Source organism: Corallococcus sp. bb12-1, assembly GCF_026626765.1.
GTDB classification, from domain to species: Bacteria; Myxococcota; Myxococcia; order Myxococcales; family Myxococcaceae; genus Corallococcus; species Corallococcus terminator.
In genome coordinates this window covers 1-57376 of the sequence record NZ_JAPNJZ010000002.1, presented here as the reverse complement: position 1 = coordinate 57376, position 57376 = coordinate 1, and the positions used below count along the sequence as shown (strand labels likewise).

At 69.8% G+C, this 57376-nt stretch carries 49 protein-coding genes and 1 pseudogene; 26 read left to right on the top strand and 24 right to left on the bottom strand.

Annotated features, from left to right (window positions below; all coding sequences use genetic code 11):
• The first annotated feature begins 3 nt into the window (after positions 1-3).
• The 5 genes from OV208_RS05980 to OV208_RS05960 are packed head-to-tail and all read left to right on the top strand — an operon-like array spanning position 4 to position 6057.
• Entirely contained in the window at positions 4-213 is a 210-nt protein-coding gene (locus OV208_RS05980) for a hypothetical protein (RefSeq protein WP_120541179.1), read from the top strand.
• Between the two features lie 37 nt (positions 214-250).
• A complete protein-coding gene (locus OV208_RS05975) occupies positions 251-3235 on the top strand; it encodes a DUF1611 domain-containing protein (protein WP_267572868.1) in 2985 nt (994 codons plus the stop codon).
• Between the two features lie 10 nt (positions 3236-3245).
• Entirely contained in the window at positions 3246-5048 is a 1803-nt protein-coding gene (locus OV208_RS05970) for a peptidase domain-containing ABC transporter (protein ID WP_267572867.1), read from the top strand.
• 23 nt (positions 5049-5071) lie between these two features.
• Positions 5072-5362 carry a hypothetical protein gene (locus tag OV208_RS05965; RefSeq protein WP_267572866.1) on the top strand — a complete coding sequence of 97 codons (291 nt, stop codon included), beginning with the start codon at positions 5072-5074 and terminating at the stop codon, positions 5360-5362.
• Positions 5359-6057: a S8/S53 family peptidase gene (locus OV208_RS05960; protein ID WP_267572865.1), complete on the top strand. Its 699-nt coding sequence runs from the start codon at positions 5359-5361 to the stop codon at positions 6055-6057. The genes OV208_RS05965 and OV208_RS05960 overlap by 4 nt, the downstream gene beginning before the upstream one ends.
• 15 nt (positions 6058-6072) lie before the next feature.
• Here OV208_RS05960 and OV208_RS05955 read toward each other — a convergent pair whose 3' ends face one another.
• On the bottom strand, positions 6073-8694 hold the full coding sequence (locus tag OV208_RS05955; RefSeq protein ID WP_267572864.1) for a carboxypeptidase regulatory-like domain-containing protein: 2622 nt from the start codon (positions 8692-8694) through the stop codon (positions 6073-6075).
• Between the two features lie 349 nt (positions 8695-9043).
• Between OV208_RS05955 and OV208_RS05950 the strand changes: the two genes are divergently transcribed.
• Positions 9044-9583: a hypothetical protein gene (locus tag OV208_RS05950; protein WP_267572863.1), complete on the top strand. Its 540-nt coding sequence runs from the start codon at positions 9044-9046 to the stop codon at positions 9581-9583.
• Positions 9584-9592: 9 nt separating this feature from the next.
• Here the strand turns inward: OV208_RS05950 and OV208_RS05945 are convergent, their stop codons facing one another.
• From OV208_RS05945 to OV208_RS05930, 4 genes are all read right to left on the bottom strand, one after another.
• Positions 9593-12376, bottom strand: coding sequence for a putative Ig domain-containing protein (locus tag OV208_RS05945; protein ID WP_267572862.1), 2784 nt, complete (start codon positions 12374-12376; stop codon positions 9593-9595).
• 176 nt (positions 12377-12552) lie between these two features.
• Positions 12553-14553 (bottom strand): hypothetical protein, encoded by a 2001-nt coding sequence (locus OV208_RS05940; RefSeq protein ID WP_267572861.1) that lies wholly within the window; start codon positions 14551-14553, stop codon positions 12553-12555.
• A gap of 130 nt (positions 14554-14683) precedes the next feature.
• Positions 14684-16105 carry an IgA Peptidase M64 gene (locus OV208_RS05935; RefSeq protein WP_267572860.1) on the bottom strand — a complete coding sequence of 474 codons (1422 nt, stop codon included), beginning with the start codon at positions 16103-16105 and terminating at the stop codon, positions 14684-14686.
• A 51-nt stretch (positions 16106-16156) separates the two neighbouring features.
• Positions 16157-17713, bottom strand: a complete 1557-nt coding sequence (locus tag OV208_RS05930; RefSeq protein ID WP_267572859.1) for a PEGA domain-containing protein — start codon at positions 17711-17713, stop codon at positions 16157-16159.
• A gap of 271 nt (positions 17714-17984) precedes the next feature.
• On the opposite strand from OV208_RS05930, the gene OV208_RS05925 reads away from it, so the two are divergent.
• The 11 genes from OV208_RS05925 to OV208_RS05875 all read left to right on the top strand — a co-directional run bounded on the left by OV208_RS05925 (position 17985) and on the right by OV208_RS05875 (position 29163).
• On the top strand, positions 17985-18989 hold the full coding sequence (locus tag OV208_RS05925) for an SDR family NAD(P)-dependent oxidoreductase (protein ID WP_267572858.1): 1005 nt from the start codon (positions 17985-17987) through the stop codon (positions 18987-18989).
• 85 nt (positions 18990-19074) lie between these two features.
• Positions 19075-20076: a diacylglycerol/lipid kinase family protein gene (locus OV208_RS05920; protein ID WP_267572857.1), complete on the top strand. Its 1002-nt coding sequence runs from the start codon at positions 19075-19077 to the stop codon at positions 20074-20076.
• Between the two features lie 125 nt (positions 20077-20201).
• A complete protein-coding gene (locus OV208_RS05915; protein ID WP_120533595.1) occupies positions 20202-20891 on the top strand; it encodes an NUDIX hydrolase in 690 nt (229 codons plus the stop codon).
• Positions 20892-21083: 192 nt separating this feature from the next.
• Complete coding sequence (locus OV208_RS05910; protein ID WP_267572856.1) at positions 21084-21887, top strand: protein phosphatase 2C domain-containing protein; 804 nt, start codon at positions 21084-21086, stop codon at positions 21885-21887.
• A 4-nt stretch (positions 21888-21891) separates the two neighbouring features.
• The gene (locus OV208_RS05905) at positions 21892-23760 is read left to right on the top strand and encodes a hypothetical protein (RefSeq protein WP_267572855.1); all 1869 of its coding nucleotides are present in this window, start codon (positions 21892-21894) and stop codon (positions 23758-23760) included.
• A 20-nt stretch (positions 23761-23780) separates the two neighbouring features.
• The gene (locus tag OV208_RS05900) at positions 23781-24848 is read left to right on the top strand and encodes a nicotinamidase (protein WP_267572854.1); all 1068 of its coding nucleotides are present in this window, start codon (positions 23781-23783) and stop codon (positions 24846-24848) included.
• 34 nt (positions 24849-24882) lie between these two features.
• The gene (locus OV208_RS05895) at positions 24883-25677 is read left to right on the top strand and encodes a hypothetical protein (protein WP_267572853.1); all 795 of its coding nucleotides are present in this window, start codon (positions 24883-24885) and stop codon (positions 25675-25677) included.
• 77 nt (positions 25678-25754) lie between these two features.
• On the top strand, positions 25755-26876 hold the full coding sequence (locus tag OV208_RS05890) for a hypothetical protein (RefSeq protein ID WP_267572852.1): 1122 nt from the start codon (positions 25755-25757) through the stop codon (positions 26874-26876).
• A gap of 25 nt (positions 26877-26901) precedes the next feature.
• Positions 26902-27750, top strand: a complete 849-nt coding sequence (locus OV208_RS05885) for an AHH domain-containing protein (RefSeq protein WP_267572851.1) — start codon at positions 26902-26904, stop codon at positions 27748-27750.
• Positions 27751-27768: 18 nt separating this feature from the next.
• Positions 27769-28353: an imm11 family protein gene (locus tag OV208_RS05880; RefSeq protein WP_267572850.1), complete on the top strand. Its 585-nt coding sequence runs from the start codon at positions 27769-27771 to the stop codon at positions 28351-28353.
• Positions 28354-28371: 18 nt separating this feature from the next.
• Entirely contained in the window at positions 28372-29163 is a 792-nt protein-coding gene (locus OV208_RS05875) for a hypothetical protein (protein WP_267572849.1), read from the top strand.
• A 423-nt stretch (positions 29164-29586) separates the two neighbouring features.
• Here the strand turns inward: OV208_RS05875 and OV208_RS05870 are convergent, their stop codons facing one another.
• The 12 genes from OV208_RS05870 to OV208_RS05815 all read right to left on the bottom strand — a co-directional run bounded on the left by OV208_RS05870 (position 29587) and on the right by OV208_RS05815 (position 42667).
• Positions 29587-29874, bottom strand: coding sequence for a hypothetical protein (locus OV208_RS05870; protein ID WP_267572848.1), 288 nt, complete (start codon positions 29872-29874; stop codon positions 29587-29589).
• Positions 29875-29914: 40 nt separating this feature from the next.
• Positions 29915-30682 carry a PIG-L deacetylase family protein gene (locus OV208_RS05865; RefSeq protein ID WP_267572847.1) on the bottom strand — a complete coding sequence of 256 codons (768 nt, stop codon included), beginning with the start codon at positions 30680-30682 and terminating at the stop codon, positions 29915-29917.
• Entirely contained in the window at positions 30679-31968 is a 1290-nt protein-coding gene (locus OV208_RS05860; RefSeq protein WP_267572846.1) for a glycosyltransferase family 4 protein, read from the bottom strand. The genes OV208_RS05865 and OV208_RS05860 overlap by 4 nt, the downstream gene beginning before the upstream one ends.
• A complete protein-coding gene (locus OV208_RS05855) occupies positions 31965-32831 on the bottom strand; it encodes a sugar phosphate isomerase/epimerase family protein (protein WP_267572845.1) in 867 nt (288 codons plus the stop codon). The genes OV208_RS05860 and OV208_RS05855 overlap by 4 nt, the downstream gene beginning before the upstream one ends.
• A gap of 2 nt (positions 32832-32833) precedes the next feature.
• Entirely contained in the window at positions 32834-34309 is a 1476-nt protein-coding gene (locus OV208_RS05850; RefSeq protein ID WP_267572844.1) for a YcaO-like family protein, read from the bottom strand.
• 61 nt (positions 34310-34370) lie between these two features.
• Positions 34371-35846, bottom strand: coding sequence for a YcaO-like family protein (locus OV208_RS05845; RefSeq protein ID WP_267572843.1), 1476 nt, complete (start codon positions 35844-35846; stop codon positions 34371-34373).
• Positions 35843-36676: a hypothetical protein gene (locus OV208_RS05840; RefSeq protein ID WP_267572842.1), complete on the bottom strand. Its 834-nt coding sequence runs from the start codon at positions 36674-36676 to the stop codon at positions 35843-35845. The genes OV208_RS05845 and OV208_RS05840 overlap by 4 nt, the downstream gene beginning before the upstream one ends.
• Complete coding sequence (locus tag OV208_RS05835) at positions 36667-37701, bottom strand: Gfo/Idh/MocA family protein (protein WP_267572841.1); 1035 nt, start codon at positions 37699-37701, stop codon at positions 36667-36669. Before OV208_RS05835 ends, OV208_RS05840 begins: the two co-directional genes overlap by 10 nt.
• A 2-nt stretch (positions 37702-37703) precedes the next feature.
• Positions 37704-38918, bottom strand: a complete 1215-nt coding sequence (locus OV208_RS05830) for a class I SAM-dependent methyltransferase (RefSeq protein ID WP_267572840.1) — start codon at positions 38916-38918, stop codon at positions 37704-37706.
• Positions 38915-39850: a hypothetical protein gene (locus OV208_RS05825; RefSeq protein ID WP_267572839.1), complete on the bottom strand. Its 936-nt coding sequence runs from the start codon at positions 39848-39850 to the stop codon at positions 38915-38917. Before OV208_RS05825 ends, OV208_RS05830 begins: the two co-directional genes overlap by 4 nt.
• Before the next feature lie 9 nt (positions 39851-39859).
• Positions 39860-41086 (bottom strand): inositol-3-phosphate synthase, encoded by a 1227-nt coding sequence (locus tag OV208_RS05820; RefSeq protein ID WP_267572838.1) that lies wholly within the window; start codon positions 41084-41086, stop codon positions 39860-39862.
• Positions 41087-41314: 228 nt separating this feature from the next.
• A complete protein-coding gene (locus tag OV208_RS05815; RefSeq protein ID WP_267572837.1) occupies positions 41315-42667 on the bottom strand; it encodes an MATE family efflux transporter in 1353 nt (450 codons plus the stop codon).
• A gap of 180 nt (positions 42668-42847) precedes the next feature.
• Between OV208_RS05815 and OV208_RS05810 the strand changes: the two genes are divergently transcribed.
• Complete coding sequence (locus OV208_RS05810; protein WP_267572836.1) at positions 42848-44041, top strand: glycosyltransferase; 1194 nt, start codon at positions 42848-42850, stop codon at positions 44039-44041.
• On the opposite strand, the gene OV208_RS05805 is transcribed toward OV208_RS05810, so the two are convergent.
• From OV208_RS05805 to OV208_RS05780, 6 genes are all read right to left on the bottom strand, one after another.
• Positions 43972-45192, bottom strand: a complete 1221-nt coding sequence (locus OV208_RS05805; protein WP_267572835.1) for a glycosyltransferase family 4 protein — start codon at positions 45190-45192, stop codon at positions 43972-43974. The two genes, OV208_RS05810 and OV208_RS05805, sit on opposite strands and share 70 nt — an antisense overlap.
• 55 nt (positions 45193-45247) lie before the next feature.
• Complete coding sequence (locus OV208_RS05800; protein WP_267572834.1) at positions 45248-45607, bottom strand: NUDIX hydrolase; 360 nt, start codon at positions 45605-45607, stop codon at positions 45248-45250.
• Between the two features lie 80 nt (positions 45608-45687).
• On the bottom strand, positions 45688-46158 hold the full coding sequence (locus tag OV208_RS05795; protein ID WP_267572833.1) for an NUDIX hydrolase: 471 nt from the start codon (positions 46156-46158) through the stop codon (positions 45688-45690).
• A complete protein-coding gene (locus OV208_RS05790) occupies positions 46155-47546 on the bottom strand; it encodes a DUF2380 domain-containing protein (protein WP_267572832.1) in 1392 nt (463 codons plus the stop codon). The genes OV208_RS05795 and OV208_RS05790 overlap by 4 nt, the downstream gene beginning before the upstream one ends.
• A 266-nt stretch (positions 47547-47812) precedes the next feature.
• Positions 47813-48283, bottom strand: a complete 471-nt coding sequence (locus OV208_RS05785) for an NUDIX hydrolase (protein WP_267573169.1) — start codon at positions 48281-48283, stop codon at positions 47813-47815.
• On the bottom strand, positions 48280-49596 hold the full coding sequence (locus tag OV208_RS05780; protein WP_324291348.1) for a DUF2380 domain-containing protein: 1317 nt from the start codon (positions 49594-49596) through the stop codon (positions 48280-48282). Before OV208_RS05780 ends, OV208_RS05785 begins: the two co-directional genes overlap by 4 nt.
• 287 nt (positions 49597-49883) lie before the next feature.
• Here OV208_RS05780 and OV208_RS05775 point away from each other — a divergent pair, with 287 nt between their 5' ends.
• Complete coding sequence (locus OV208_RS05775; protein ID WP_267572831.1) at positions 49884-50687, top strand: hypothetical protein; 804 nt, start codon at positions 49884-49886, stop codon at positions 50685-50687.
• Between the two features lie 89 nt (positions 50688-50776).
• Positions 50777-51214, top strand: coding sequence for a tetratricopeptide repeat protein (locus OV208_RS05770; protein WP_267572830.1), 438 nt, complete (start codon positions 50777-50779; stop codon positions 51212-51214).
• Positions 51215-51227: 13 nt separating this feature from the next.
• Here OV208_RS05770 and OV208_RS05765 read toward each other — a convergent pair whose 3' ends face one another.
• Positions 51228-52268, bottom strand: coding sequence for a pirin family protein (locus OV208_RS05765; RefSeq protein WP_267572829.1), 1041 nt, complete (start codon positions 52266-52268; stop codon positions 51228-51230).
• A gap of 323 nt (positions 52269-52591) precedes the next feature.
• On the opposite strand from OV208_RS05765, the gene OV208_RS05760 reads away from it, so the two are divergent.
• The 6 genes and pseudogenes from OV208_RS05760 to OV208_RS05735 form a co-directional block, all read left to right on the top strand.
• Positions 52592-53587 carry a hypothetical protein gene (locus tag OV208_RS05760; protein WP_267572828.1) on the top strand — a complete coding sequence of 332 codons (996 nt, stop codon included), beginning with the start codon at positions 52592-52594 and terminating at the stop codon, positions 53585-53587.
• 74 nt (positions 53588-53661) lie between these two features.
• Positions 53662-54660 (top strand): hypothetical protein, encoded by a 999-nt coding sequence (locus OV208_RS05755; protein ID WP_267572827.1) that lies wholly within the window; start codon positions 53662-53664, stop codon positions 54658-54660.
• Positions 54661-54734: 74 nt separating this feature from the next.
• On the top strand, positions 54735-55676 hold the full coding sequence (locus OV208_RS05750) for a hypothetical protein (RefSeq protein ID WP_267572826.1): 942 nt from the start codon (positions 54735-54737) through the stop codon (positions 55674-55676).
• On the top strand, positions 55673-56344 hold the full coding sequence (locus OV208_RS05745) for a hypothetical protein (protein WP_267572825.1): 672 nt from the start codon (positions 55673-55675) through the stop codon (positions 56342-56344). The genes OV208_RS05750 and OV208_RS05745 overlap by 4 nt, the downstream gene beginning before the upstream one ends.
• Before the next feature lie 10 nt (positions 56345-56354).
• Complete coding sequence (locus OV208_RS05740) at positions 56355-56744, top strand: hypothetical protein (RefSeq protein WP_267572824.1); 390 nt, start codon at positions 56355-56357, stop codon at positions 56742-56744.
• Positions 56745-56750: 6 nt separating this feature from the next.
• Positions 56751-57376, top strand: a pseudogene (locus tag OV208_RS05735) (hypothetical protein); the annotation flags it as partial.

Sequence of the window (57376 nt, the reverse complement as noted above, 5' to 3'; positions counted from 1 at the left end):
CGGATGCGTTACACGCGCAAGGATGTCTCGGAACTGCTGGAGACGGTGAACGGCGGCCCGGACGTCATGGGCTTCGCCACGTCGAACTTCTCGTCCACCACGTACACGCTCGTCGCGTCGGGGCCGGGCACGGTGTGGCAGGACCTGTACAACTCGGCCCACCGGGTGTGCTCGGAGGACGGCGCCACGTCCCCCTACGAGGATTGCCGCTAGCCTTCAGCCTCACGCTTCCCTTCGTCTCACGGCCCCCATGAATCCCAGCCTCACGCTGATCCTCAACACCCACATGCCGCAGGTGTTGGGCACGGGGCCCCTCTTCGATGAGCCGGAGAACTGGCTCTTCGAAGCGCTGACGGAGACGTACCTGCCGCTGTTCCGGATGTTGGAGCGCTGGGACTCCCGGCGCTTCAACGGCACGCTGGTGATGTCCTTCACCCCGTGCCTCGTGCAGCAGCTCCTTGCCTGCGAGGAGCGCTACACGGGCTACCTGCACCTGCTCGGGCGCATCGCCACGCGCGAGGTGGAGCGCACGTCGCGGTTGGAGCTCTACAACCGCTACGAGAAGTTCCCGCAGTCGCTCTCCGATGAGGCGCTGTCGCGGATCCACCGCACCGCGGGCATGTACCTGCGGCGCGTGGAGGACAGCCTCGCGTTCCTCAAGGAGCACAGCCTGCGGGACGTGTTCGCGCAGCTCGGGCGCTCGCGGCTGCCTGGCGTGCAACTGTGGACGTCCTCCCCGCAGCACAACTTCCTGCCCTTCTTCGAGCCCGCAACCGCGGACCGGCTGGTGGCGCGGGGCGTGGAGTCCTTCCAGGATGTGTTCGGCCGAGAGCCGGACGGCTTCTGGCTGCCCGAGTGCGCCTTCCATCCCGGAATCGAGCGCGTGCTCACGCGCCACGGCATCCGCCGCACCGCGCTCAGCCTCAACGGCATTGGCGCCTCGCAGCCCCAGGACCCGAGCGGCGTGTTCCGCCACGAGGACCTGGAGGTGCTCGTCCACGACTACCGCATCGGGCTGCACCTGTGGAAGTCGCCCGACGCCACCTTCCCGGCGCATCCCGTCTACCGCGAGTTCTTCCGCGACGTGGGCTTCGACGTCCGGCCCGAGTACTTCGACGAACTGGGCGTGCCCGTGCCCGCGAACAAGCGCGGGCATGTGTGGACGGGCCTCAAGTACCACGCGGTGACGGGCCAGCAGGTGGGGCTGGGCGAGAAGGGCCTCTACGACCTGGAGGCCGCCCGCGCACAGGTGCCGCAGCACGTGCGCGCGTTCTGGGACCTGTTGGAGTCGCGCCGCTCGCTCGTGCAGGACGGGCAGACGTTCGTGCTGGCCTTCGACACGGAGCTGTTCGGCCACTGGTGGCACGAAGGCATCGAGTGGCTGGACGGCGTGATGCAGCCGGAGCTGCCCCGGGAGGTGTCCGTCGCCGCGCCCGTGCCGCCTCCTCCGTCCCTGCCCCGGCTCTACTATTCGACGTGGGGGCGGGACTTCTACAGCGAGCACTGGCTGACGCCGGGCAACTGCTGGATGTTCGGACTCATCAAGCTCGTGGAAGCGCAGCTCCCCGAGCCGGTGGACGCGGAGACGCGCGAGACGTGGCGTCGCTTCGAGGTCTTCAGCGGCAGTGACCTGCTGTTCATGATGCCGGATCCCACGCAGCGGGAGCGCGCGCGCACACTGTTCCTCCAGCGCTACGCGGACGTCGTGTCGCGCCTGCCGCACTTCACACCCGAGCTGCTCACCGCCTTCCCGGTGGATCCGTTCAAGTGCGTGCTCATCCACGTGGGGCCGCCGGGAGAGGAAGCGCCGCCGCCATTCCTCCTGCGCCGGTTGTCGCGCCAGGGCTCGTCGGACGCGCGCCGGGAGATCACGCTGGACCCGGAGGTGGTGGACGTCGCGGGGCTGCGCGTCTCCTTCCAATACTTCCTGCTGCACCCGCAGGCCCGCTACGCGCTGCGCGTGGAGGGCTCCGAGCGCGAGCACACCTTCCAGATGCCGGACTACGGCGTGCCGCTGCTCATCGCGCCGGACACCCGCACCTATCCCAAGTACGACCCGGAGGTGCTGTACCGGAAGCTGGGGGAGATCTGGGAGGGCGACCAGCGGCTGCCCATCCTCCAGGCCCCCACGCTGCGCAGCCGCCACATGTACACGCGCGCGCAGGTGACGGAAGTGCTCGGCGGCAAGCGGACCGCGGTCTTCAAGTACAACAAGGAGGGCTACGCGCTCCTGCGCTTCCGCGAGAAGAGCGTGGCGCCTGCGTCGGTCGTGTTCGACGACACCGTGTCGCTCAACGACGCGGGCGCGTACATCCAGGCCGGGTCGCTGTCCGTGCCGGTGCACAGTGATCCCTCGGAGATTTCGAAGCAGGACTTCGATGCGGTCGTCTTCACCTGCTCACTGAACTTCGAGTCCGAGGTGCCGCACGTCCGGGCGCTGCTCGAAGTGGCCACGCGCAAGCGGCTGCCGGTGGTGTCGCTGTACGACGACATCCTCTACTACGACCTCTTCGACGGGCTGGAGCCGGACCCCTCGCTCTTCTACCGCGTGGCCGTGCCGGAGCAGGACGCGCTCGCGCACCCGCCGGGTCCGGTGGACTACCAGCCGCGCAACCTGCTGGGCGTCTTCGGCACGGACACAGTGCAGGGCAAGTTCACCACGCAGGTGTACCTGCGCGAGGCGCTGGCGAAGCACGTGCGCGTGCGCCATCACTCCACGGAGCCCACGGGCATCCTGCTGGGCTCGGACACCGGCTACTCGCGCGTGCTGCGTGTGGACGCCGACCAGCGCCTGGCGTTCGAGCGGCGGCTCATGTTGGACCTGGCCCGGGACTGCGACGTGGTCATCACCGGCGGGCAGAACGGGCTGCTCTTCTCTCCGGCCGGAGCGGACCGCCGGACCAACGCCTCCACGATGATCTACGAGACGTTCCTGCCCCGGCTCGTCGTGCTCAGCGTGTCGGTGGACACGAAGCCGGAGGACGTGCTCGCGACGCGCGAATATCTGGAGACGCTGGCCCGCGAGCACGACGTGCCCTGCACGGTGGTGGGCCTGGCGATGATGGGCGGGCGCAAGCTGCTGGGCAGCCGATGGACGGAGACGTGGTTCCTGGGCGTCCGGGACGAGGTGCTGGAGGCCGCGCGGCAGCGGCTGGAGCAGCAGACCGGACTGCGCGTCCACGCCATCCCCGAGGAAGTGGACGCGCTCGCGCGCAGCGTGCTCACGCACCTGTGAGGGTCCCTTGATGGAACAGACCGGCGCGATGCAGGAGGAGGGACCTCCCGGGCTGCGGCAGTCGGCGCGCTACCTCGCGGCGCTCCTGCGCCTGCTGCGGCCCGCCTGGGGCGCGCTCGCCCGGGGCGCGCTGCTGGGCCCCGTCATCACGTTGCTGCTCCTGGTGCCGCCCTTCCTCACGCGGCTCCTGTTCGACCACGTGTCGTCGCTCAAGGACCTGGAGCTGCTCCACGTCCTCGTGGTCAGCATCCTCGCCGCGTCGGTGGCGGCCGCGCTCGCGGAGGCGCTGCTGGGCTTCTACTCGTCCTATCTGAACATCAAGCTGGAGAGCTCCGCCGCGCTCTACCTCTTCAACCACCTGCAACACCTGCCGGACCGCTTCTTCTCTCGGCGCCAGGTGGGCGAACTCACCAGCCGCTTCGAGGACGCGAAGGCCGGGATGTCCCTGGTGCTGGGCCTCTTGCGGCTCGTCTTCTCGCAATTCAGCTTCCTGATCATCATCCCGTTCACGCTCGCTTCGCTCCACTGGGAGCTGGCGCTGGCGGCCCTGGCCACGCTGCCCTTCGTCGTAGCGGTGCCGCTCGTGATGGGGCGCGCCATGGGCCACGCGTGGCAGGAGGTGATGGGCGTCCACGGTTCGCTCAACGCGCTCCAGGTGGAGACCCTGCGGCAGAGCCGCACGACGAAGGTGCTGGCGCTGGAGCCGTTCATCTACCAGCGCGCGGCGGGGCTGATGCGGTCGGTGTTGCAGGCACACCTGCAAGCTCATGGGGTGGAGGGGCGGCTGCGGCTGTTCGAGCGCACGGTGGAGGCAGCGCAGACGGCGCTCTTCACGTGGCTGGGCTGGCGGCTCATCCTCCAGGGGCAGCTCACGCTCGGCGGCTTCGTGGCCTTCGTGGCCTATGCCGCGTACCTGCGCGGTCCGGTCATCGAGGTCATCTCCTTCGTCACGAGTCTCCAGCAGCGCGGCGTCCACCTTCAGCGCTTCTTCGAGTACCTGAACGAGACGCCGGAGCAGGATCCGAACCGCTCCCTCCAGCTCCCGGCTCCGCTGGCGCGGCGGCTGGACGGCGGGGTGGAGCTGGAGAACGTGTCCTTCGGCTATGCGCCGGAGCAGGACGTGCTGCGCGAGGTGAGCGCGCGCATCGAGCCCGGTGCCGTGGTGACCATCGTCGGGGCGAGCGGCTCCGGGAAGACGACGCTGGCGCGGCTGCTGACGCGGCTGGAGGAGCCCGGCCAGGGACGCGTGCTGTACGACGGACGCGACGCGCGGACCCTGGAGCTGTCCGAACTGCGTCGGCAGCTCGCCGTGGTGTGGCAGGACGTGGAGCTGTACCACGGCACCCTGCGCGACAACCTCACGCTGGGCCTCTCCGATGTGTCCGACGAGGACCTGCGGCAGGCCGTGCGACTGTGCGGGTTGGAGTCCGTCCTCGCGGCACTGCCCCAGGGCTACGACACGCCCGTGGCCGAGGCGGGCGCCAGCCTCTCCGGTGGGCAGCGGCAGCGGCTGGCGCTGGCCCGCGCGGTGCTGCGCGACGCGCCCGTGCTGCTGCTGGACGAGGCCACCTCGCAGCTCGATGTGGAGACCGAGGCCGCCATCGTCCACGCGCTGCTCGCGCGGGCCCGGGAGCGGCGACAGACGGTGCTGTTCATCACCCACCGGCTGGCCAACGCGCCGCTGGCCGACGAGGTGTGGATGCTCGCGGGAGGTCAGCTGGTGGGCCGGGGCCCGCACGCGGAGCTGCTCGCGCGTTGTGCTCCCTACCGGCGGCTGTACCGCACAGGCGTGGGCGAGGCGGACGCCGCCTGACGCGGCGACGGGAACGAACGGTCATGACCCACGAGCCCCTACGCCCTGTCGCACCGCCGCTCCCCGCGCGGCTTCCCCTGCTGGAGGATCCGGATCATCCCGGCCTCTTCGTCGTGCGGCGCATTGGCTTCCTCACGCTCCTGCTCGTGGCGGGGCTGGGCGCGCTGATGCTGGTCGCGGGTTGGCTCGTGCGCTTGACGGTGTCCGTCCCGGACGCCGTTCCTCCCCGGACGGAGTCCGTGACCCTGGGCACCTACGTGTTCCGGCAGTTGGGGCACGCCCGGCTTCCGGGGCCGGGAGGCGGGACTCCGTGAAGAAGGTGGGCATCATCGACAGCGGCGTGGAGGTGGCCTTCCTGCGCGAGCAGGGGCTCCAGCTCGCGGGAGCGGCCCGCTTCACGCTCGACCTGGAGGCGAAAGAGCTGGAGGCGCGCGTCTACGAACGCGAGGAGCTGGAGGCGTGGCGCGCTGGCGATACCGCGCTGGACCTGGAGGACACGCACGGACATGGCACGGCCATCCTGAGCATCCTGCATGATCAGGTCAGCCCCTGGCCGGACGTGGAGCTGTATGTGGCGCGCGTCCTCGACGAGGGCGTGCGTGGGCACTCGCTGTGCCTCGTGGAGGCGCTGGGGTGGATGCTCGACGAGGTGGGCGTGGACCTGCTGAACCTGAGCCTCGGCACGACGCTCCGTGCACTGGAGTCGCCCATGCGCGAGGTGACGGACCGCGCGGCGGCGCGAGGCGCGGTCATCCTCTGCTCGGCGGGCGGGATGCCCACGCTGCCCGCGCAGTTGGAGTCGGTGGTGTCGGTGGGAGATGGCGCGCTCATGGAGCGGGTGGGCGCCGACGTGAAGGTCGACCATGTCGTGCGGGAGCGGGAGGTGAAGCTCTACATGGGAGGCCACTGGCTGCATGCGCCCATGACGACCAGCTTCGCCTGCGCGGTGGCATCGGCCGGAGTGCTGCGCGACGGCTGCCCGCCTGAGTGGCGGCGCGGGCGGGGCTGAGCGCCGCCCGGGGTCTCACGGGGATGGAGAGCCCGACGTCGGCGGTCTGGGCGCCAGTTCAATCTGGCCCACGTTGAACATCTCACCTGCCTGCAATTTCAGCGGGCGTCTCACGTGCTCATGGTTGGGCTCCATGATGATGAGGGTACGCTCACCCGGGCGTACGTCGGTGAGGGTGAAGCGCCCCTGCTCGTCCGGGCCGCGGTCCTCCCCGTGCGTCTCGCCCTCGATGGAGACGAACGCCTCCGGCAAGGGCGCCTTCGTGACCGCGTCCACCACCCGGCCCGACACGGTGGCGGAGGCCTTCAGGGTTATCTCGACTTCGAGCATCCTACCCACGCTAGGCGTCACCAGTGCCTCTCCTGTCGCCCCGTCCGCTGTCCGCGCGACCAGTTTCAGGGGCTCGGCCGGAACGCCCTTCCATTCGAAGCGCTCGCCCGGGAACTCCCGCGGCCCCTGTCCCTGGGCCAGGAAGCCCTTCTGGAGCTGGAGGACCAGGCTGAAGCCGCGCACGGGCCCGTCCTCGCGTACCACCCGGCCCTGGAGCGAGGCCGCGGAGCGCAGCCTCACGACGACTTCCTGCCCGGCGCTCACGGGCACGGCGTCACTCGAACGTCCGCCGTTGCGCGCGTTCAGCACCACGCGGCGCATGGAGGTGCCTGGCGCGAGGGAGATGGAGAAGCGGCCCTCCTCGTCCGCGGAGTCCATCATCAGGGGATTGCCCCGTCCGTCCGCGGCCGTGAGCGTGATGGAGGCCCCCGGCGAGGGCGTGCCGTCCGACTCCAGGACGACGCCCCGGTAATCGTTCGCATCGCGTGAATCCTCCCAGGTGAACACGACCTGGACCATCTGTCCCGCCCGCACGCCCACCGACTGCTGCGCGCTTGAGTCGAAGCGGCCGCGCTCCGTGAGCAGCAGCATGTGGCCCCCTGGCGGGAGGAGCATCCGGAAGGTTCCATCCGCCCCGACCGCGACCGCTCCCGGGGCCCCGGGGCCCGTGCTTCCGACGCCGAGGGACGTCACGCTCAGCGTCCCCTGGGGGAGGGCGCCCCGGGCCGCGCGCACCACGCCCACCACGGTGCCCGTCCCCCCCAGCGTGAAGTCCGCTCGGGTCGCGCCGTCCTCGCCCACCTCCACTGACTGGACGACGCCCACCGTGGCGCCTTCACGTCGGACGGAGAGGTGCACCCAGCCCGTGGGCAGCCCTTCGAGCCGGTAGTGCCCCCTGGCGTCGGTGCGGGCTTCGCCCGGCGCGCTGTCCTCGTCGTTCCCCGGGGCGAGATGCGACACCTGCGCCTGGGCCACCGGGCTGCCGTTCCCCTCGCGCACCAGCCCCTCCACCGCTCCAGTGCGCGAGAGCATCAGCTCCACGGGGAAGCGTTCGCCCGCGCCCACCGTCAGCCCGTACCGCACGGTGGACGAGAAGCCCGGGGCGCTCACCCTGGCGTCGTAGCTGCCGGGCGCGAGCCCCTGGAGCCGGAAGTGGCCCTCGGCGTCCGACAGGGCACGGCCGGCGTCCTCGTCGCCGCCCGAGCGATGGAGGTCGACGCGGGCTCCTTCCACCGGCGTGCCCGAGGAGCGCTCCACCACGCGGCCCTCCAACCGCGCGCCCGGTCCCAGTCGGATCCGCACGTCGCGCACCATACTCCCCGCGATGGAGACGACGGGCGCGTCGAGCGCGCCAGACTCGTCGCCGCGCCGCGCGGAAAGGGTGTGGGAGCCAGGCTCCACCTCGAGGGAGAAGCCACCTTGCGCGCCCGTCGTCACCCCCGGATCCAAGCTGCCGTCCACCCGCACCTCGGCGTCCGTGGCCGGGAGTCCTTTCGCGTCCACGACGAAGCCCTCGATGACGCCGGCCACCCGGAGCGCCACCGTCACCGGACCCTCCGAAGGGATCCGCAGGCGCTCCATCACCGTGCGCGCGTGGCCGGGCGCTCGGGCCTCCAGCCGCCAGGTGCCGGGCGCGAGCCCCTCCACGCGGAAGGCCCCTCGCGCGTCGCTCGTGACGTAGACGCGCTCCTCGTCGGGAGCCTCGGCGCGTTGCCATGGCTCCAGCGTCCGGGCGTGCGCCGTGAGGATCAACTCCACGAGCGGCAGCGATTCCTGCGTTCTCTTCACCACCGTGCGCCCCGTGAGCGACTGTCCGGGCAGGAGCGAGACCCGCAGCGACGTGAGGCGCTCGCCCTGGGGGCGCACGACGTCCCGCAGCAGCGTGGCCTGCCCGGGGGCGCGCACGGCCATCAGGTAGCGCCCCGGCCCGGACGCGATCCGGACGTGTCCTCGCGCGTCCGTGACGCCCTCGCCCTCCCGCCGCCACGCCGTCGTCCCAGGCGAAGCGTCTCGCGTCCCCTGCCTGTAGAGCCGTGCGTGAGCCCCCGCGATGGGCTGCTCACCCACGAGGACCTCCACGTCCAGGACGCCCTCCGCCTCGCTGGGAGCCTGGGCCAGCGAGGTCGTGTCGCCCGCATCCGGCCTGTCGGAGCGACCCGGCGCGGACGCGACAGGCACCAGCCCCTGGGGCGCGACCGTGGCGCGCTCGTCCGCAACCTCCGGTCCCCCCGAGCGCAGGCCCCAGAACAGCGCGAGGCCACACCCGACCAGGAGGACCGTCAACACCCCGATGAGCCGCCCGCGCATGCCTGCCATCCTCGAACCCCCGCTCCACCGGAGGTACCGGACGCGAGTATCACCCCGAAACGGCCCGTGGGGTCTCCTCGTCCCATGCCCATCACCCCGCCAGCGCGGGGGAGGGGCGCGACACCCGGCAGGCCAGACCGGGCAGCCGGCCAGACGAGGGGGTGTCGGGTCGCCGTGCCTGCCGGCCTGCTCCCCTGTCAGGAAGGACCGGGGCCCTTCCGGCCGGGTCTCGCGAGCGTGGCCCGTGGTTCCCGGAGGGACGCAGCGTTCGCATCTTTTCCCGAGGGAGTGGGGTTGGGGTCCGTGATGGGGAGTGGACCCTTTCGCACGAAGCGGGAGGACGTGGCCAATGCGTGGAATGCGCGGGACGGCGGGCCTGCTGGTGCTGGGCCTCGTGGGGCTGGGAGGCCTCTGGGCATGTGGACGTGAGGAGCCGAAGATCGAGGGCCCTTCCGCGAAGCAACGCGAGGGGCGCTCGGACGTCCTGCGCGGGCTGATGGCCTCCAAGGAGCGGGTGGAGCCCGAAGCCTTGAAGGCCGCGGGCGAGGACGTGAAGGGGAGCACCGTCTCCACGCAGCCGATGCCCGAGGGAACCGGCGGCTCCGGCCGGCCCGAGGCGCAGGGCTGGGCCGCGGGCAAGGTGTCCTGGGTGGGCGACGACGAGGTGCTCTTCGTGGACGGCTACGGCGAGGAGCGCGAGGTCCGCGTGGAAGCGGGCACCCACCTGCGCCGGGACGACCAGCCCGTGGCGCTGCGCGACCTGTCGAAAGGGGATGAGATCCGCGTCACCTACGAGGACACGAACGCAGGATGGATTGCCCGGGACCTGGAAGCCGTGCCCGGGCGCGATGCACCCGAGCCGGACCCCACCTCACCGCCGCTGCGATAGCCCCCGTCCCTAGAAGGCGCCCCCGTCCGCGCGGCGGCCCGGCGACGACGTGAGTCCAGGCGGCAGCGTGGTGTGCCGAGCGAAGCCCGCGTCCGGCGACAGGTCCGGGGTGCGGTTGTCGGACACGTTGTCCACGGGGTTCGCGTAGGCGTAGGTGTCCACGATGCCGCCGTCGGTGCGTCGCAACTGCACGGTGTCCCTGTCGTTGTTGAGGCTCAGCGTCCCGCTGGAGGCCGCGACGGTGTCGGGCGTGCCGGCGGGGAAGGCCGTGGAGCCGCCGTAGATGACCAGGGCCCGGCCCGGGGCGAGCGTCGTGCCCGGCGCGAAGACGTGCCGCGAGGAGATGGCGTCCCACAGGCTCCAGCGCGACAGGTCCACGGCGGCGGGACCCGCATTGTAGACCTCGATGAATTCGAGCGCGGCGCTGCCCTGCGGCCTCGCGAAGAACTCGTTGATGAACACGCGCGGGTGCGTGCGCGTGAACCAGAGCGCCTCCGGGCTCATGTCGAAGCGCGAGTCCTTCGCGGTGTCCACCACGCGCACGCGCACCGTGGGGTTCTCCAGGTCCGGCACCGTCCACGCATGGCGGCCCATGGCCGCGGACACCGACGGGGCGATGACGCTCCAGTGTTCGCCGCCGTCGTAGGAGACCTCGATGCGCACGGTGCCCACGCCCGCGGAGCGCCAGGTGAAGGTCAGCGTCTCGCCCGCGACGAAGGTGCCGCGCAGGGGCTCGGTGAGCTTCACGCGCGGACCGGCGGGGCCGCTGAAGTCATAGCGACTGAGGACGGGGTAGTGGTCGCTGACGGCCCCGGCGTAGTCCGGAATGGACGTCTCGGGACGGAGCACCTGGACGGTGCCGGGCACGGCCTCGATGGTCATCTCGTCGGTGGTGAGCGTGTGGTCGATGACCTCGTCGTACTCCACGGTGGTGCGGTTGCGGGTGACGGTGAGCAACTGGGTGATGAACGTGTAGTGCGTGGGGTCGTCGAGGAAGTTCGCGAACGGCGTGGGCAGCGCGGTGCCGTTGTCCTTGGCGATGGACTCATCCAGGTCGTCGTTCCAGTCGCCGATGACGAGCACGCGCGCCTCGGGCAGCCAGACATCCAGGTAGTTCTTGAGCGCGGCGGAGGAGCGCAGGCGCTGCCCGTAGGAGGTCAGGTCCTCGAACGCCTTCATGTGCACGACGATGACGACCAGCGGCGCATCCTCGCCGTGGATGCGGGTGGTGAAGTCCACGCGCAGGGGCGGGCGTCCGCCGAAGTCCGCGGCCTGCGCGGTGAGGATGATCTGCGCGCTGCGGTAGGTGAGGGAGCTGTCGTAGAGGATGCCCGGCTTCTGTTCGCCCGCGGAGTACAGCGACGTGCCGCTCAGCACATACGTGGAGTTGTTCGCGAGGAAGCCCGTGTAGCCCGGCAGCCCGGCCTTGAGGGTGTCGAAGTCGGCGGTGTCCACCATCTCCACGAGTCCCCAGACATGGGCGCTGGCGGAGCCCAGCACCTCACGGGCGCCCGCGATCTGGAGATCATCCGGCAGGCCGCCGTCGGAAGTGGAGCGCGGCGGTCCCTGGTTGGGGGCGCCGAACCACTCCAGGTTCCAGTGGCCCACGGTGAACAGCTTGGAAGGCGCGAGCACCGTCAGCGGCAGACGGCGCGACACCGTCTGTCCCGTCGCATCGCGCACGGTGGCGGTGAAGGGCACGGTGCCCGCGGCGGTGGGCACCCCGGACAGGGTGCCCTCGGGGGCCAGGGCCAGACCGGCGGCCAGCGTGCCGGTGAAGCTCCAGGTGTGTGGCTTGAGTCCGCCGGACGCGACGAGCGTTCCGGAATAGGGCTCGCCCACGCGTCCGTCCGCGAGCGTCAGGGTCTTCAGCTCGAAGTCGCGGGAGGCGAAGGACAGCCGCAGCTCGCGCGAGGCCGTGCGACCGTTGGCGTCGGTGATGGTGACGGTGAAGGCCGCGCCTTCCTGCGTGGGCGTGCCGGACAGGACTCCCGCGCCCGACAGGGTGAGGCCCGCGGGCAGCGCATCCGGGGCCACGCTCCAGACGAGCGGCACCTTTCCTCCGGTCGCCGTCAGCGTCGCGGAGTAGGGCTGCGCCTCCTCGGCGTCCGGCAGCAGGGTGGAGGTGATGGACGGCAGCGGGAGGATGGACAGCGCCTGGGTCCAGGAGGCGGCGCGGCCCGAGTCCTGGACGCCCACGGTGATGACGGCGCTCCCGGGGGCGCCAGGCACACCGGACAGGTTCCCCCCGGCCTCCAGGCGCAGCCCGTCCGGCAGCGTGCTCCCGGTGCTCCAGACGGGGGCGACGGCGCCGTCGGATACGTGGAAGGTCCAGGTGTAGGGTTCGGAGACATAGGCGTCCGGGAGCTGAGCGAACGTGGTGCCGCTGACTCGCAGGGACAGCGTCTGTTCGACGCGGGTGCCTTGGGCGTCCTGCACCTCCACCGTGAACGTGCTGTCACCGGAGAAGCGCGGGGTGCCCGTCAACACACCCTCGGAGGACAGCGTGAGCCCGTCCACGAGCGGGCCCAACGTCACCCGCCAGGAGTAGGGCGCCTGCCCTCCGGAGGCGATGAGCGCGGCCTCATAGGGCGCGAGTGCTTCGGCGGGAGCCAGCGTCGCGCTGGAGATGGTGAGCGCGGGAGTCTGCCCCGCATCCACGGTGACGCCGCTGTCGGGATTCTGTCCCGCATCCAGGGGCACGCCGCTGTCGGGAGGCGGGGAGGGCGTGGGGCCGGGACAGGCGCTGAGCAGCAGGGCCAGCAGCGGAGCAAGAACGCGAGGAAGGGACATGGGCCATCCGAGCCGGGCGCCGGGGTTCGCCGCGGACTCGAGACAGAGGCCCACCGCGATGGCGGGCGGCGCGTCCCGACAGGGGACAGCGTGACATATCCACCGGCGGACAAGAAGAAGGGCCGCGATCCCAGGAGGATCGCGGCCCTGTCACTTCAGGATGTCACGGGGAGTGACTACGGATTCGCGACACCCCAGGACGGCGCGCCCACGGCCCAGTCCGCCTTGGTGTTCGTGTCGGTGGCGCTGATGCGGCGGACCGAGTTGCTGGCCGCCGTCGCACCGGACGTGGGCAGAGCGGTCCAGTCCGCGGAGACATCTTGCGCGGTCGGCGTGGTGGTGGTCGTGCAGGGCAGGACGCCACCGCAGTCCGCAGGCAGCCACTGACCGGCCGCCTGGATGGCCTGGAGGTTGGCCGGGTAGGCGCCCGGCGCCGCAGTCGTGCTGCGCCCGAAAGGCACCGCGTCCTGGATCTGGTTCTGCGCGTCGCGCACCACGATGATCCGGCTGGAGAACGGCAGGTTCGCGGTCGTGCCCTTGAAGTCCCAGGCGGTGTCGTAGTTGGCCGCGTTGCTGCTGGTGGGAAACTGGTTCTTGGCGGTCGTCTCGCTGTCCACGGTGCCATTCATGTGGATCACGATGATGTCCCCCTCAGCCACGAGCACGTCGGGCAGGGCGGCCAGGAGCACCGCGGAGTTGACGTCCTGCTGCACCTGGATGCCACCCGTGGAGCCGGCGGTGATGACCTGCAACTCCAGGAGGTCCAGGTTGGCCGGCGTCGCCGCGCTGGGCTGCACCTCGGTGAGGCGCAGGACCGCCGCCGTGCGGAAGCCCTTGAAGGCCGCCGTGTTGGGGATGGTGACCGCGCCGCCCACCGTGTCCTTCACGGACGAGGCGACCGACACCGCGTAGTCCGCGCCACCGGTCTGCGCGGAGGTCGTCACGAGGACGTCCTTGCCGCTGACCGTCGCGCTCTGCGCCTGGATGCCATTGGTGAACGTGAACTGCCCCGGCACGTCCGTGAGGCTGGCCGCGTTGATGGGACGGCTGAAGGAGACCTTGACCTCGGTGAGCGACGTCGCGATGGCGCTCGCCAGCGTCGGCACGGGGCAGGTGATGCCGGACAGGTCCGCCGTGGCGTACGCGGACGGCTGCACCGTGGTCACCGGGGGCGTCGCGGTCGACGTGAACTTCCAGATGGGGCCCGCGCCCAGCGTCACGGCGCATGAATCGACGAGACCCAGGCCCGCCGCCACGTCTTCCGTCACACGCAGCTTGAGGTTCGCGTTGTTGATGCCCGACGTCCTGAACGTGAACGCAACGTGACCACCGCCGCTGGCCGAGGACGCTCCATTGAGCGTGCCGCTCATCCGGGCAATGGTCGCGAAGTAGGTGTCGGCCTTGTCGAGCAGCTCCGTCGTGGGCGCGCTGGAGCGGTCCACCACGAGGCCCGCGGGCGTCGCCGTGTTGAGGTTGCGCACCGGGTGACCCGAGCTGACGACCTTCAGGCCGGTGAAGCTGCTGGCCGCCTTGTTCACGCCGCTCAGCACCGTCGCGCCGGTGACGTTGAGTTCGACGCGGTCACCCACCTGCACCGTGCCGGCCGGGGACACGACGAACATCGCGGGCCCGTTCGCCTCCGCCTGCAGGAAGAAGCCCGCGACGTCAGCGCCCACCTCGGGCTTGACGTAGGTCACGAAAGCGCCGTTGACGGGCAGCGCCGGATCATAGGTCGTGCCCGCCGCCGCCTTGAAAGCGGCGATCTGGGCGCTGGTGTCCGTCACGGCCGGGCCCGAATCCTCACAGACCAGCGTCGTCGGATTGCAGACCTGCGTCAGCGTACAGGCCGGCGTACACGCCGAACCGGTGCCGCCGTCCGTTTCCGTGCCGGCATCCGCGTCCGTGCCCGCATCCGTCCCGGTGCCCGCGTCCGTGCCAGCATCCGTCCCCGTGCCCGCGTCCGTGCCGGCATCCGTCCCCGTGCCCGCGTCCTCCTCGGGCACCGGCGTCAGCGTGCGCAGCTCGCACTTGTTCTCGACACAGGCGTAGGCCTGCCCCACGGGCGGCGTGCCCTTGTCGCGGCAGTCGAACTGATCAACACACTCATCTCCACAACCCGTACCGACCGTGACGAACACGGTGGTCACGAGCGCCGGCAGCCAGCTCCGCTTCAGCATGTGAATGCCTCCCCTGGGGGTTTCAGATTGCAGACTGCGTCCCCCTTACACCTGAAAACGCGGGGGCGTCCATTTGCCCAACCCCCTGCCACATCCCTGTCACGCACAGGACCCTTGGAATCTCTGAAAGTCAGGGAGTCTTCCGCGTCTGGGAGCGCGCCGGACCCGCGTAGAGGTCGATGACTTCACTGATGCCGTGCTGACAGACGGCGCAGAAGGGCACGCGGTCGCGGGTGAACATCACGCAGTCCGTTTGCGGACGGTAGAAGCCGCGCGACTCGTACATCGCGCCCTCGAAGGCCCCCACCTTCCCGGCCACCTTCAGCGCGCCCAGGAATTTCTCCTCCCAGTCCCGCTGCGACGTGAAGAGCGCGTCCATCTCCGCCTCGGGTTTGCGTTCCGCGCGAATCTTCTGCCGGAGCTGCTGGACCTGGACGGCATGCGCGTCGAACGCGGCCTGGTTCCACGGCGTGGGGATGGGAGTGCCCGGGGTCACCAGGTCCTTCCACTTGAGCTGCGTGGGGTCCTTGAGCGCGGTGACGTTCTTCTCCCACGGCTCCACCCGGTCCTCGGGCGCGGGGCCGTAGACGGACGCGGAGGAGTAGTACTCGTCCGCGAGGCCCGCGAAGTGGTGGCCGAACTCGTGGACGAAGACGTAGGGGGCCCAGAGACTGTCGGCCGCCACGGTGCCGAAGAGGTTGTGGATGCCGCCGCCGCCGTAGGTGTTGCCGTTGGCCAGGATTTCCACGAACTCGTAGGGCGCGAAGGCGGCGGTGTCACGCAGCGCGGCGTTGTCGAAGGTGAGGATGTAACGCTCGGCGCCAAAGGCGTCGTACGTGGAGCCCAGGGGGGGCCGGCGGTGGATGCCGGTGGACGGCCGCGAGATGCCGGATTCGGCTGCCCCGGGCATCAGGCCCCAGACGTTGAAGTCCGCCTTGCGCTCCTTGAAGGGCGAATAGCTGAAGAGGATGTCCAGCATCCGCCGGGCGTCCTTCTCGAACTTCGGCCGCTCGGCCTCCGTGTAGCCGTCCCCCAGGATGAGGAAGTCCACCTTGTCCTGCGGCGGGCCGTTCTCCAGGAACTTGATCAACGCGCCCGGCGCGGGCGGGGAGGACGGGTCGACGAAGGGGTCCTTCGGATCCACCACCAGTGACCACACCTCGCGGAAGGCGTTCTGCGCGTCGCGCTTCTTCAGGAGGACCTGGACGGGTCCCTCCGGGCTGGGGAAGCGCAGCGATTCGCTGAAGGTGCGGTGGCCCTGCGTCGCCTCGCCCGTGAGCTCCCACTCACCGAAGATGGAGGCGAAGCCTCGCGAGTACAGGAGCCGGTTCGTCTTCCGGTCCCTCACCTCGAAGAGGTACTTGCCCAGGTTCGTGTCGTCGATCGTCCGCGTCGGGTGGCCCGGCCAGGGCAGCGGCTCCACCACGAGCCGCTCCAGGCTGAAGCGCTCCTCGGTGGCGTTGCCGGTGTGGAAGTAGTCGACGCGGAACGTCCGGGGCGCGGCGAGGGCGGTGCTCGCCGTGAGCAGCAGCAGGAGGAGGGAAGCGCGCATGGGGCGGCACTCTATGCGCACGGCCCCGGTGCTTCCCGCCGGAATGTCCGCTTAGAACGACCCGGAGACACTCGCCGCCGCGCCCGTCCCGTCCGCCGCGACGCCCAGCGTGATGGGAGGCGCCAGCTTCGCGGGCGAGGACACGAGGTAGAGCACCGCCCCCGTCACGACCGCCGCGCCCCCGCCGACGAGCAGGCCCGTCATCAGGTGGCTCTTCTTCACGAGCGAGTCGCGCAGCGCGACGGTCTGGGCATCCGTGCTCACCAGCCGGCCATCGTTCGCCGCGCGGCGGGCCTCCAGGCCGTCCAGGTCGTTCTGGGCCAGCAGTCGCACGACACCCGCGCCGCCCAGGACCGCGACGCCCGCGCCCAGCGCCACGTAGGACGCCGTGCGCAGGCCCGTGCTCGCCGGGGCCGCGGTGGTGGACAGGGTCCCTTCCTCTGACAAGAGGCTGGGGGCGGTGAGGTCCGCGCCCGTGCTGGAGACCGGCGTGGCCCGCGCGCCCGCGTCCCAGGGCGCGCGGCCGTTGGCGTTGTTCATCACCACCAGGTTCGAGGGTGAGCGGCCGGTGGTGACGAAGTCCACGAGCGCGTGGAGCGCTTCACTGGGGGCCTCCAGGCCCTGGGTCTTGAAGCCGCCCTCGCGCAGCTTCTGCCCGCCCTCGACGTTGAGCACCGTGGCGGCGAACCACTTGGGCCCGCTGCTCGGACGCTCCAGCCGCACGACGATGACCTCCTCCACCCCGAGCGTGCCGCCCAGGCGCACCGCGTGGCTCAGCGTGCGCTCCTCGTTCCCATCCGCGACGTCGAGGCACGGGAAGGGCGCGGCTGTCACCGACCCCTCGTACGCGAGGTCCACCAGCAGCGGTGTGTCCGCGCCCTGGACCTGCACCTGCCGGGGGAAGCTCACCACGTCCCCCTTCACCACGGAGAGATCATACGCCCCGGCGGGAAGCTCCCGCGTGAGCGGTGTCTGGCCCACGCCCAGGCCGTCCAGGTACACGTCCGATGACGGCAGCGTGGACTTCACCGACAGCTTCACCTTCGGGGCCCGCGCCAGGTCGCGGCGCAGCTTCTCGAAGGCCTGCCGGATGGAGGGGGCGTATTGGTCCGGGTCCAGCTGGTACTTCGGCTGGAGCCGCAGCACCTGGAGGAAGGCCGCGTCGCTGTCCTTGAGCTTCCCGAGCGCCCGGTGGTTGATGCCGTGCAAGAGCTGCGCGTGCACGGAGAGCTTCCAGCGCTCCTCCCCCGCGGGCAGGCGCTTGATGTCGCGCAGCGCATCGTCCAGCAGTTGGGTCGCCTTGCCGTTGCGGCCCTCGTAGAACTGGTCCTGCGCGGCGTCGAGCTGTCGCTGGAGCTCCTCGAAGGAGCGCGGGGGGGCGGGGAAGAGCCGCTCGGCGAACTCGGGAGCGCCCAGCACGCGCTGTTCGGAGCGGGCGCGAAGCGAGTCGTAGAACGCCTTCGACTGGCCGCTCAGCTCCGCGTCCCGGCAGTCGCCGCTGGAGACCACCATCCGCATGGGCGCGGCCTGCGCCGCGGTGCACAGCAGGCACAGCAGCAGCGCGAACGGGGTCGACTTCGGAACGGAGGTCTGGAGCACGGAGCGCATGGGCACGTGGGAGTGGAAGGAGATGCCAGGCCAGCGATGCAGGCCGCGTTCCGTCCTCTACCGGACTGTCCGCCCTCCAGGCCAGCGACGCCCTGCACTCCGCTCCTGGTCCCGGACCTGGACGCCCGTCCGAGCCATGGGCCTCCCTGCTCCGCTGGCTGCCCTCCGGGTGAGCCACCGGAGGCACGGGTACGACTCCTGCTTCGTCCCCACTTTCCGACGTGGGGCGTCACGGGCGACGCCCATCCCACCTTCCCGAGGACCCCACCCCATGGATCGCGCCTGGAAGAAGAAGGTCATCGTCATCACCGGAGCCTCCAGCGGCATTGGCCGCGCCACGGCGTTGCTGCTGGCGAAGAAGGGCGCGCACGTGGTCCTCGCCGCGCGCCGGGAGGAGCCGCTGGAGGACCTGGCGGCCGAGTGCGAGGCCCTGGGTATCCAGGCCCTCGTGGTGCCCACCGACGTGGCGGACGCAGCGTCCGTGCGCCATCTGGCGGAGGAGGCCGTGCGCGCCTTCGGCCACTTCAACGGTTGGGTGAACAACGCGGGCGTGTACATGCTGGGCAGCCTGGAAGAGACGCCGGACGAGGCCTTCCGCCAGCTCATGGAGGTCAACTTCTTCGGCACGGTGAGCGGCGCGCGCGCGGCGCTGGGCCAGTTCCGCCGCCAGGGCTATGGGACGCTCGTCAACGTGTCCTCCGCCTTCGGGACGGTGCCGGCGCCGTACCTGAGCGCCTATGTGTCCTCGAAGTTCGCGGTGCGCGGCTTCTCCGCGTCGCTGCGCCAGGAGCTGCTGCGCACCGGCATCGACGTGTGCACGGTGATGCCCGCCGCCATCGACACGCCCCTGTGGCGCCACACCGCCAACTACACCGGCTGGCGCATCCGCCCGGTGGAGCCCGTCTACGCGCCGGAGCGCGTGGCCCGCGCCATCCTGCGCGTCCTGCGCCACCCCGAAGCGGAGACCCTCGTCGGCCCCGCGGGCAAGAGCTTCGCCGCGATGCACGGGCTGTTCCCTGCCAGCTTCGAGCACCTCATGCGCGCCAGCACGGATGCCCTGCACTTCAAGGACGAGCGGCAGGGCGCCACCTCCGGCAACGTCTTCCAGCCCATGCCGGAGGGCACCGGGACGTCGGGCGGTTACCACGGGGCCGGAAAACAATGGCTGCGCCGTCTTCTGGTCGCGGGAGGACTGGCCGCCGCGGCGGTGTCCCTGCGCCGCCGTGCGAGCGACCGCCGTCTGGCCATGAGGCTCTCCCACGCCCTGGGGGCGTGATGCCCACCTTTCGGGGGGTGAGCCCTCATTCCGGGGGACTCCGTGACGGGGCCATGACATGACCTGGAGAAGAGTCGCGCCCGCCATGAACATCGCCGTCCTCGTCAATCTGCGTGCACGTAAAGGCTCCGAGGGCATGGGGGGGCTGGTCCGCGACCTGCTTCCCCGGGCTCGGGTGGCCCTCACCCGTTCCCTCGAAGAAGCGCGGGAGTGGGTGGATCAGCTGCGGCACGACCCGCCCAGTCTGCTGCTGGCGGGCGGAGGCGACGGCACCATCACCGGCCTGCTCAACGAGCTGCGCTCCCAGGGTGTGGCCCTCCCGGCCATCGGCGTGCTGCCCCTGGGGACCGGCAATGCCTGGGCCCGTGTCACCGGCGCCCCCCGTCCCCACGTGGCCCTGAAGCAGATCGCCGCGTACGGCGAGCGGCTGCCCCCCCTGCGCCCCTTCTCGCTGGTGCGGGTGGAGGGCCGGGTGGCGCCCTTCGCGGGCACCGGCTGGGACGCGGAGATGATTCAAGACTTCAAGAACCAGCTCGCCTCCGCCGGACCGCTCAAGAGTTCGCAGGCGGGCCTGCGCGGCTACCTGGGCGCCATGTTCACCCGTACGGTGCCCCGGCACATGTTCGGCGAGGGCAACCCGAATGTGTCCGTCTACAACCTGGGCGGCTCCGCGCTGACCATGGACCCGACGGGCGCGGTGCGGCCGATACCGAACGGCGGCGAAGGCGCGCTCCTGTACCGGGGGCCCGCGGGCGTGGCCGGCGCGGCCACCACGCCGGAGTGGGGCTTCGGCTTCAAGGCGTTCCCCTTCGCGCAGGCGGTGCCCCACCGGCTGTCGGTGCGCGTGTACGGCGCAGGGGTGATGGAGGCCACGCGCAACATGTTCCGGCTGTGGCGCGGGGAGCACCCCATGCCGCGCATGCACGACTTCTTCGTCGAGCGCCTGCGCATGGACTTCGACCGCGAGGTGCCCTTCCAGATGGGCGGCGACGTGCTGGGCATGCGCCGCTCGCTGGAGTTCGACCTGGCCGAGGAGAACGTCCAGCTCGTGGACTGGCGCCGCCTGGGCCGCCTGCTCGAAGCGTAGTCGCCGCTCCCTTCCTCCTTCTCTCGCGCGAAGGCGCTTGCCCCCACCGTGTCCGCTGGACACGATGCCGGCGCGCCACGCGCGGGGAGGTCACCGGGCGGAGGACGTAAAGAGGGTGTCCACACGTGAGCCACACCTATGAGTACCCGCGCCCGGCGGTGACGGTGGACTGCGTCGTCTTCGGGTTGGACGAGGAGGACCTCAAGGTGCTGCTCATCCAGCGCGGGGTGGAGCCCTACGCGGGACGGTGGGCGCTGCCCGGCGGCTTCGTGCGCATGGAGGAGTCCCTGGAGGACGCCGCGCGCCGCGAACTGGAGGAGGAGGCGGGCCTGCGCACCAGTCACCTGGAGCAGCTCTACACGTTCGGTGCGCCGGAGCGGGACCCCCGGGGCCGCGTCATCACCGTGGCGTACTTCGCGCTGGTGAAGCTCAGCGCCCACCACCTGCAGGCCTCCACCGACGCGCGCGAGGCGGCGTGGTTCTCCGTCTGGGATACGCCCAAGCTCGCGTTCGACCACGCGGACGTGCTCGCCACCGCGTTGCAGCGGCTCAAGGGCAAGGTGCGCTACCAGCCCATCGGCTTCGAGCTGCTGCCGCCCAAGTTCACCCTGTCGCAGCTCCAGCGGCTGTACGAAACGGTGCTGGAGCGCGAGCTCGACAAGCGCAACTTCCGCAAGAAGATCCTCGCCATGGATCTGCTGGAGGAGCTGGACGAGGTGGAGCAGGACGTGTCCCACCGCGCCGCGCGCCTCTACCGGTTCGACCACAAGAAGTACAAACAGCTCGAGAAGGCCGGCTTCAACTTCGAGCTCTGACGGGCCTCCCACCCCCTGTTGACTCCCTCGCTCCGGAACGCCCCGGAGTGCCAGTGCCGTGCGTCGTCTTGACTTCGTGTCATGTGGACACTATGTTGGTGTCGTAGATACACGAAGTCGGAAGTGGCCGCCGGTCGCTTCCTTTCCAGCAGGTCCCTGGCGTGCGTGCCCTTCGAGGGCCACGGGAGAGCCATGTCCACGCTGCCCTTCGACGTCGCGGTGGGTTCGGTGCAGGGCCGGGAGCACGCGCGTTCGGGGCGCAACAACCAGGACGCCGTCTGGGTCCGGGAGAGCGAGCACGGGCTGGTGGCGCTGGTGGCGGACGGGTGTGGCAGCCAGCCGTGCAGCGAGCTGGGGGCGCAGTTGGGGGTGCGGCGGCTGGCGCAGGCGGCGCAGGCCCGGCTGGCGCGCGGGGAGCCGGTGGACGGCGAGGGCTTCCTCCCGGGGCTGCGCGAGGACCTGCTCGGGCTGCTGGAGGGGTTGTGCGCGACGCTGGGGCGGGACGTGCTGGGGGACTTCCTCTTCACCATCGTGGGGGCGGTGGTGACGCCCGCGCACACGCTCGTCTTCTCGTCGGGGGACGGGGTGTGGATGCTCAACGGCGAGGTGCACGCGCTGGGGCCGTTCCCGGGCAACGCGCCGCCGTACCTCGCGTACTCGCTCATGCGAGGGGAGGACGTGCCGCTGGTGTCACGGGCGCTGGTGCCCACCGACGACGTGCACGCGCTGCTCTTGGGCACGGACGGGGTGGGGGACCTGCTGGGGCTGACGGCGGCGCGGCTGCCGGAGCGCGATGAGCCGGTGGGCCCGCTGTCGCGGTTCTGGACGGAGGAGCGCTACTTCACGAACCCGGACGCGGTGCGACGGAGGCTCGCGCAGCTCAACCGCGAGTCGGTGCGCGCGGACTTCGCGGAGCGGCGACTGCTGCGCACGCCGGGCCTGCTGTCGGATGACACGTCGTTGGTGGTGATGCGTCGGCGGATGGGGAGGGCGTGAGGCCATGGACCTCTGGCTGGAAGGCAAGAAGTTGCGGTTGGATCCGCAGCGTGCGCTGGGCAAGGGCGGCGAGGCGGATGTGTATGACCTGGGCGACGGCCGCGCGCTCAAGGTCTTCAAGCGGCCCGAGCACCCGGACTACCTGGGCCTGACGCACGAGCAGGACGCCGCGAAGGCCCGGCTCGCGGAGCACCAGCGCAAGCTGCGCGCCTTTCCGCAGGGACTTCCGTCGAGGGTGGTGACGCCGCAGGCGCTGGCCACGGACCGCAAGGGCGCGGAGGTGCGGGGCTACGCGATGCGCAAGCTGGACGGCGCGGAGCCGCTGCGCCGGTGGGGTGAGCCCGCGTTCCGGCGCGCGGGTGGCACGTCAGCGGACGCGGTGACGGTGCTCGCGGGACTGCACCGGGTGCTGGGGGCGGTGCACGCGGGCGGTGTGGTGGTGGGGGACTTCAACGACCTGAACGTGCTGGTGACGGGGACGGACGCGTACCTCATCGACGCGGACAGCTTCCAGTTTGGAAGCTACGTCTGCCCGGTGTTCACCGAGCGGTTCCTGGATCCGCTGCGCCTGGACGCGAAAGCGCAGGCGCTGACGCCGGTGAGGCCGGCGACGGTGGACAGTGATTGGTATGCCTTCGCCGTCACCGTGATGCAGTCGCTGTTGTGCGTGGGGCCGCAGGGCGGCATCCACCGTCCCAAGGCGCAGGGGGCGCGGTTGAACGCGGTGGCGCGGGTGCTCCAGCGTGTCACCGTCTTCCACCCGGACGTGCAGTACCCCAAGCCCGCGCTGCCCCGGAGCACGCTGCCGGATGAGGTGCTGCACCTGTTCCACCAGGTGTTCGTGGAGGACCGTCGCGGCGCGTTCCCGCTGCCGGTGTTGGAGGGCCTGCGCTTCACGGTGTGCGCGTCGTGCGGTGTGGAACATGCGCGGGCCGCGTGCCCCACGTGTCAGCCGCATGCGACGGCGGCGGCCACGCCGGTGACGTCGGTGCGGGGGCAGGTGGTGGCGACGCGGAAGTTCACCACCCGGGGCGTGGTGGTGCACGCGAGCGCGGACGACGGGACGGTGCGCTTCGTCTACCACGCGGATGGCGCGTACCGACGCGAGGACGGGCGCACCGTGATGCGCGGCGGGCTGGATCCCTCGCTGCGCTGGGCGGTGCAGGGGGACGTGACACTGCTCGGGCAGGGCGGCCGGGTGGCGGTGTTCGCGCCGGGCCGGGCGCCGGAGTTCCTGGGGGTGGACACCTGCGAGAACAAGCCGGTGTTCGCGGCCAATGCCAGACACCGGTTCTGGGCGGTGGGCGGTGGGCTGTGGCGGGACGGTCCCCATGGGGCCGAGCGCTGGGGGGACGTGCTGGAAGGACAGACGCGGCTGTTCGTAGGGCCCCGCTTCGGCCTGGGGTTCCACCGCGCGGCGGGCTTGAGGGGGGCCTTCCTGTTCGATGGGGAGCGCAAGGGTCTGCGGGATGGGCTCGCGCTGCCCTGGCCCTCCGGGCAGTTGCTGGACGCCGAGGCTGTGTTCGACGGGGACTCGGTGTGGCTGTTCCTCGCGGAGGAGTACGGGGGGCGCACGGTGCATCACGCGGTGCTGCTGGGGCCGGACGGGGCGGTGCGCGCGAGCAATTGGGCCGATGCGGGGAACGGCTCCTGGCTGGGGACGTTGAGGGGGAAGTGCGCGGTGGGGGGCGCGCTCTTCTGCGCGACGGACGCGGGGCTGACGCGCGTGGAGGCGCGGCAGGGCCGGCTGGAGGCCGTGCGCGAGTTCCCGGACGCGGAGCCGTTCGTGGACGCAGGGTGCCAGTTGCTGCTGTCGCGAGAGGGATTGATGGTGGTGGGGGCGCAGGTCCTCACCGTGTTGCGGATGACGTGAAACACGCAAGGGGGATGGACATGAAGAAGACGACCGTGAAGGAACTGCCGCTGCCCGGGTTCTACAATGCCAACCATGCGGCGGAGTACGGCTACGGCTCCAACGCCGGCAGGTTGCAGCAGGAGGCCGGCACGTGGAAGGCGGCGCAGGGCGTGAAGGTGTCGGCGACGGACACCTTCAACCTGCACCTGCTGCTCATCGACGTGCAGAAGGACTTCTGCTTCCCGGATGGCTCGCTGTACGTCGCGGGGCGCAGCGGGCGGGGCGCCATCGACGACAACCGGCGCATCGCGGAGTTCATCTACCGCAACCTGGGGACGCTGACGAACGTCACCGCGACGCTCGACACGCACTTCGCCTACCAGATCTTCTTCCCGTCCTTCTGGGTGGACCAGGATGACCAGCCGTTGCAGCCGTACCGGGAAGTGACGCGCGAACAGATTGAGCGCGGCCAGGCGCGGCCGAATCCCGCGGTGGCGAAGTGGCTGTGCGGCGGCAACTACCCGTGGCTGCTCAAGCAGGTGAAGTACTACTGCGAGGAGTTGGAGCGGGCGGGCAAGTACACGCTGTACCTGTGGCCGCCGCACTGCCTGCTGGGCAGCGACGGGCATGCCCTGGCGGGCGTGGTGCAGGAGGCGCGGTTGTTCCACTCGTTCGCGCGCGGCGTGCAGTCGTGGGCGGAGGTGAAGGGCGGAAACCCGCTGACGGAGAACTACTCGGTGCTGCGGCCGGAGGTGCTGATGCGGCATGACGGCCAGCCGCTCGCGCAGCGCAACACGCAGTTCCTGAAGACGCTGCTCACGTCGGACGCGGTGGTGATTGGCGGGCAGGCGGCCAGCCACTGCGTGAAGAGCTCCATCGACGACCTGCTGGGGGAGATCGTCGCGCAGGACGCGGCGCTGGCCCGGAAGGTGTACCTGCTCACGGACTGCATGTCGTCGGTGACGGTGCCGGACGGAAAGGGCGGCTTCGCGGCGGACTTCACGCCGCAGGCGGATGCGGCGCTCAAGCGCTTCGCGGACGCGGGCATGCACCTGGTGAAGTCCACGGACCCGCTCGCGAGTTGGCCCGACCTGCAGCTGGCGTGACGTCTGGCATTCCACAACGAAAGGAGACACGGACATGAGCAAGGCGAATGGTGGCGGGGTCCAGAAGCTCTTCGAGGATGCGCACGCGGAAGGGGTGCTGAGCCCCGCGGGGTTGCAGGCGCTGACGGTGGTGGACCTGGGGGCCCAGATTCAAGCCGGCCTGGGCGTGCACGTGGACGACGTGCAGGCGAGCGAGGTGGTGCTGGTGACGGTGATGCCGGATGACTCGGGGAGCATCTCGCACTCCGGGCACACGAAGACGGTGTGCGACGGGCACAATCTGGTGCTGGACGCGCTGCTGGCGAGCCAGCAGAAGGACGGCGTGCTGTTCCACACGCGCTACCTGAACGGGCACGTGCTCAATCCCTTCCGGCCGCTGGAGGATGTGGTGCGGATGCACTCCGGCAACTACTCGGCGGACATGGGGACGCCGCTGTATGACAACGCGGTGGTGCTGCTGGGCACGGTGCTGGCCAAGGCCCAGGAGTTCAGCGGCAACGGGGTGCCGGTGCGCACGGTGACGCTGTTGATTACGGACGGCGCGGACGCGGGGTCGCAGAAGGCACGGGCGAAGGACGTGGCGGCGCTGGTGAAGGACCTGCACCGGGTGGAGAACCACATCGTGGCGGCGATGGGCATCGACGACGGCACGACGGACTTCCGCAAGGTGTTCCAGAGCATGGGCATCGCGGACCGGTGGATCCTCACCCCGGGACAGAGTGCCCAGGAGATCCGCGCCGCCTTCCAGGTGTTCAGCCAGTCCGCGGTCCGCGTCAGCCAGGGCGCGGCCAGCTTCAGCCGCACGGCGCTGGGTGGGTTTGGCCGTTAGGCGAAGAAGTCACCCCTCTGCTAAAATCAACAGCCCGGATCGGAGGGGGGAACTTCTGTGCATCCAGGTACGAACTCTTGAATGGCATCGTCGTCACAGGGCTTGGCCTGGCGAGCAGCCTGGATGAGGTCGTCACCGCATGCGCCGCGGCCCGGGCCGGCATCAACCGTGCCCGGGAGATTCCGGCTTTTGGGGCCATCGACGATGACGTCATTGAGTTCGTTCCGATTGCGGGTCATGAGTGTCACCCCCTGACGGAGGGGTTCCAGGGAGATGCCCGGCTGATTCGCCTGGGGACCGCCGCTCTCAGGAATCTGCTCACATACTCCGGGCTCCAGTCAGACGACCTCTCGCGAACGGCTTTCTTCCTCAATGTGGGAAGCTCCTTCCTTTCAAGTGTTGGAGAGCCCTCCGAAGGCTCCCCGGAAGGGATGCCCGTCGGGCGCGGTTCATCCGCCCCCCTGGTTGATGCACTCTGCCAGTTCGGCGCTCTGCCCATCCCCAAGGAACTTCGCTTCGTCCTGCGGGGAGACCACCATGGTGTCGCAACCGCAGTGCACGAGGCTTGCGAGATACTGAGGCGGCGCGTCGTGGAGCGCTGCCTCATCGGAGGCGTTGATTCGTTTCTTGAGCGGAAGACGCTCGAAATGCTGGCTCGCTTGCGGTTGCTGAAGACGGTTGGAAACCCGGTGGGGTTCATGCCAGGGGAGGCTGCGGCATTCTTCTTTCTGGAAAGGGCGGTCCCGGCCCGCCAGCGTGGCGCACGTATCGAAGCGGAGCTGGTGGCCACCTCCCTGACCACCGAAGAGCCGCACCGCTTCTCAGGCCCCTCCCATGGAAGCGCTCTTGCCGCAGCGATGGGGAACGTCTTGGAGGACGTTCGCGAAAAGCAATCCGGGCCCGCTCTGGTCATCCACAATCACAATGGGGACCCCTGGCGTGCGATGGAGTGGGGCACGGCTCTCCTCCGGTTGGCTGGCGTGGAGATGATGCGAGAGCCTCGCGCATGGTTTCCTCCTGCGTCGTTTGGTGAAACCGGTGCCGCGACGGGCCCGCTCGCGGTGTGCATGGCCGTGCGCGCGTTCGCGCGACGTTACGCGGGCTCTCACTACGCACTCATTGGTATGTCGTCCTACGCAGGAACCAAAGGCGCACTGATGCTGCGCGCTCTGACACAGGACGTATCCCAGGGTCGCTAAGAACCTCGAAAGCAGGGGGGAAGCCATGGCTCAGTCCGCGGAACACATTACGCAGATGACGAAGAATGACCTCCACGACAAGGGGGCATGCATTCTTCGCCATGAGTCGGCCAGGAAGAGCAGTCCGTGTGACTATCAATGGAATGGATATCAGCTCAGCAAGACGGCGGCACGCTCAGGCATGTACAACAAGCCGCTCCGCCGCTCTTGGATCGACCGCGACAAGGCGGATCGTGACATCTTCGAGGCCGCGACCCGGAAGGAGAAGCGCTCGGGAGAGACGCCTGGCGAGTTCGGCTTGCGGCTGCGCGACTTCGTCAAGAAATACCGGCACAGCGTCCGCTACACCAGCCGGGTCCTGGACCGTGACCCGAAGGCATGGTTCATCGGCGAGCCCACGCACCCGAAGAACTTCGTTCCCAAGGCGCATGATCCTGAAGGGGGAATGCACCGCCCCTACTACCACAATTGGCACCACATGATTCCGAACGGGGCCATCAACGAATATATCGGTAGTGGTCCGGACGGAGCGAAGCGCTTGTTTCTGTTGATGACTTCGCTCTACAACATGAACTGCGGTCAGAACATCGTTCTGCTTCCCAAGGAGAGCTTCGTGGGTCGGGTGCTGGGGCTGCCCATTCATTGCCCCTACGGCCAGATGAGCCACCCCACGTATTCGCAAGCTTGTGAGAAGCATCTGCGCCGGATCGCGGCTCAACTGAAAAAGGTGCTTGCATCGGGTAATCCGCACAAACTCAATGACGAGAACGTCACCCAGATCAAGAAGGCGATGAACCTCTTGTCCGACAAGCTCCTTGCCACCCTCAAGGCAATGCCACCCGGGGTCTCGTTGGACGAATTGGAGTCCATCTAGGCTCACGGAGGATTCGAGATGCCGAGCTTCACCTTTCACATCCTTACAACCCCCTACGATCCCAGATTCTGCAGCATCAAACGGACGCCGGAAACCATTCTCAAGGACTGGCGATTGCTGGAAGGCGTTCCGTTCGGATCGGACTTCCCTGCGACTTCACGCTTCGAAATGGACAAGCGCGCGGGGGAGATGGCTCCTGATCTGCTTCCGAATATCCTGTCGCTGCTGATGATCTCCCCCCGAGTCCGCACCTTGTTCGAGGCGGAACGAGTCTCGGATGTCGAGTACCTCCCCTTCGAACTGGCGAACAAGAGGGGCTCCGTGGTCAGCAGGGACTACGCCGTGGCCAATCTGCTTGGCAGCGTGGATTGTCTGGACGCCGCACGATCGAAGTTCGACGAAGATCCGCTTGAGCCTGGAGGCATTGCCAACCTGTATAAGCTCAACCTCCACCTGGACAGGATTCCCGAGGACAAGAAGCTATTCCGCCTGAAGCAGATGATGCATGAATTCATCATTCGCTCTGACCTGCTGCAATTGCTCCGAGAGCAAGGGGTGACAGGGCTGGCGACGCTCGACCTCGACACGGAAATCATCCTCTGAACGGGCCCCCGTGCTTTCATGAAGACCGATCTCGACATCACCGTTGATAATCTCGCATTCGAAATCGCGCAGGGGCTTCCGCGCGCGGTTGGCAAATTGGCGAAGGGGCAACTCGACGGTGCTGCGTTCCTGAGAATCTGCCTGGACCACCGCCGGCTGGCCATCGCGCACCTGTTGGGGGCCTTGGACGTGGGAGCCTATTCCCAGCACCTTCAACAGAGCGCCAGGGCCTATGCGTTCATGCTCAGGCACGCCCGGGCGGGTGTGACCGTGGACCCCTACTACCTTTGCCGGAGCAGAGCGGAGCCGTTCTGGGACGCGCTTGCGGCGGGCGACTTCCCACTGGCCGCGGAGATTGCCGCGCTCGCTCCTGCGCAGCCCCATCCAGGAATGGAAGACCCTGTCCTCTTCCTGTATTTTGACGTCATCATGTCCATCGCGCGCGGCGAGGACACGGCGCGGCAGCAGGAAAAGCTCCGTGCGTTGAATGCGGAAAAGGACCTGACGCTGTCGTTCCGTTACGACGCCAGTTCGGCACTCCTCCATGGGGACGATGCAGGGCTGGCACTTGCCCTCGAAGGCATGGGCGGCGAGCACGCTGCCTGGTTCGCGGAGCTGAGCGTGCAGGATTCGATCGCCCCGGAAGACGCGCAGACCCAGACCTTCGTCTTCATCGAGGGCCTGGCGTTGGCCCGGCTGGCTTCCCATCTGGGCATGGGAGACGTCTTGCCTCAACGCTTCATGCCGGACGTCGCCCTGTCGGCGCCGCTCGCCTCCTTCGACGATCCGTGGCGGGCGTTGGGGGCTTGAGCATGCTCCGCACCTGGAAGGTCAGGCGAGGAGCCGTAAGTAGCTCTACACGGTGGGGCTGGCGCACGATCGCCGCTCCTGTTCGTTCGAGGCACAGCCCACGGTCCTCGCGGCGCTCGCACAGATGAAAAAGGGGCCGCAGGTATTCACCGATGAGGACCTTCTGGCCGCCTTCGGTTCGGCACAAGGCCGGGCATCGATTCAGGCTCGTGCTTTTCGCAGTCGGATCTTGGCTTCGACTCCCGGCGATACATCCTTTGGCGTCATCCGTACTCCCGAATCCGCATCCGACATTTCAACGCCCAGCGTGGCCGGCTTCAGCCGCACGGCGCCGGGTGGGTTTGGCCGCCAGGCGAGGTTCGCGGCAGGTGTTGGCCTCCGCAGGCCTGCCGCGTCCCCCGAAGCATCAATCAGGGATGGCTCTCAACAATCGATGACTTCGATGATCTGCGAATAGGGAACGCCGGCCCAGTGCCCGGACACCCAGGCGCTCCCCTCGCCACAGAAACACCGCCACCGGCCGACTTCCTGGGTCATCGCGGCGTCGCTGTAGAAGACGCGGCTGTACTGCTGATCGCCTTCACAGGGAGGAAGTTCGTCCTTCCGCGTGGCGAGGTCCGGCTCCGCGTCCAGGGTGGAGTCAACGCCGCATCCCGACAACATCAGTCCCACGGCCAGCGCCGCGCCGCTCATCATCGACTTGATATGCATGTGGGCTCCCCGCCTTCGTGGCTTGCAACGGCTCGCCAACCTAGCATGCCTGGAGAGCGGGGGATTTCAGGAAGACCTCGGCGGCTCCGGTGCGGCCGTGCCCCAACGCCTCGCGCTGGTGGAAGTCGGTGAGCAGGGGCGCCAATCCCTCCGCGCCTCCGAACTGGAAGCCCAGTTGGCTGCTGTAACAGGCGCAGCCCTCCAGCTTCCGGGACAGGTGTTCGGTGATGTCCACGGCCAGGGGTTGCAAGTCTTGAGGCAGGGCCGCGTCTGGCCGTGCCTCCGGTTGTCGCACGGCGTAGGGCGTGTCCCGGTAGTAGAGGATTCGATTCGACGGGATGCCCAGCGCCTGCACCGCTCGCACCACCTGCACATGGTCCACGTGGCTTCCCAGCGCTTGCGGCACGAAGACCCGGTCTGGCTTCAGGTCCCACAGCACCGGACGCAGACATCCGCGCACCCAGGCACCGACGACATCGGTGGTTCGCGGCGGCCGGAACAGCTCGGCGGGACTTCCATAGCCACGGTGGGGCGCCTCCTCCAGGTCGCCCCATACCGACACGTCCACGCCCATCCTCTTCGCGAACGCCCGGTCCTCCTCGCGCCTGAGGGCCATGTAGTCCACCTCCGGACCCAGGCCCTTCGACGTCTGGCATTGCAGCGCGAAGCCCTTCGGCTCCGGCACCGACCGGGTGAAGAGGGTGACGAGCGCCACCGTCCAGCCCTGTTGTTTCAATGCCGCCAGCGTGCCTCCACACGAGAAGGCCACGTCGTCCAGGTGCGGAGAGATGAAGAGGGCCGTGCTCATAGGAGGTGCGGCGCGGACCGGAAACGGCACGTTGGATCCGCGCTCGCCTCCGTCGTCGCCGGGTCGTAGAGATGCGTCCACCCCGTGTCCGGCCGCGTTCCCATCAGCTCCGTGTAGATACCCTGGATCCTGCGTCCTACCGCCTGCCATGAGTACAGCTTGCGCACCTCCTCCAATGCCGTGGTCGCCAGGCGCTTGCGCAGCGGTGCGTTGCCCAGCAGCCGGGTGATGGCCTCCGCCAGCGCGTCGCTGTCCTTCGGCGGGACCAGCAGCGCGTCCCTTCCATCCTCCAGGCAATCCACGACCCCCACCGCCTTCGTGGACACGATGGGCAGCCCGGAGGCCATCGCCTCCAGCAGCGTGTTGGAGAACCCTTCCGAATACGTGGGCGATACGAAGAGGTCCCCGCTCCGGTACAGGTCCGGCGCCTCCGCGTAGGTGGACGCGCCCACCAGCTCCACCGTGTCCCGCAGCCCCTCCGCCTCCACCCTCGCGCGCACCGCCTCCACGTCTGGCCCAATCCCAGACACGCGCAGCTTCAGCTGTCGCCCCTCCGCCACCAGCCGCTTCACCGCGTCCAGCAGCTCCATCACGCCTTTTCTCGCGTCCACCCGCCCGTGGTACAGCAGCACCGGCACGTCCCGCATCTCCCCGAGCATCAGCTCGTTCCTCGGATGGAAGCGCTGCGTGTCCGTGGCCCCCGGCACGATGGTGAAGCGGCTCATCGGGGTGCCGTGGTGGCCGTGCACCTCCTCCGCGAAGGACCGGCTGCCAATCAGCAGCGCTCCGGAGTGCCCCAGCACCGCGAGCATCGCCTGCTTGTGCGTGTCACAGCACGTCCCCACCCAGTGCCCGTCTCCCCCCTGGATGGACACCACGTTGGGCAGCCCCAGCCGCCGCGCCGCCTCCAGCGCCGCCAGTCCACACGGATAGCCGTACTGCGCATGGATGAGGTCGAAGGGCCGGCGCCGGTGCTCGCGAATCACCGTGTCCACCAGGTCCTCCACGTCCTGCTCGAAGCTCGCGGGCTGGCCGTGGTTGATGCGCTGCTCGCCCCGGGACTCACACCCCAGCACGTGCGCGCCCGGAATCCCTGGCGGAGGCCCGCCCCCGTACACCGCCATGCCCGCGGGGTCGTTGCGGTACTGGCTCACCATCGTCACGTCGTGCCCGCAGGCCACCAGCTCCCGCACCAGGTTGAGCGCATAGACACTCATTCCGGAGATCGCCGGGAAGAAGCGCCGGGAGATGAAGCAGATCCGCAGCCGGTTCAATTCGTTGCTCATGCCGCCACCTCCGCGCCCGTCGGCAGGCGCGCCCGCAACCACGCCAACGCCCCTGGCACCATCTCGTGCGCCCGGTGCGCATCCCTGGACAGCTCCACGCAGATGAGCCGGTCGTACCCGACGCGTGCCAGCTCCCGGAGCACGGACGGCACGTCCACGTCGCCCTCTCCGAACGGCAGGTGCTCATGCAAGCCGCGCTTCATGTCCTCCAGCGCCACCGTGCCCAGCACCGACGCGAACTCGCGCACCGCCTCCGCTGGCGTCCGCTCCTGCGTCACCAGCAGGTGCCCCACGTCCAATGCCAACCGCACCGGCGCCGCTCCTTGTGCCGCCACGCTCACCTGCAACTGGCGCCACGCGTCCACCGTCTCCACCAACATCCCCGGCTCCGGCTCCACCGCCAGCACCACCCCGCGCGAGGCCGCGTGGTCCGCCAGCCGCGCCACCCCCTCCACCAGCCACGGCCACGCGACTTGCTCCGTCACCCCCGGACGGGGCACCCCGGCCCAGAACGACACCGCCTCCCCCCGGCACGTCGAGCACACGTCCACCGCGCGCTTCAGGAACTCCAGCCTGCGCTCCCGTCCTTGCGCGTCCGGCGTGATGAGCGTGGGTTCGTGCTTCCTGCGCGGGTCCAGGAGGAAGCGCGCCCCCGTCTCCACCACCAGGCCCAGGCCCAGTCGCTCCAGCAGCGCGGCCAGTTGCTCCGTGCGCCGTTCGAAGTCCGGCGCGAACGGGTCGAAGTGGTGATGGTCCAGCGTCAGCGCCACCCCGTCGTAGCCGCTGTCCGCGATGAGCCGCAGCGCGTCCTCGAAGCGGTGATTGGAGACGCCGTTGGTGTTGTACGCGAAGCGCGGTGCCATGGTCATTGGCCCCCGAAGCGGCGGCTGGCGAGCAGCGCCGCCACCGCGTGCGCGGTCGGCTCGCGATAGAGCGGATACAGCCCGCCCACGCGCGCCTCCGCCAGCTTCACGTTGAACCAGGCGGGGCCGCCCAGTCGCTCCTCGGCCTCCGGCGTCAGCCGCACCGGCTGCGCTCCCGGTGGCGGCTCGCCCAGGCCCACCAGCGGGTCGTGGTGCTCCAGCAGCCGGGCCACGTTGCGCTCGCCCAGCCGGGAGTGGGTCATCGTCTCCACCTCCAGGCCCGGCACCAGCGCCTTCACCACGTGCACCGGGTGGCCCGGCGGCGACATGTCCGCGACCAGGATGTCGAAGCCCGCCGCGTGGAGCTGACGCACCACGTGCTCACACCGCAGCGACGGGTCCTCCACCACCGGCGCGCGGGGCAGCTCATCGAAGCGGACCGAGCGCCGCTTCGACAGGATGCACGCGGTCTGCTCCCGCAGGGCCGCGGACGACATCCGCGCCCACTCCATCATGCCTCGCATCGCGCGAGGCTCCTCCGCGTCTGGGTCCACCCGCGGCAGGATGTGATCCATGTATTGCTTGGAGGCGATGCGGCTCACCTCGCTCAGCGGGCCGTGCGAGAAGGCCAGCCGCGCGCGGGAGCCCGCGAACTCCAGCAACGCCTTGCGCAGCGCCCGGTCCCGGTCGGGGTCGGTCGCCTCGCCGCAGCCCACCATCAGCAGCGGCTGGTCCCCCACGGACAGGTCGCGGCCCACCACGTACACGTTCACGAGGCCGAACTCGGTGCTCGCGAGCTTCGCCATCACCTCCACGCCCGCGCGCTGGTAGCGCTCCAGAAGGGCTTTCACATCCGACGTCAGCTCCACGTCCTCCAGGTCCAGCACCACGCCCTGGTCCATGGCGCGGCACTGGAGCCCGTTGCCGTCGCGTTGCAGCAACTCCAACAGCCCGTGCGACAGCGCCTGCTGCCGTGTCAGCCCCGCGCCCTGGCCGTTGGTGATGGGCGTGATGAGGGGGGACCTGCCCTGCAACTGCGCGGGGTGGTTGGCGACGAACTCCTCCGGCACCAGCACCCGCTCACCCGTGGCGAGCCGCTTCACCTCCACCCAGACGAGCGGCATGTCCGGGCGGTAGGGACTGCCCGCGGGCAGCCCCAGCGTGAGCGGATCCGCCACCGCCGTGGGCCCCCGCGCTCGCACCAGGGTCGTGTAGCCGCCATGCACCCGGGGCATCCGCTTCATCGCAAGCTCGGCGAAGGTGTCCTCCGCCAGCTCGCCCAGGGCTCCGACGCGGGCCTCGTCCTCGGTGTTGCCGTAGCCGTTGCCGTGCGTCACGCCGTTGGGCCCATCATCCATCCGCAGGCTGGAGAGGGTCACGGGCACGCCCAGCCGGTCGATGGCGTCGATGCGGAACAGGTGCAGCTCGCCCGCGGGCAGGGCGTGGAAATAGGCATCAAGGGCTTGGGCGAGGCTCATGAAGGTTCCTCCAAAGGCGACACGCGGAAGTCGAAGCGGGGTGGCGCACGGGGCGCGCGGTTCACTCCCCGCCGAAGCGGCGGCTGGCGAGCAGCGCGGGCACCGCGTGACGGTCGGGTTCCCGGTAGAGCGGATACAGGCGCCCCAGGCGCGCTTCGGCCAGTCGCACGCTGAACCAGGCGGGCCCGCCCAGTCGCTCCTCGGCCTCCGGCGTCAGCCGTACCGGCTGCGCTCCCGGCGGCGGGGCGCCCAGGCCCACCAGAGGGTCGCGCCGCTCCAGCAGCCGCGCCACGTTGCGCTCACCCAGCCGGGAGTAGGTCATCGTCTCCACCTCCAACCCGGGCACCAGCGCCTTCACCACGTGGACCGCGCGTCCGGCCGGGGACATGTCCGCGACGAGGATGTCGAAGCCCGCCGCCTGGAGCTGGCGCACCACGTGGTCGCACCTGAGCGACGGGTCCTCCACCGCCGGCGCGCGGGGCAGGTCCTCGAAGCGCACCTTGCGCCGGGTCATCAGGGTGCACGCCGTCAGCTCGCGCAGCGCCGCGGCGGGCATCCGCGCCCACTCCGCCATGCCGTGCAGCGCGCGCGGCTCCTCCGCGTCCAGGTCCACCAGGGGGACGAAGCGCTCCATGTATTCTTCCGTCGCGATGCGGGCCACCTCGCTCAGCGGCCCGTGCGCGAACGCCTTGCGCGCGCGTGAACCGGCATACTCCAGCAGCGCCTTGCGCAGCGCCCGGTCCCGGTCCGGATCCGCCGCCTCGCCGCATGCGGTCACCATCAGCGGATGGTCGTCCGCGGACAGGTCGCGGCCCACCACGTAGACGTTCACCAGGCCGAAGTCGGTGCTCGCGAGCTTCGCCATCACCTCCACGCCCGCGCGCTGGTAGCGCTCCAGCAGGGCTTTCACATCCGACGTCAGCTCCGCGCCCTCCAGGTCCAGCACCACGCCCTGGTCCATGGCGCGGTACTGGAGCCCGTTGCCATCGCGTTGCAGCAGCTCCAGCAGGCCATGCGCCAGCGCCTGCTGCCGCGTCAGCCCCGCGCCCTGGCCGTTGGTGATGGGCGTGATGAGCGGGGACCTGCCCTGCAACTGCCCGGGATGGATGGCGACGAACTCCTCCGGCACCAGCACCTTCTCCCCCGTGGAGAGCCTTTGCACCTCCACCCAGACGAGCGGCATGTCGGGCCGGTACGGACTGCCCGCGGGCAGCCCCAGCGTGAGGGGGTCGGCCACCGCCGTGGGCCCCCGGTCGCGCACCAGGGCGGCGTAGCTGCCGTGCACGCGAGGCATCTGTTTCAGCGCGTGCTCCGCGAAGGTCTCCTCCACGAGCTCGCCCAGCGCGCCCACGTGCGCGTCTTCCTCCGTGACGCCGTAGCTGCTGCAATGCGACACCGAGCCGGGCTCGCCTCCCATCCGCAGGCTCGTGGAGACCACCGGGATGCCCAGCCGGTCGATGGGGTCGATGCGGAACGTCTGCAACGCGCCCGTGGAGACAGCGCGGAAATAGGCATCCAGGGCCTGGGAAACGCTCATGACAATTCCTCCAACGCAACGGGACGGGTGTGCGGCATGCCCGCGAGCAGCCGGTCGAACAGCGCGAGCGCGTGCTCGCGGGTGACGCCCCGGGCGAACTCGAAGGTGGTGAAGACGTTCTCGAACGGGAGCTGCTTGAGCACCGCGCGGTAGCGGCGCAGCTCGCCGTGGCTCAGCGGAATCGCGTAGTGGAAGCCCTTGTGACACGACAGCGCCGTGGGCTTGCCGCGCGCGTCCAGGTCCACCTTCAGCGCGTCCCCGCAGAACAGCGAGCGGGTGCTCGCGTCGTACATCACCGTCTGTCCCTCGTAGTGGCCGCCCACGCAGTGCAGCGTCAGGTCCGGCGCCAGTTCGTGCTCGTCGTCCACCGGCCAGCGCACCTGGAAGGCCTTGGAGTACGGCACCGCGTCCTTGTGCAGGACGAGCAGCGGATCAAAGTGCTCCTGCAACTGCCACAGCGCCCCGAAGCCGTGCGGGTGCGACGCGGACAGCACCCGGATGCCGCCCATCACCTCCAGGTATTCCAGCGCTGGTTTCGAGTACCAGGGCGCGCCCTCGAACGCGACGTTGCCGTCGGGCCTGCGCAAGAGCCACCCGCTGGAGCCCAGGCCGAAGGATGGCTCGCAGGTGAAGCCCCAGATGCCGGGGAGCGTCTGCTCCCAGCGCGTGGACAGGCGCTCCGACACCTGGCCCGCCGTCTGGAAGTTCCAGCCGTCGCGCGGCAGGGCGTTGCGCACGTCCAGGCAGGTGGGACAGCCCGTGGGCGGCTCGTGGGAGAAGCCCGGCTGCCACGTGCCGCAGTGGGTGCAGGCGTAGCGGGTCAGTGACATGGCGGGAACGCCTTTCCGGACTGCGTCGCCTGGGTGAGCAGTCCCACGAGGCGCACGTCCCGTTCGGGCGGGAACGGCTGTGGCCGGTCCTCCAGCACGCACGCACTGAATGACTCCACCTGGTGCAGGAAGGGACTGCGGTCCTCCGCTGGCGACAGGTGGATCCACGTCTCCTCGCCCGTCTTCGCGTCGGTGAGCGACAGCGACCCGCCGGGCGTCTGGCCCATCGTCTTGGTCGCCAGCGCGCGCGCCTTCGTGCCGATGAGCTCCAGCGTGCGCCGCGGGTACGCGTCCGGGCAGTTGTAGGCCACCTGCAACAGCCCCAGCGCGCCGCTCTTGAACTGCCCTATCAGCACCGCGCCGTCATCCACCGCGTAGTCGTGTACGCGCCGCTGCACCATCGCGGTGAGCGACCGCCATTCATCCCCCAGCACCACCTCCAGCAGGTCCAGCCCGTGGGGCGCCAGGTCGATCATCGCACCGCCCCCGGCCTGCTCCGGATCGATGCGCCAGTTGTCCGGGGTCCAGTCCGCGGGCAGCCAGCAGGCGTAGTGGATGCGCGCCTGGGTGATGGTGCCCAGCACGCCCTCCTTCACCAGCGTGCGCAGCTTGCGGTGCGCCGCGTGGTGGCGCTGGTCGAACGCGGTGGCGTAGTGCACGCCCGCGCGCTGACACGCCGCCACCATGCGCAGCCCGTCCTGGGGCGTGACGGCCATGGGCTTCTCGCACAGCACGTGCTTGCCGGCCGCAGCGCACGCCTCCGTCATCGCCGCGTGCAGGTGGTTGGGCGTGGCGATGTAGACCGCGTCCACCTCCTTGTCCTCCAGCACCGAGGACAACTGGGTGTACCGGGCGGCGTCGTCCGCCTGCAGGCGCATCAGCGCCTCCGCGTCCGAATCACACAGCGCGACCAGCCGCGTGTTGCGTGCGCCCTGGAGCGCGGGGATGACGTAGTCCCGGGCCACCCAACCACAGCCCACCACGGCCCAGCCCAACCGACGGGCTTTCGGCTTCGCATCGAACATGGTCACCACCTCTCCGGAAGGTCGAGCAGCCAGCGTCGGCGCAGCAGGACGGGGCGCTCGTCGGGCGTCGCGCCCCGGGTGGCCCGCGTGAAGAGGGCCGTGTCGTCCGCGTCGTCGCCGCGCAGGTAGTGGGCGTTGGCGTATTCCAGGGCGAGTCCCGGCGTGGGCCAGGCGGGAGCCAGCACGCCGTCGCGGATGGTCAGCAGGGGGTTGGGGCGCAGCTGTACGCCGGGCGCGGGCGCTCCGAAGTCGATGGCGCGACGGGCCGGGCCCGCGGGCCACGCGAAGGACAGGGCCTCCGCGTGCCGCAACTGCGCGGGCGTGGCGGCGGGGACCGGGTGCTGCTCCAGGAAGCTGGTGACGAACGCGGCGTCGTCGTAGCAGGCGGCCTGGGGCAGGAGCTCCGCGTACTCCTCCGGGCTCAGCGGGGAGCCGCCCACGCCGCGTTGATCCACTCGCCGGTTGTGCGCATGGCCCACCAGCACCCGGCCCGTGTCTCCGGCCACGCGGCGCATCTCCAGCAGCACCCCGGCCTTGTCCGGTAGGAAGTAGAAGGCGTCGTGGCACAGCACGGTGGCCCCCTCCACGCACGACAGGGGCAGGCCCGACGCGGCGACGTCCGCGCACACGAGCCAGGCCTCCGGCACGATGAAGTGGCGGGCGAGCCACAGCTTGGCGAACACCACGTCCACGCCCACGCCGGGCGTGCCCCGGAGCATCACCTCGCGCAGCACCTGGCCGATGCCGCACGCGACCTCCACCACGCGGGGCGGCGCGTCCCAGTGCTGCGCCAGCAGTCCCAGCGCGCTCAGGAAGGTGGGCGCCGACTGCCGGTGCGCGAAGTAGGCGGACACCGGTCCGAAGCACAGCCGGTTCATGGCCTGGCGCAGGCCCATGGTCCCATCCTCCACGCCCGCCACCACGGCGAGGGCTTCCTCGACGGAGGGCGGCGCGATGCGCGCATGGTCGTCCTGGTCCCGCAGCAGCAGCGCGATGGCTCGGCGGCGGTCCCCCTGCTCCAGCGCCTGGATGACGGAGTCGCGCAGCAGGTCCCGGCCGGTGCGCAGGAAGGGGATGCCGTCCACGACGGGCCACTGCCCGATGCCGTCCGTCCAGAGGTCGGGCGTCGCCGGGTCGCGGGGATACAGCGGACGGCCCGTGTCCGGAGCGAAGAGTCGCGGCGGCGCCGCGTCGGGAGACCTTCGGAGCTGATTCATGGCCAGACCGCCGCTTCCGCGAGGATGTCGTTGCCGAAGCCCTGGAGGGGCCCCGGGTGGATCAGCTCCAGCTCTTCCATCGCCTGGCGCAGGGTGAAGCCCGCAGCGCGGGCGTGGGCGTCCAGCTCCAGCACCCGGTCCAGCGCGTCCGCGGCGTTGAAGGCCCGCGCCTCGGCCGTGTCCAGGTGGCCGGTGAGCGCCAGCGCCTGACGCACGTGCCGGGACAGGGGCTCCGGAAGAGAGTCGAGGGCCTTCTGCGTGAGGTCCTTCAGCAGGGGTGCCAGCAGGTCCTCCAGGAGTTCCTCTCCCGCGTAGCCCGCGTCCGGCAGCTCCGCGTTGAAGAGGTGGTGCGACAGCCCGGCCAGGAAGGGCAGGGCGGGGTCCGCGCCGAAGCGCGGCGAGACGAGCACCGCGCCCACCGCCACCGCGTAGCAGTGGTCGGCGTGGCCTTCCTGTGGTGGGACGACGATGCGCGCGCGGCCGGGGAACGTGGCCCCGGCGCGCGGTTGGTGCACCAGCCGCTCCACGAACGCGGGCGTCGCGAGGGACGTGGGGGCTGCCATGGGCTGGGACAACGCCTGCGACAGCTTCTCCCGGAGCCCCGGCTCCAGCGGGCCCGCCACCGCGTCCAGTCCCCGGCGCAGCACCCGCGCCGTGTCCCTGGCGGAGAGGCCTGTCCGCGCAAGCACGTCCGCGTCCAGGCCACCCAGCCGCACCGCCGCCACCGCGCGCGCCGTCTCCTGGAGCGCCACGGTGCCGGGGTCCGCCCCCGCGACGAGGGCCGCCCAGGCGCGACGGAAGCCGTGCGCCGCGAGTCCGTCCGGATGATCCGGGGTGCGGATCCGCTTGAGGTCCATCAGCTCCGACAGCAGCGGGCGGAGCTCCGCCAGGCGGCCCGGGGCCGCAGTCGTGTCGCGCGCGGGTGCGTTCATGTCTGGGTTTCAGCCCCTGAGGCGTTCGGGGGGATGTTCGGCCTGGCGTGTGCGGCCCTTGGACAGCCAGGTCATCAGGCGGCGCTGCTGTTCGGCCATGGCGTGTTCGACGGGCTGGCCGTCGGGCGACATGGGCGCCTTGAAGAAACACCCCAGCGCGTCGATGACGCCGCCCTCACCCCGGCGCTTCGCCAGGTCCAGCGTGCGGGCCAGCTCCACGACGAGCGGCGCAGCGAGGATGGAGTCCTTGCAGAGGAAGTTGAGCTTGATCTGCATGGGCTGCCCCAGGAAGCCCGTCACGTCGATGTTGTCCCAGGCCTCCTTGTTGTCCCCGCGCGGGCGGTAGTACTGGATCTGCACGATGTGGTCCTGGACCTTGTAGCCAAGGATGCTGTCCAGGGCCGCGCCCTTGGTGTCGAGCTTGTTCTGCTTCGACGCCGGGTCGTTGAGGGCCTCACCGTCGCGGTTGCCCAGGATGTTGGTGGAGTACCAGCCATCCACGTGCAGCGCGCGGTCGCGCAGGGCGGGCGCGAGCACCGTCTTGAGCAGCGTCTGCCCCGTCTTGCCATCCTTGCCGGCGATGGGTGCGCCGGTGCGCCTGGCCAGCTCCAGCAGCGCGGGCACGTCCGCGGCGACGCTGGGCGTGAAGTTGGCGAACGGGATGCCGTCCACGATGGCCGCGTAGGCGTAGAGCATGGCGGGGCCAATCTCCGCGTCGTTCGCGTCCAGGGCCTTCTCGAAGGACTCCGGCGTGGCGAACTCCGGCCGGGTGAGGTCCACGCTCTTCTCCGTGGAGGCCAGGTTCACCACCACCACGCGCTCCAGGCCCTGCTCCTTCTTGAAGCGGGTGAGGTCCTCGCGGATGGCCTGCACCTGCTCGCGCAGTCCGCGCGTCTTCTTCGTCGCCGTGCCGACGACGTTCTTGCAGAACTTCGCGTTGGAGGCCGCGGGCCAGGGCCGCATGCCCCGGAGCACGGGTGCCACCGCTTCCATCTGGCTGTCGGTCAGCACCGCGTGGTTGCGTGCCGCCTTCTCCAGGTCCTCCTCGAACAGATCCCAGCCGCCAAACGTCAGCGCGCCGTACTCGGTGAGGCCCATGTCCTTCGCGCCCGCGAGCGGCAACCCTCGCGTGTCCACCCGGCCCCGTCGCAACAACTCCATCCCCGCCACTGCTGTCGTAGCCACCGCCCCGCCCAACCCCACAATCGCCACGCCCAGCCGTTCGCTGCCCGCCATGTGTGTAACCGCCCCTTCCCCTCGACCGTTTCACCCCCGACTCCAGCAGCGGCGCGTGGGGGCGGCTCCGGGATGTCGGGAGCGCCTGGCGTCTGGAGGCGCCAGGGGCGCTCCATCCGCTGCGGGAGTTCCGGGAAAGTCGGCACATGGGCGAGCGCTTTCAACTCAGCCTCTGGGCCATGCGGAGTGTCCGCTGCCGGCGTCGGGCCTCCGGCTGGCGTCTGGCTTTCAGACGTGGCGCAGCTTCCACTGCCCGCGCCGGAAGAGGGCCGCGCTGGCCAGCCCCAGTGCGCCATAAGTGATGGCGATGGATGCGAACACGCCGGACGGTCCCCACCCCATGAGGATGGCGAGAAACCACGCGAGGGGCAGTTGGAGGCCCCAGCAGAAGACGAGGTTCGTCAGCGTGGGGGTGGTGGTGTCCCCCGCGCCGTTGAAGGCATGGGGCAGCACGGTGACAAAGGCATACAGGGCCAGGCTGCAGCTGACGATGCGCAGGCAGCGCGTGGCATGCAGGCCCACCTCCGGGTCGGGGGTGAGGGCGTGGATGAGCGGATCCGCGAAGGCGAGGAAGCCCACCGCGACCACGGCGAGGAAGCCGAGCGTGTAGAAGCTGGCGCGCCACGCGGCGCGTTCGGCGCGGTCGGTGTCGCCCGCGCCCAGGCTCTGGCCCACGAGCGTGCCCGCCGCGTGGCTCAGGCCCCAGGACGGCTGCTGCGCGAAGAGCAGGACGCGCATGGCCAGGGTGTAGCCCGCGAGCGCCGCGCTGCCGAAGGTGGCCATGATGCGCATCAGGATGAGCCAGCTGGACATGGTCAGCAGGTACTGGAGCGTGGCGCCGCCGGACAGCTTCAGGAGCGAGCGCAGCGTGTCCCCCTCCACGCACAGGTGACGGGCGCGCAGTTCCAGACGTCCGTTGCCCTTCAGCAGGCGGTGCAACTGGTACGCGACGCCGGTGGCGCGGCCCACGGTGGTGGCCACCGCGGCGCCAAGCACACCCATGGCGGGCACGGGCCCCAGGCCGAAGATGAACAGCGGCGCGAGCACGATGTTGACGGTGTTGGCCAGCCACAGCGCGCGCATGGAGGTGGTCGCGTCGCCGGCGCCGCGCAGGACGGCGCTGTTGAGGAACAGCAGCATGATGAGGGGGAAGCTGGCCAGCATCAGCCGCGCGTAGGGCACGCCGTGCTCCAGCACGCCCGGGGCCGCGCCCAGCGCCAGCAGGATGGGGCGCGCGAACACGGCGCCCAGGATGCCCAGGGGGATGGACAGGGCCAATCCCAGTCCCAGGGCCTGCACGGCGGTGCGCCCGGCGCGTTCGGTGTCCTTCTGTCCGACGCGGCGGGCGATGAGCGCGGTGGCGCCGATGGCGAGCCCCAGCGGCAGGGTCTGGTAGAGCGTGAGCACGGACTCGGTGAGGCCCACGGTGGCGATGGCGTCCGCGCCCAGGCGGGAGACGAAGACCACGTCCACCAGCGCGAAGACGGACTCCATCACCATCTCCAGCACCATGGGCACGGAGAGGAGCAGGAAGGCGCGGTCCACGGGCCCCGTCGCCAGGTCCTCGGTGGATCCGCGCACGGCCAGCCACAGGGAGGCGAGGAAGCCCCTGAACCCTGGGACCGAGGGGGAGGCGTCGGGGGAGAGGGATTCGGAGGGAGGGGGTTGCGTCATGGATTGGGCGTTGCAACGGGACGCCCATCGACATTCATCCCCCACGGTTCCCCGCCTGCCGGTGCGCGGGATGGGTAGGATTTCGTCATGGCTTCCGGTCCCCGCGTCCTCCTCCTCGCCGAGCGCTTTCCCCCCGACATCGGAGGGCTGGCGCGCAGCGGCGCGCGCACCGCGGGCTCGCTCGTACGGCTGGGCGCACGCGTGGACGTGGTCGCCTGGACGCGCACGGCGTCACCGGGGGCGTTGGAGACGGTGGAGGACGCGGGCGAGGTGTCGCCGTTCGCCAAGGGTGTGACGCTGCACCGGTTGGGTTTGTTCGGCGCGGCGGACCTGTCCATGCAGCACACGCTGGATGTGCTCGGCCACCTGCACGGGCGGCGGAAGTATGACCTGGTGTGGGGGCACTACCTGTACCCGCCGGGGTTCCTCGCGGTGGTGTTCGCGCAGAGCGCGGGCCTGGCGTCCGTGCTCAGCGCGCGGGGCAACGACGTGGATCAGCTCATGTTCCCGCCGGGGGACTTCGCCCGCCTGCTCTGGACGCTCCAGCGCGCGGACGTGCTGACGGCGGCGTCCGCGGACCTGGGCCGGAAGATGGCGATGCTGCTGGGGCGCGACCCGGGCGTGGAGGTCATCCCCAACGCGGTGGACACGGCGCTGTTCTCACCGGGGCCCGGGGATGTGGCCCTGCGGGAGAGGCTGGGCATCGCGGCGGGCGAGGCGGTGCTGGGGTTCTCCGGAGAGCTGCGCCACAAGAAGGGGCTGCCGTTCCTGCTCTCCGCGCTCACCGAGGTGCGGCGCGTGCGGCCCGCGTGCCTGCTTGTGATTGGCGAGGTGCGCGCTCGCGATGCCGAGCACCTGGTGGCCTACCGGACGGAGCATCCGGAAGACGCGGCGCGCATCGTCATCTCCGGCGCGCTGGAGTCGCCCGCGCTCATCGCGGAGCACCTGCGCCTGTGTGATGTCTATCTGCAGCCGTCGCTGTGGGAGGGAATGCCCAACGCGCTGCTGGAGGCGATGGCGTGCGCGCGGCCGGTCATCGCGAGCGACGCGGGCGGCATCCCGGAGGCGGTGGACAGCGGGAAGAACGGCTTCCTCGTGCCCAAGGCGCTGTTGAACCACCTGGGGCAGGCGTGCCTGGACGTGCTGGGGATGCCGGCGTCGGAGCGCGAGGCGATGGGCCGGGCGGCCCGCGAGCGCATCGAGGCGCGCTTTCAGGCGGACGCGGAGGCCGCGGTGCTGGAGCGGGTGCTGGCGCGCGCGAGGCCCAGGTCGTCCGCGTAGGCGTTCACCAGGGCTTCTTGAGCGCGGCCCCAGGGGAAGTCGCGCTCCACGCGGGCGCGGGCGTGGGCGCTGAGGGAGGCGCCGAGGCCAGGGGTGGCGAGGAGGCTCTTCACCGCTTCGGCGATGGCCTTGGGCGAGCCCGGGCGGATGCGGAGGACTTCGGTGTCCTCCGCGAGGCAGCGCACCACGGGCAGGTCGCTGGCGATGACGGGCGTGCCGGTGGCCATGGCCTCCAGCAGCTTCAGCGGGCAGCAGCCCTGCACGCAGTTGCGGTCGTTCACCGGCAGGGGGACGAGCACGGCGTCACAGGCGTGGTGCAGTGAGGCGAGCTCCTGCTGGGGCAGGGGCTCCAGCAGCTCCACGGAGCCCTGGAGGAGCAGGTCGCCGCACCGGTCCAGGAGGGCGCGGCGCGCGTGCTTGCGCAGGGGGCCCACCAGCGTGAGGACCACGGGCAGGTCGCGCAGCAGCAGCCGGCAGGCGTCCAGCGCGTGGTGCACGCCCTGCCACGCCGTCATCGTGCCGCTGTAGAGCAGGCGGATGGGGCGGCCGGGTTCGGGGGCGCGTGGGGAGGCGTAGCGGAACACGTCCAGGTCCACGCCGTTGGGGATGACGCGCAGGCGTGAAGGGTCCGCGCCGCGCGAGAGGAGGTGCTCCGCGGTGACGGCGCTGGGGGTGACGAGCAGGTCCGCGGCCTGGAGGCAGGCGTCCTCCTGCGCGAGCAGCTTGCCCATGAGCTCCGCGTCGTCCGCGACGTCCGGGTGGTGGTACTTGAGTTCGATGGAGGGCAGGCCGTTGACCTCGTACACGAGGGCGTCGGTGAGGGACGCCTTGCGCCGGGCGATGGGGTAGCCCTCGAAGATGGAGCGCACGTGCACGACCTTCGCGCGCGGACGGCCCTGCCACCACGCGCCCAGGTGCGCGCGGAAGGTGAGCGCCTGGGCGACGAGGTCTTTTCCCCGTGCGCCCAGCGGGTGGTAGGTGACGTTGCCGTGCAGGGTGGGTGCGGGGGCGCCGGGAGCGTCACCAATGGCCACGAGGTCCATGGGGCCGAACGCGGCGCCCAGGGCCTCCACGAAGGCCCGGATGTGCACGGCCGCGCCCTTGGGGGCGGGGAAGCGGTCGAAGGACGCGTAGACGATTCCGGAGGACACGGCACGGAGTGCTAGCGCGATGGGGGCGCGACGGCAAACGGGGAGGGGGGCTGGGTCAGGTCTCTTCGTCTGGGAGGAGCGTGCGCAGGAGTTCGTCGTCAGGGCTCAGTGGGCGCCAGCCGGCTGGAGGCGGATGGGCGAGCAACGATTCGCCGGCTCTCATGACGCGCTCGTCGTAGGTCTCGGGGGTGTAGGCGGACCACATGCCCAAAACCTTGGCGACTTCAAAACGTCTTGCGTCGTCCAGCATGGCGGGCCAACCGGCAGGGAGTCCTTCGGAGAACTCGCGCACAAGTACATCGCGCACAAGACGCGTGACCTTCTTGTTCCGCTCCGCTTCGGTGAGCAGGCCACTCAACACCTGCACCGCCAAGCGGACCCTCGCGTTGCCCTCCCAGGGCCGTCCGTCGGTCATCGCCTTCTCCAGTCACCTCTTCGGGGGATCCGTGCGGTACATCGCCTTCCGATAACAAGCCCATTGGTGTGCTGTCGCGGTCAGGTCTCCTCGTCCGGTAGGAGCGTGCGAAGGAGTTCGTCGTCTGGACTGAGCGGGCGCCAGCCAGGCGGAGGCGGATGGGCGAGGAGCGCAGCGCCGGCCTGCCTAGCGCGCTCGTCATAAGGCTCTGGGGTGTCGGCGTACCAACTGCTGAGAACCACGGCCACCTCGAAGCGGGTGGAGTCGTCCAGGACCGCAGGCCAACCGTTGGGAAGCCCTTCGGCAAAGCCGCGCACAAGCACGTCACGTACAATGCGCGTGACCTGCTTGTGGTGCTTCGCCTCAGCGAACAGCCCACGCAGTATCTGCACTCCAGCGACGTCGTCCGGGCCAAGTTCCTCTGCCAGCGACACCAGCGACACGCGTGGGCGTGCCTCGGCGAAGGCGGTGAGTGATGTGTACCCCCGCTCGCGCACTCGCTCATGCAGGCGAACCCTCCAATTGCCCTCCCAGGAACGTCCGTCGGTCATCGTTTCCTCCCGAGAGTGAAGTTCATGGGGATGTCATAGAACTTCATTCGCAACGCGACGAGCTTCAAGACCTCATTCCGCGCCAATTGTCGGCCAGCCTGGGTCTCGGCCTCGTGCAAGAGTTTCATGATCATCTGGTTCCACTCACCGGCCCATATTCGCCCCAGTCGCCAATTGCCCCCACCATGAATCGCCTCATGGTGCGCCTGCTCCATCCTGACGCAGAACTGGTCGATGCTCATGGCGCCCTTGAAGCCGCGCTTCTCGAACCACTCACGGTGTTCTTGTGGCAGGACGTGGTGCTTCGGCGCGTCGGACATGCCGGCTCCGGCCCTGCCGGTTTCGTGCATGGCGCGCACTTCGGGACTGTCGCCCAGCGCGTCGAGAACGCCCTGTGGCAGGTCCCGGTTCGACTGCGCCATCAGCACCTGACCGGCGTGGATGCGAACGGCGGAGCTGACGGCGGGAGCGGAGATGACGCCCGCCTGGACGAGCCTGCGCATCATCTCCACCCATTCGGCGGAGACGACCAGCCGTGTGCCCGTCATCACTCCGCCTGAGCTCATCACGAGGCCCATACCCAGCGTGGCGGGCGCCGCAGGTGGGAGCCTTGGCAGCGACATCCCCAGGGTGGAGACCATCGTGAGCATCTCCATGAACTGCGCCACCGCGATGACCTTGCCGGCGCGCTCCGACGCCATGCGCGTGCCTTCGCGGATGGAGTGGAACTCGCGGGTGAGCTGCGCCATCACGCCGGGAAGCGCGCGTGCGGTGGCCTCGACCTGCCCGGGCTCCATCGACGCGAGCGCCAGCATCGACGGCTCGATCACTTTCTGCACGCGGTCCATGTCCACGAACAGCTGCTCGGGGCTGTAGAAGGGACACTGTTCGCGCACGACGTCCGCGAGGTGCAGGAAGTCGAGCCAGGCCGCGAGCAACATGGCGCCCGACATGGCGGCCTGGAGACGTGGGCCCGTCATCCGGAGCAGGGCCACCTCCATGTCCGCATCCTCGACCGCCTGGGCGGTGTTCGCGAGCAGGGTGGCACTGCCCAGCGCGCCCTGGAGCCATGGCAGTTGGTTGGAGCCGTAGGCGATGTAGCGGGTGAAGACGTCGTGCGACTGGTACGCCGCGAGCTTGGGAATCGCGCGGGAGAAGGTGCCCGTGGCCGATTTCACTTCGGCGATGGCAGCGAGCACTGCCTGCCGGGTCTGCGTGGTGTCCTGCTCGTCTCTGGGGCGCTGGCGGTGTGACTCCGCGAGCGAACCCGTGGATGCGCGGGAAGAGGAAGGCCACGCGGGCCCAGACGACACGTGCGACGCCTGGTACAGGTGGCTTCCGCGTTCAGGCACGGAAGCGCAGGCCGTGGTCCACAGCGCGAGGCTCACCAGCAAGACCTCGGAGCGGAGGGGCTCCCTGCGTCCCCGACGAAACGATGACTCCAAACCATCGATCGTTATCCCACGCCCCTGCATCCGCATGCGTGCTCCTGGGAATTCGCGGCAGCAATGGGCTCATGTCTGACATCCCTTGGTCGCTCTGCCCCTGCTGGACTTGGCGCTCTTCGTGCGGATGCGCCGGACACGACTCACACGGTATCTCTGCAGTTCGATGGGGCGAAGTAGCCCGCTTTTCCGTGGCCCTGCTGTCACGGTCAGGTCTCCTCGTCCGGTAGCAGCATTCGCAGGATGTCGTCATCGGGACCGAGCGGGCGCCATCCGGCTGGCGGCGGGTGCGCTAGCAGCGCATCGCCGGCCCGACTGATGCGCTCCTCGTGAGCCTCCGGCGTGTAGGCACTCCAGCGACCGAGTGCCTTGGCGACCGCGAAGCGATTGGCGTCATCCATCATCATCGGCCAACCGTCGGGAAGGCTCTGAGACAACATTCGGGCGAGCACATCGCGCTCGAAGCGAGCGACCTGCTTTCGCTGTTCCGCCTCCGCAAGCAGCCCGCTCAAAATCTGGACCCCTGCGATGTCGTCCTTGCCGAGCTCTTCCGCCAAGGCCACCAACGATGCCGTTGGGCGCGCATTGGCAAAGGCGGTGAGCGAAGTGAAACCGAGTTCGCGGACCCGGTCATGCAGGCGAGCCTTCCAGTTTCCCTGCCAGGACCGATCCTCGCTCATCGCCTTCTCCACGAGATGAACCTCATCGGGACTTTATACTCCTCCATGCTCTCCGCGACGATGTTCAGGATCTCATTGCGCGTCAACATCCGGCCAGCCCTGCTCTCTGCGGCGCGCAGCGTCTTCATGATCATCCTGTTCCACTCACCGGCCCACATTCGTCCCAGCCGCCAGTCGCCCCCACCGTGAATCGCCTCGTGCTGCGCCTGCTCCATCCTGACGCAGAACTGGTCGATGCTCATGGCCCCCTTGAACCCTCGCCGCTCGAACCACTCACGGTGCTCTTGGGGCAGGACGTGGTGCTTCGGCGCGTCGGACATGCCGGCTCCGGCCCTGCCGGTTTCGTGCATGGCGCGCACTTCGGGACTGTCGCCCAGCGCATCGAGCACGCCCCGTGGCAGGTCCCGGTTCGACTGGGCCATCAGTACCTGACCGGCGTGGATGCGAACGGCGGAGCTGACGGCGGGAGCGGAGATGACGCCCGTCTGCACGAGCCTGCGCATCCTCTCCACCCATTCGGCGGAGACGACCAGCCGTGTGCCCGTCATCACTCCGCTTGAGCTCATCACGAGGCCCATGCCCAGCGTGGCGGGCGCCGCGGGTGGAAGCCTTGGCAGCGACATCCTCAGGGTAGAGACCATCGTGAGCATCTCCATGAACTGCGCCACCGCGATGACCTTGCCGGCGCGCTCCGACGCCATGCGCGCCCCCTCACGGATGGAGTGAAACTCGCGGGTGAGCTGCGCCATCACACCGGGAAGTGCGCGTGCGGTGGCCTCGACCTGACCGGGCTCCATCGACGCGAGCGCCATCATCGACGGCTCGATCACTTTCTGCACGCGGTCCATGTCCACGAACAGCTGCTCGGGGCTGTAGAAGGGACACTGTTCGCGCACGACGTCCGCGAGCTGGAGGAAGTCGAGCCAGGCCGCGAGCAACATGGCGCCCGACATGGCGGCCTGGAGACGTGGGCCCGTCATCTGGAGCAGGGCCACCTCCATGTCCGCGTCCTCGACCGACCCGGCGGTGTTCGCGAGCAGGGTGGCACTGCCCAGCGCACCCTGGAGCCATGGCAGTTGGTTGGAGCCGTAGGCGATGTAACGGGTGAAGACGTCGTGCGACTGGTACGCCGCGAGCTTGGGAATCGAGCGGGAGAAGCTGCCCGTGGACGATTTCACTTCGGCGATGGCATCGAGCACTGCCTGCCGCGTCTGCGTTGTGTCCTGCTCGTCTCTGGGGCGCTGGCGGTGTGACTCCGCGAGCGAACCCGTGGATGCGCGGGAAGAGGAAGGCCACGCGGACCCAGACGACACGTGCGACGCCTGGCGCAGGTGGCTCCCGCGCTCAGGCACTGAAACGCAGGCCGTGGCCCACAGCGCCAGGCTCACCAGCAAGACCTCGGAGCGGAGTGGCCATCTTCGTTCCTGTCGGGATGATGACCGGCGCAGCGCTTCCTCCATGTCATCGCTCACCGCCCCACGTCCTTGCATCCGCATGCGCGCTCCTGGGAATTCGCGGCAGCAAAGGGCACACGTCTGACATCCCTCCGCCCCCAGGAGCCCATCGCATCCGCCCCGGACGTTCATGCAAGATGGCGCGCATGTTCATGAGTTCCGTGGTGATGGTGGCGCTGGTCGCGGCTCCTGCTTCTGCTCCGGCCGAGTCGCGCATGTGGAAGGTGACCGGCACGGACGTGACGTTCGTGCAGTCCCCCAGGGACCTGCGCGGGCTTCGTGGCAACAAGGAGGTGTTCGGCCTCCAGTCGCGCAAGGCCGCGTTCCTCGCCGACTTCGAGGCCGAGCCCGGGACGGATGTGTCCGATTGGGACGGCTCCCAATCCATCAACATCCTGTCCGTGGTCGGTCCATGGGTGAGCTACGAACAGTCAGGTTCGGGCTACACCGGCGGCGCGCATCCGTATGCGTACACGAACTACGTCACCCAGGACGTGACGAAGGGCAAGGACGGCTTCTCACTGCTCGACGTGTTCGCGGAGAAGGACGTGCTCCAGGCCCTCAAGGCGGACGGCTTCGTGCGCAAGCACGTCGACGACGAAGAGGCTTTCAAGAACGCCACGACGGTGGAGTCCCTGCTGGAAGGCCTGGGGCCCGGCGAGGACTGCGTCGGCTTTGAATACGGGCTCGACTCGGTGAAGCGCTCGGTCGCGTTCCATCACGTCGAGGGCGACAAGGTCGCCGTGCGCATCGCGTTCGGCTACGCCGGTGAGATGTGTCGCGGAAACAAGTTCGTCGTCGGCGTCCTGCTGCCCATTCCCAAGGCACTGCGGCCCGCGCTCGACCGCGCGGCGAAACGCGAAGAGGGCTTCCTCATGAAGGATGCGAAGGCCGTGAAGGCCCCGTCCGCCCAGTTCACCTGGGAGCCCCCCAAGCCGAAGACTCCGTGAGCGACGCGCTGACTGTTTCCGCCTCGGATGTCCTAATCCCCGGTCCTCGAGTTCCCGGCTGGCACGGCAAGGAGCCCTGTCTGTCCTCGATGCGTTCGGTCGTGGCCGGTGTCTGCGCGCTGCTCCTCACGGGATGCGCGCACGAACCGAAGGCCTTTCCGTGCGGATACGAGCGTGACCCCCGTGCGCAGTGTGTCCAGGAACTGCGCGAGGGCCACCTGGACACCGCGGAGACGTACTGCGACCTGGCACTGGAGTTCTCGCCCCTGTCCGCCGACCTGTGGGCCACCAAGGGCCTCATCGCGCTGTCTCGGGGCGACCTGGCGAAGGCAAAGGCACACCTGCTCCAGGCCCTTCGCTACAACCCGGAGCACACGCACGCCCACTTGCACCTGGGAGTCCTCTTCGTACGCGAAGCCGACCCTCGAAAGGCGGAAGGGGCCTTCAGCGAGTGCCTCCGCCTGGACCCCGCGAACGTCGACTGCCAGGACGGGCTGGAACAGGCCCAGCGCGCGGGGGGCAGGTGATGGCCGCGCGCCCTCAGGCCGGCCGTTCGATGTGGCCGTCCGCGTGGCGGGCGAAGCGCCCTTCCTCGCGTCCGTGGACCGGGTCGGGATTCGGCCACGGCCAGCCGCCGAAGCCGGTGCGCTGGTAGTCCGCGAAGGCCTGCTGGATCTCCTGCCGCGTGTTCATCACGAACGGCCCGTACTGCACGACCGGCTCGCCGATGGGACGCCCCTGGAGCATCAGCAGCTCCGTCACGTCCGCGCCGTTCTCCAGCGCCACGCTCACGTCGGCGCGCAGCTCGATGGCTCGCGACGGCGGGATGTCCCGGCCGCCCACTCGCAGCGCGGAGCCCCGGAAGAAGTACAGCATGCGGTGCGTGCCCTTGGCCGCCGCCGGCAGCGTCCAGCGCGCGCCAGGCTCCAGCTTGAGCGTCCAGATGGCCACGTCCGCGTCGGCGTGCGCGGCCCATGACTTCGGCGGCGGCGGCGGCGCCTTCACGTCGTCCAGCCGGCCAGCGACCACGGTGACCTCCGTGGCGCGCCCCGCGTCGTCCTTCGCCACGTGCCGGGGGATGGTCTGGTTCCAGAGCATGGAGAAGTGCGGCTCCACGTGCTTGCTCGCGCGCGGCAGGTTGAGCCAGATCTGGAACAGCTCCAGGGGGTTCGGCGTGTCGGAGCGGAGCAGGGGAAACATCTCCGAGTGGTTGATGCCACTGCCCGCCGTGAGCCACTGCACGTCCCCGCCGCCAAAGCGCGCCGCCGCGCCCAGCGAATCGGAATGGTCGATGAGACCGTTGCGCACGATGGTCACCGTCTCGAAGCCCCGGTGCGGGTGCTGCGGGAAGCCCGGCACCACGGAGCCGTGATACATGTTCCAGCCGTCCCGCCCAGCGAAGTCCTGCCCGATGTCGCGCCCCGTCAGCGGGGCCGCGGGGCCAAAGCGCTCGTTGCCCGCGGGATACCGGTCGTCGTGGTGCACGCAGAAGAGAAACGGATCCGGCGTCCGCCACGGACCCATCCCGAGCGGATCCACGCGAATGACGGCTTCTGGCTGAACACCCTGCTGCTGACCCATGGCTTGCTCCCCTGCTTTGTCCGAAGCGCGTGAACACCCCACGGCGGTGGTGACCCCCGCCGCCGCGATGAGCTTCAACGCTGCTCTCCTGCTGCTCACATCATCCAAGGTCCACCTCGCGCCCGTGGCCGTCCCAGTCTACTAACAACGGGGGCTCCGGGCCGCTCGGGCCGCACCGGCGTGTGAGGCTCCACCGTATGAGGGCCTCCGCCCCCGGCATGGAAGTCCGGAGGGCCCCCGGCCGGGTTTGACCGTCCTTCACGCGGCCCCCTACGCTCCCCAGCGCGGTCCGCCCGACGGACATCACAGAGGAGCCCTCCGCCGTGGCGGTCAACATCACCCGATTCCACAACGTCTTCCTCTACCAGTCCCGCGCGCCCGTGCCGGAGCTGCTGCGAGACCTGACGGTGCTGGGAGGGCTGGACGCTCACGCGGAGAGGCAATTGGGCTCGCTGACGATGGGTGCGTGGCTCTCCGCGATTCCCGGCGGGGTGCTGGCCCTGCTGTCCTACGGCATCTGGGCCGGCAGCGTGAACGCGGACGACGAACTCTCCGAACAGGCGATCCTGCTCTTGAAGTTCGGCTTCTTCTTCGGCGTCCTGCTGCTCGCCGTGGGGCTCCTCCTCTTCGTGCGGCGCGACAGGCTGAAGCCGCGTGACCTGGACAACCGGCGCTATGGCCTGGCGCGCGTGCTCCTCAAGCGCTTGCAGGTGGATCTGGCCCCGGATGCACCCGTGCGGCTGAAGCTGGACTTGCGGCAGCCGGATGTGCGGGAGAAGCGCGTCAGGCAAGACATGGTGGGCTGGTGGAACACGGAGTTCTTCGTCGACCCGTGGTTCCTGCTGGAGACCCGGCTGGCGGATGGCACGTTCCTGCGCATCCGCATGGTGGAGAAGCACCAGAAGCGCGAGCGCCACAAGACGAACGCCAGAGGCAAGACGAAGCGGATCCTCAAGCTGAAGGGGTTCGCCCGGCTGGAGGTGTCCCTGCGTGTGAAGCCGGAGCGCCACCCCGGGCTCGGGGCCCTGAAGGGGCAGGCCACGAACGCCACGCGCCTGCCCTCGCGCGTCGAACTGGAGCGCGTGCGCGTCGCGGCGGACCGGCTGTCCCTGCGTGTCCGGCTTGCCAAGGACTGGGTGGCGCAGGCGCAGCAGGCGTCCGCCGACCCGGAGACTCCCTCCATCTGGGAAGAGGCCCTGGAGAAGGACGACGCGTCCCGCACGGCGACGATGATGCTCCTGAGCCTCTATCAGGTGGTCCGCTACGCCCGGCTGCGCGGCAAGCGGCGGGCGGCCGAGGGCCGGCGACAGTCGGTTTGACCGTCCTTCACGCGGCCCCCTACGCTCCCAAGCGCGGTCCGCCCGACGGACATCTCGCAGGGGAGTCCTCCGCCGTGGCGGTCAACATCACCCGATTCCACAACGTCTTCCTCTACCAGTCCCACTCGCCCGTTCCGGAACTGCTGCGAGACCTGGGGATGCTGGGACGACTGGATGCCCGCGCGGAGAAGCAGCTGGGAGCGCTGACGACGGCCGCGTGGCTCACCACGATTCCCGGCGGGTCGCTGATCCTGCTGTGCTGTTACGCCTCCTGGGCCAGCGCCGTGAGTTCGGACGTCCCATTCTCGTGGCAGGGCGCACAGCTCTTGAAGAACGGGTTCCTCCTTGGCTTGTTGCTGCTCGCCGTGGGGGGCTTGTTCTTCCTGTGGCGCGCCATGTTGAAGCCGCGCGACCTGGACAACCGGCGCTATGGCCTGGCGCGCGTGCTGCTCCAGCGCCTGCGGGTGGACCTGGCCCCGGATGCGCCGGTGCGGCTGAAGCTGGACCTGCGGCAGCCGGATGTGCGGGAGAAGCGCGTCAGGCAAGACATGGTGGGGTGGTGGAGGACGGAGTTCTTCGTCGACCCGTGGCTCACGCTGGAGACCCGGCTGGCGGATGGCTCGTTCCTGCGCATCCGCATGGTGGAGAAGTGGCAGAAGCGCGAGCGCTACAAGACGAGCGCCAGCGGCAAGACGAAGAAGAAGACCAAGACGAAGGGCTTCGCCCGGCTGGAGGTGTCCCTGCGCGTGAAGCCGGAGCGCCACCCCCGACTCGGGACCCTGAAGGGGCAGACCACGAACGCCACGCGCCTGCCCCCGCGCGTCCAGTTGGAGCGCGTGCGCGTCGCGGCGGACCGGCTGTCCCTGCGCGTCCGGCTGGCCGGGGATTGGGTGGCGCGGGCGCAGAAGGCGCCTGAGGACCCGGAGACCCCCGCCTTTTGGAAGCAGGCCCTGGAGAAGGACGACGCGTCCCGCACGGCGACGATGATGCTCCTGAGCCTCTATCAGGTGGTCCACTACGCCCGGCGGCGCGGCAAGCAGCGGGCGGCCCAGGGCCGGCGACAGTCGGTTTGACCTGCCCGGGGGCGCCTCCTACGCTCGGTCGCGGCCGACCGCTGGACGGTCCCCGCTGAACAAGGCTCCTCCCCGTGGCGCTCGACCTCTCCGCATTCCAGAAGACGCTCGTCTACCAGGCCCATGCCCCCGTGCCGGAGGTGCTGGAGGACCTGAAGGTCATCGGACAGCTGGACCAGAAGGCCGAAGCGGCGCGCAAGACCCTGTGGATCGCCGCCTGGGTCGTGCTGGTCGTCGGCGTGCTGTCCCTCTTCGTGGTGGGGCCGTCGGGGCTTGCGCCGATCGCCCTGGCCGTGGGGCTGTTCATCGTGCGCGCGCGCCGCCGCCGGACGGACCTGGAGGACCGGCGCTATGGGCTGGTGGCCACGCTGCTCCAGCGGCTCCAGGTGGACCTGGAGAAGGACGCGGCCGTTGACCTGACGCTGGACCTGTCGCCGAACGACGAGGTGCGCAAGCGCGTGGGTCAGGGCTCCAAGGGGCGCTGGAGCTGCGAGGACTTCACCGACGCGTGGCTGGACTTGCAGGGACGCTTCGCGGACGGCACGCACCTGCACCTGTCCATGGTGGAGTACCTCCAGAAGCGCAGCCGCACGCAGCGCAACGCTCGCGGGAAGACGAAGACCAAGCGCAAGCAGAAGGGCACGGCCCTGATGCAGGTGGCGCTGCGCGTGAAGGCGGAGCGACACCCCGGGCTCGAAGCGATGTCCGGACAGCTTCAGAAGGCCGCGCGCCTGCCCCCGGGCATCACGCTGTCGCGGATCCGCGTGGCCGCTGACCGGTTATCGCTGCGCGCCTTGATGGACCATGACTGGGTCGTGCGCGAGCCGAAGCCTGCTTTCAATCCAGCCTCCCTCGCGATGGCTCCCAACAAGGGCCGCAAGCCCAAGGTCCCGGTGGTGCCACCCGGGAAGCACGACGCGTCGCGCACCGCGACGATGATGCTCCTGAGCCTCTACCAGGTGCTCAACTTCTCCAGCTCCCAGCACAAGCGCTCGGATGCGAGGGCCACTTCATGAAGCTGCGTGTCCTGTTCCTCCTGGGCGTGGGTGTGCTCGCGGCCCCGGCGTGTACGCAAGGGGGCGCTCCCGCCTCGAACGAAGGTGCCCCGCCCACACAGGCGAGGTCCGCCATCCCAGCGGAGCCGAAGGAGGCCGGCGCCAAGCTCAAGTTCAAGGACGGCGATGACCGCGAGCGCTTCTCGCTCAAGCCCAAGGACGACGGCGCCAAGCTGGTGGACGGCGAGGACCGGGAGCTGGCCCGCTACAAGTGGAAGGACGGCGAGCTCAAGGTGTCCGGTCCCGACGACGCGGTGCTGGCGTACGTCACCGGCGGCCCGGACGTGTTCCAGGTGAAGGACTCCGCGCGCGGCGCCGTGCGCTACACGTTCGCGCGCGAGGGCTCCGGCTGGAAGCTCACCGACGCGCAGGGCGCCGTCCTGAACACCGTGGCCTCCGAAGGTGGGGGCGCGTCCGTGAAGGGCGCTTCCGGCGCGGAGGCGCTCCGCGTGAAGGTGCGCGACGGCAAGCTGTCGCTGCGTGACCCGGCGGGCAAGACGGTGCTCGCCACCAAGACGCCGGTATCCCCTGAAGCCGCCGCGTGTCTGGGCTTCGACTCCCTGGACCTGCCCCTGCGCATGGCCCTGCTCTTCCGACTCCAGAACCCCTCTGGCGCCGCTGCGCCCTGAGCCTTCCGCCATGTCCCCATCCTTCGCGTCCGCCGAACACTGCCTGGAGACCTCCGGCTTCCTCTTCTCCCACGCGTGCGAGCGCGGGGCTTCCACGCAGTGCATGCGCTGCCAGAAGCCGGTGTGCGTGCTGCACACGCGCATGCTCGACGGCGCGGAGTCGGTGTGCGTGTCGTGCGCCCGGACCGCGGACAACGGCGACGAGAACCGCGACGGCTCCGAGACCGACTGGGACGAGGACGACCCCAGCTACTACTACGACGGCTACGGCTATTACGGCCGCGACGCGTGGGCCGCCTCCGGCACCTCCCACGACAGGAACGACTTCACCGAGGCCGACGGCGAGAGCCTGCGCCGCGAGGACGACGCCTCCTTCGAGGAGGACCTGGGCGGGAGCTGAGCGCCCGTGCGACGTCAGCACTGGCGCGTGTACGCGCTCGGCGGGGGCCTGGGACACCTGACGCGCGCCTGCGCGCTGACCCGCGCCGCCGTGGCCCGGGGCCATGCGGTGGACGTGCTCACCAACAGCCCGTTCGCGCCCGGCCTGCCCCTGGAGTCGCTGCTGGGGCCGGGTGCCTCCGTGCACCGCCTGGAGGCGCACCTGGACAAGGCGGCCACGGTGGCCGCCGTCACCGCGTGGCTCGGGGACTCGACGCCGGACGTGCTGGTGGTGGACGCCTTTCCACGGGGCCTCGCGGGAGAGCTGGTCGCGCTGCTGCCCACGGTGCGCGCGCCGCGCGTGCTGGTGCACCGCGACTTGAACCCCGTCTACGTGGAGCGCTTCGACGTGGCCCGCGCGGTGGACGCGTTCGACCTGCTCGTCGTGCCGGGCGAGGACGCCCCCTTCGCGCACCATCCGCGCGCGGTGCGGACTTCTCCGTGGCTGCTGCTGGACGCGGCCGCGTTGCTGTCCCGTGAGGACGCCCGGCGGCGGCTGGGCCTGGAGGCGACGGATCCACGGCCGGTGGTGGCGGTGCTGGGCTGCGGCCGGCCGGAGGAGGTGGTGGACGCGCGGGACACCGCCCGACGGCT

Bases quoted from the DNA above. Each gene is read 5' to 3' on its own strand.
- OV208_RS05980 (WP_120541179.1), top strand. From the start codon at position 4: ATGCGTTACACGCGCAAGGATGTCTCGGAACTGCTGGAGACGGTGAAC.
- OV208_RS05975 (WP_267572868.1), top strand. From the start codon at position 251: ATGAATCCCAGCCTCACGCTGATCCTCAACACCCACATGCCGCAGGTG.
- OV208_RS05970 (WP_267572867.1), top strand. From the start codon at position 3,246: ATGGAACAGACCGGCGCGATGCAGGAGGAGGGACCTCCCGGGCTGCGG.
- OV208_RS05965 (WP_267572866.1), top strand. From the start codon at position 5,072: ATGACCCACGAGCCCCTACGCCCTGTCGCACCGCCGCTCCCCGCGCGG.
- OV208_RS05955 (WP_267572864.1), bottom strand. From the start codon at position 8,694: ATGCGCGGGCGGCTCATCGGGGTGTTGACGGTCCTCCTGGTCGGGTGT.
- OV208_RS05950 (WP_267572863.1), top strand. From the start codon at position 9,044: ATGCGTGGAATGCGCGGGACGGCGGGCCTGCTGGTGCTGGGCCTCGTG.
- OV208_RS05945 (WP_267572862.1), bottom strand. From the start codon at position 12,376: ATGTCCCTTCCTCGCGTTCTTGCTCCGCTGCTGGCCCTGCTGCTCAGC.
- OV208_RS05940 (WP_267572861.1), bottom strand. From the start codon at position 14,553: ATGCTGAAGCGGAGCTGGCTGCCGGCGCTCGTGACCACCGTGTTCGTC.
- OV208_RS05935 (WP_267572860.1), bottom strand. From the start codon at position 16,105: ATGCGCGCTTCCCTCCTCCTGCTGCTGCTCACGGCGAGCACCGCCCTC.
- OV208_RS05930 (WP_267572859.1), bottom strand. From the start codon at position 17,713: ATGCGCTCCGTGCTCCAGACCTCCGTTCCGAAGTCGACCCCGTTCGCG.
- OV208_RS05925 (WP_267572858.1), top strand. From the start codon at position 17,985: ATGGATCGCGCCTGGAAGAAGAAGGTCATCGTCATCACCGGAGCCTCC.
- OV208_RS05920 (WP_267572857.1), top strand. From the start codon at position 19,075: ATGAACATCGCCGTCCTCGTCAATCTGCGTGCACGTAAAGGCTCCGAG.
- OV208_RS05910 (WP_267572856.1), top strand. From the start codon at position 21,084: ATGTCCACGCTGCCCTTCGACGTCGCGGTGGGTTCGGTGCAGGGCCGG.
- OV208_RS05905 (WP_267572855.1), top strand. From the start codon at position 21,892: ATGGACCTCTGGCTGGAAGGCAAGAAGTTGCGGTTGGATCCGCAGCGT.
- OV208_RS05900 (WP_267572854.1), top strand. From the start codon at position 23,781: ATGAAGAAGACGACCGTGAAGGAACTGCCGCTGCCCGGGTTCTACAAT.
- OV208_RS05895 (WP_267572853.1), top strand. From the start codon at position 24,883: ATGAGCAAGGCGAATGGTGGCGGGGTCCAGAAGCTCTTCGAGGATGCG.
- OV208_RS05885 (WP_267572851.1), top strand. From the start codon at position 26,902: ATGGCTCAGTCCGCGGAACACATTACGCAGATGACGAAGAATGACCTC.
- OV208_RS05880 (WP_267572850.1), top strand. From the start codon at position 27,769: ATGCCGAGCTTCACCTTTCACATCCTTACAACCCCCTACGATCCCAGA.
- OV208_RS05875 (WP_267572849.1), top strand. From the start codon at position 28,372: ATGAAGACCGATCTCGACATCACCGTTGATAATCTCGCATTCGAAATC.
- OV208_RS05870 (WP_267572848.1), bottom strand. From the start codon at position 29,874: ATGCATATCAAGTCGATGATGAGCGGCGCGGCGCTGGCCGTGGGACTG.
- OV208_RS05865 (WP_267572847.1), bottom strand. From the start codon at position 30,682: ATGAGCACGGCCCTCTTCATCTCTCCGCACCTGGACGACGTGGCCTTC.
- OV208_RS05860 (WP_267572846.1), bottom strand. From the start codon at position 31,968: ATGAGCAACGAATTGAACCGGCTGCGGATCTGCTTCATCTCCCGGCGC.
- OV208_RS05855 (WP_267572845.1), bottom strand. From the start codon at position 32,831: ATGGCACCGCGCTTCGCGTACAACACCAACGGCGTCTCCAATCACCGC.
- OV208_RS05850 (WP_267572844.1), bottom strand. From the start codon at position 34,309: ATGAGCCTCGCCCAAGCCCTTGATGCCTATTTCCACGCCCTGCCCGCG.
- OV208_RS05845 (WP_267572843.1), bottom strand. From the start codon at position 35,846: ATGAGCGTTTCCCAGGCCCTGGATGCCTATTTCCGCGCTGTCTCCACG.
- OV208_RS05840 (WP_267572842.1), bottom strand. From the start codon at position 36,676: ATGTCACTGACCCGCTACGCCTGCACCCACTGCGGCACGTGGCAGCCG.
- OV208_RS05835 (WP_267572841.1), bottom strand. From the start codon at position 37,701: ATGTTCGATGCGAAGCCGAAAGCCCGTCGGTTGGGCTGGGCCGTGGTG.
- OV208_RS05830 (WP_267572840.1), bottom strand. From the start codon at position 38,918: ATGAATCAGCTCCGAAGGTCTCCCGACGCGGCGCCGCCGCGACTCTTC.
- OV208_RS05825 (WP_267572839.1), bottom strand. From the start codon at position 39,850: ATGAACGCACCCGCGCGCGACACGACTGCGGCCCCGGGCCGCCTGGCG.
- OV208_RS05820 (WP_267572838.1), bottom strand. From the start codon at position 41,086: ATGGCGGGCAGCGAACGGCTGGGCGTGGCGATTGTGGGGTTGGGCGGG.
- OV208_RS05810 (WP_267572836.1), top strand. From the start codon at position 42,848: ATGGCTTCCGGTCCCCGCGTCCTCCTCCTCGCCGAGCGCTTTCCCCCC.
- OV208_RS05800 (WP_267572834.1), bottom strand. From the start codon at position 45,607: ATGACCGACGGACGGCCCTGGGAGGGCAACGCGAGGGTCCGCTTGGCG.
- OV208_RS05795 (WP_267572833.1), bottom strand. From the start codon at position 46,158: ATGACCGACGGACGTTCCTGGGAGGGCAATTGGAGGGTTCGCCTGCAT.
- OV208_RS05785 (WP_267573169.1), bottom strand. From the start codon at position 48,283: ATGAGCGAGGATCGGTCCTGGCAGGGAAACTGGAAGGCTCGCCTGCAT.
- OV208_RS05775 (WP_267572831.1), top strand. From the start codon at position 49,884: ATGTTCATGAGTTCCGTGGTGATGGTGGCGCTGGTCGCGGCTCCTGCT.
- OV208_RS05770 (WP_267572830.1), top strand. From the start codon at position 50,777: ATGCGTTCGGTCGTGGCCGGTGTCTGCGCGCTGCTCCTCACGGGATGC.
- OV208_RS05765 (WP_267572829.1), bottom strand. From the start codon at position 52,268: ATGGGTCAGCAGCAGGGTGTTCAGCCAGAAGCCGTCATTCGCGTGGAT.
- OV208_RS05745 (WP_267572825.1), top strand. From the start codon at position 55,673: ATGAAGCTGCGTGTCCTGTTCCTCCTGGGCGTGGGTGTGCTCGCGGCC.
- OV208_RS05740 (WP_267572824.1), top strand. From the start codon at position 56,355: ATGTCCCCATCCTTCGCGTCCGCCGAACACTGCCTGGAGACCTCCGGC.